This window comes from Cryobacterium lactosi (assembly GCF_004403945.1).
Classification (GTDB): domain Bacteria; phylum Actinomycetota; class Actinomycetes; order Actinomycetales; family Microbacteriaceae; genus Cryobacterium; species Cryobacterium lactosi.
In genome coordinates this window covers 171,450-228,177 of record NZ_SOHM01000030.1, presented here as the reverse complement: position 1 = coordinate 228,177, position 56,728 = coordinate 171,450, and the positions used below count along the sequence as shown (strand labels likewise).

Sequence of the window (56,728 nt, the reverse complement as noted above, 5' to 3'; positions counted from 1 at the left end):
CGGCGTCTTTGTCGTAGAAGATTTCAGACAATGTGGGGTTCTCCTTGGTTGTTGGACTGTACTAGTTAGTTCTTGAAAACGCGTTCGGTGATCGACTTGGATCCCCGACCGATGGCGAGCAGGCCCGATTGGGCGATTTCCTTGATTCCGTACGGTTCGAGCACCCGGAGGAAGGCCGCGACCTTGCCGGAGTCTCCGGTGACCTCGATGACGACGGCATCCGTTGCGACATCGACGACCCGGGCACGGAACAGGGTGACGGCCTCGAGCACCTGGGAGCGGGTGGTGTTGTCCGCCCGCACCTTGACGAGCAGGTGTTCGCGCTGGACCGACTGGCTCGGGTCGAGCTCGACGATCTTGATGACGTTGATCAGCTTGTTGAGCTGCTTGGTCACCTGCTCGAGGGGGGCGTCTTCGACGTCGACGAGGATCGTGATCCTGGACAGGCCAGGGATCTCGCTGTGGCCGACGGCGAGGCTCTCGATGTTGAAGCCACGTCGGGCGAACAGGCCGGCGACGCGGGTCAACAGGCCGGGCTTGTCCTCGACGAGGAGGCTGAGAACGTGGGTGCTCATGGTTACTCCTCTTCCCAGGTGGGGGCGTGGTCCTTGGCGTACTGCACAAAACTGTTGCTGACGCCCTGCGGCACCATCGGCCACACCATGGCGTCACGGCTGACGATGAAGTCGATCACCACGGGTCGGTCGTTGGTGGCCAGGGCGAGCTTGATGGCGTCGTCGACCTGGTCGGCGCTGGTGACCCGGATGCCCAGGGCACCGTAGGCGTCGGCCATCTTCACGAAGTCCGGCACCATCGCGGTGCCGTGCCCGGTGTTGAGGTCGGTGAACGAGTGCCGGCCGTCGTAGAACAGCGACTGCCACTGGCGCACCATGCCGAGGGACGAGTTGTTGATGATCGCCACCTTGATCGGGATGTTGTTGATCGTGCAGGTGGCCAGCTCCTGGTTGGTCATCTGGAAGCAGCCGTCACCGTCGATGGACCAGACCACACGGTCGGGTTCGGCGACCTTCGCGCCCATGGCCGCGGGAACCGAGTAGCCCATGGTTCCGGCGCCACCGGAGTTGAGCCAGGAGTTGGGCCGTTCGTACTTGATGAACTGCGCGGCCCACATCTGGTGCTGGCCGACGCCGGCGGCGTAGACGCCCTCCGGTCCGGTGAGCTCACCGATGCGCTTGATCACGTACTGCGGGGCGAGCAGGCCGTCGGCCGGCTCGGAGTAGCCCAACGGGAACTTCTCGCGCAGGCCCCTGAGGTACGTCCACCATTCGGAGATATCGGGGGTGGTGGTGGTGATCGCCTCGCGGTACGCGACCGTGAGGTCGGCGATGACGTCCTTCGCATCGCCCACGATCGGCACGTCGGCGGCGCGGATCTTGCCGATCTCGGCGGGATCCACGTCCACGTGCACGATGGTGGCGTTCGGCGCGAATTCGCTCGCCTTGCCGGTGACCCGGTCGTCGAAGCGGGCGCCGAGGGCGATGATCAGGTCGGCCTCCTGCAGGGCGAGCACGGCCGCGACGGTGCCGTGCATACCGGGCATGCCCAGGTGCTGCTCGTGCGAGTCGGGGAACGCGCCGCGCGCCATCAGCGTGGTGACGATGGGGGTGCCGGTCAGTTCGGCCAGCTCCAGCAGTTCCGGTGAGGCCTGAGCGCGGATGACACCGCCGCCGACGTAGAAGACGGGCTTCGAGGCTTCGGCCAGCAGGGCTGCCGCGGCTTGCACCTGCTTGCCGTGCGCCTTGGTGATCGGCCGGTAGCCGGGCAGGTCGAGCTTGGGCGGCCAGATGAACGGCGCGCTCATCTGCTGCGCGTCCTTGGTGATGTCCACCAGCACCGGGCCGGGCCGGCCGGTGTTGCAGATCAGGAACGCCGAGGCGAGGGCCGCGGGGATGTCTTCAGGCCGCTTCACCAGGAAGGAGTGCTTGGTGATCGGCATGGTGATGCCGACGATGTCGGCCTCCTGGAAGGCATCCGTGCCCATCAGCGTGGAGAAAACCTGACCGGTGATCGCGAGGAGCGGCACCGAGTCCATGTAGGCGTCGGCGATGGCGGTGACCAGGTTGGTCGCGCCGGGACCGGAGGTGGCGATGGCCACCCCGACCCGGTTGCTGGAGGACGCGTAGCCCTCCGCGGCGTGGCCGGCACCCTGTTCGTGGCGTACCAGGATGTGGCGGATGTCGTCCTGGTTCATCAGCTCGTCGTAGAGCGGGATGACGGCGCCGCCGGGCAGCCCGAAGACGTCGGTGACACCGAGCATCTTGAGGGTACGCAGAATCGCCCCGGAGCCTGTGAGGATCTCGGGAGCAGCGTCGGCCGGAGCGGTCGGCGCACCAGGGGTCGGAGCGGATGGCACGGGCAAAGGTTCCGTGGTCATGAGAGGCAAATCCCTAAGTCGGTGACGGATGGTGTCGATTAGCCCGTGGTAGCACCAAGGGCTGCGGACTGCACGAGCTTGGAGTACTTGGCGAGAACGCCGCGGGTGTAACGGGGAGGAAGCGGAGCCCAGCCTTCTCGGCGGGCGGCCAGCTCATCAGGGTCGACCAGTAGGTCAAGCGAGCGAGCTGCGATATCGACCCGTATCAGATCACCATCGCGCACGAAGGCGATGGGACCTGCGTCCACCGCTTCGGGTGCTATATGGCCGATACACAGTCCGGTTGTGCCGCCTGAGAATCGACCATCAGTCAATAGTAGTACATCGGCTCCGAGCCCGGCGCCCTTGATGGCCGCGGTGATCGAGAGCATCTCGCGCATGCCGGGGCCGCCCTTGGGGCCCTCGTAGCGGATGACGACGACGTCGCCCTTGAGGATCTCCCCGTTGGTGAGGGCGTCCATGGCGGCGCGCTCACGTTCGAAGACCCGGGCGGGGCCCTCGAAGATATCGCTGTCGAAGCCGGCGGTCTTGACGACGGCGCCCTCCGGGGCGATGGAGCCCTTGAGGATGGCGATGCCGCCGGAGGCGTGGATCGGGTTGTCCAGGGTGCGCAGCACCGTGCCGTCCAGCTCGGGCGGGTCGATCTCGGCGAGGTTCTCCGCCACGGTCTTGCCGGTCACGGTGAGCGCGTCACCGTGGATCAGGCCGGCTTCGAGCAGGGCGCGCATCACGGCGGGCACGCCGCCGTGACGGTCCACGTCGTTCATGACGTATTTGCCGAACGGCTTGAGGTCGCCGATGTGCGGAACCTTGTCGCCGATGCGGTTGAAGTCGTCGAGGGTCAGTTCGACCTCGGCCTCCTGGGCGATGGCGAGCAGGTGCAGCACCACGTTGGTGGAGCCGCCGAAGGCCATGGCGACGGCGATGGCGTTCTCGAACGCCTTCTTGGTGAGGATGTCGCGGGCGGTGATGCCGAGGCGCAGCAGGTTGACCACGGCCTCGCCGGAGCGGTGCGCGTAGTAGTCGCGGCGGCGGTCGGCGGAGGCGGGTGATGCGGAGCCGGGCAGGCTCATGCCCAGGGCTTCGGCGACGCTGGCCATGGTGTTGGCGGTGTACATGCCGCCGCAGGCTCCCTCGCCGGGGGCGAAGGCACACTCGATGCGCTTGGCGTCGGCCTCGCTCATGCGGCCGGCCTTGACGGCGCCGACGGCTTCGAACGAATCGATGATGGTGATGTCTTTCTCGGTGCCGTCGGAGAGCTTCACCCAACCGGGGGCGATGGACCCGGCGTAGAGGAAGACGCTGGCGAGGTCCAGGCGGGCCGCGGCCATGAGCATCCCGGGCAGCGACTTGTCGCAGCCGGCCAGCAGCACCGAACCGTCGAGGCGCTCGGCCTGCATGACGACCTCGACGGAGTCGGCGATGACCTCACGGGAGACCAGGGAGAAGTGCATGCCCTCGTGGCCCATCGAGATGCCGTCGGAGACCGAGATGGTGCCGAACTGCAGCGGGTACCCGCCGCCGGAGTGCACACCCTCCTTGGACGCCTGGGCGAGGCGGTCAAGCGACAGGTTGCACGGGGTGATCTCGTTCCAGGAGCTGGCGATGCCGATCTGGGGCTTGTCCCAATCGGCGTCGCCCATCCCGACCGCGCGCAGCATGCCGCGGGAGGTGGTGGCTTCGATGCCATCCGTGACGTCGCGGCTCCGTGGCTTAATATCGATCTCAGACATGTTCCGAGTCTAGAACGTCGCGGGCGGCATGCAGGTCATGGACCTGTTGGCACACCCGCGACGGCGCGGTCACTCCTGCTGAGCTGCCGCCCGGAAGTCGGCCAGGAGCGCCAGCACCTGGGTGACTTCCTTCGGGCCGCGCACCCGGTAGCCCGCCTGGGTGGCGCCCGGGCCGATCTTGAGGCCGAGGTCGCCGTCGCCCAGAACGGTGAAGGCGTCTTCGTCGGTGACGTCGTCGCCGGCGTAGAGCACCCTGTCGGCGCCGGTGTGCACGCGTAGGCGTTCGAGGGCGTCACCCTTGGTGCTGGAGCGCACCGAGAATTCGAGCACGTTCTTGCCCTCGCGCACGGTGAGTGCCGGCAGCAGCTCGGCCAGCTGGTCGCGGGCCTCACGCTGCACGGCCAGGCCGTCCTGGGCGGTGGCCAGGCGGGTGTGCAGGGCCAGGCCGGCCGGCTTCTGCTCGATCCAGGTGCCGAACACCGGCCCGGAAATGCGCTCGAGCACCCGGGTGAGGGTGTCCAGCTTCTCGACTTCCTCGGGCACCAGGCCCAGCTCGATGCCGTTGGCGTCCAACTGCACCTCGATGCCGTGCGACCCGGTGAGTAGCACTTCGCTCTGGGGTTCGGCCACGTGCTTGAGGCTCACCAGGGCGCGGCCGGAGACGAACGCGACACGTACACCGCGCTGGTCGAGCAGCCGCTGCACCACATCGTGGGTGCCGTCCACGGCACGGGCGTCCTCAGGCTCGTCGACGTGCGGCGCGAGGGTGCCGTCGAAGTCCAGCGCCACCAGGATGGTCTCGGCCTGGGCCAGGTCGCGGAGGGCGCTGACCAGGTTCTCCGGCACCCCGCTGGGCACGGCGGCCCCGCCGGTGAGGGTCTGCAGGAACGAGGCGGACCAGGTGGCCACGTCGTTGTCGAAGACCTTGCGTCGCAGCGCCCGCATCCGCCGGGTGCGTTCGCGCTTGGGCATGGTGATGGCCTTCATGATCGACGCCTTCATGCCGTCGATGTCGTGCGGGTTGATCAGCACGGCCTGCTTGAGTTCGTCGGCGGCGCCGGCGAATTCGCTGAGCACCAGAACACCGTCGCCGTCGTAGCGCACGGCCACGTACTCCTTGGCGACGAGGTTCATGCCGTCGCGGAGCGCCGTGACGAGCATCACGTCGGCGGCGAGGTACAGCGCCACCATCTCCTCGCGCGGGTACCCGTGGTGGTGGTAGCTGATGGCCGTGTGGCTGATGGTGGAGTAGTCGCCGTTGACCCGGCCGACGGCGAGTTCGATCTCGTCGCGCAGCTGCATGTAGGTGGCGACGCGTTCCCGGGACGGGCTGGCGACCTGCACCAGGGTGACGTCCTCGACGCTGAGCGCGCCGTCTTCGAGGAGCTCGCCGAAGGCCTTGATGCGGTGACCGATGCCCTTGGTGTAGTCCAACCGGTCCACACCGAGCATGATCGTCTTGGGGTTGCCGAGGTCCTCGCGGATCTGCCGGGCACGTTCCTGGATCTCCGGCCGCCTGGCCATTTCCTCGTAGGCTTCGGCGTCGATCGAGATCGGGAAGTGCTTGGCGATGACGCGGCGGTGCTGGCCGTTCTGGCTGGGCACATCCACGGCGACGCCGCGAGTGGCGTAGCCGAACAGGCGACGCACGGCGCGGGAGAAGTTACCGGCGTCGGCGAGCCGCTGGAACCCGATCAGGTCGGCGCCGAGCAGACCGTCGAGGATCTGCTTGCGCCAGGGCAGCTGCGCGAAGATGCCGTACGGCGGGAACGGGATGTGGTTGAAGAAGCCGATCACCAGGTCGGGCCGGGCGTCGCGGAGCATCCGGGGCACCAGTTGCAGCTGGTAGTCGTGCACCCAGACCGTGGCGCCCGGTGCCGCGGATGCCGCTGCCGCCTTGGCGAAGCGGCGGTTGACCTGCACGTACGCCTCCCACCATTCGCGGTGGTAGCTCGGCGAGGCGATCACATCGTGGTAGAGCGGCCAGAGGGTGTCGTTGGAGAAGCCCTCGTAGTAGAGCTCGAGGTCTTCGGTGCTCAGGCGCACGGGAACGATGGAGATGCCGTCGTTTTCGAACGGGTCGAAATCGCGGTCGGCCACGCCGGGCCAGCCCACCCAGGCGCCGTCGGAGGCGCGCATCATCGGTTCGAGCGCGGTGACCAGGCCACCGGGCGAGGTGCGCCAGCTTTCGGTGCCGTCCTCGGCGAGCTCGTAGTCGACGGGAAGCCGGTTGGAGACCACGACAAGGTCGAAATGACCGGGCGCGACGGAATCGGGACCGGGCTCGGGAGCGGTGCTGTCGCTCGCGTCGGTGCGTGCTGCGCTGGTTTCGATCTGAGTGGTGTCGGCGGCGGTAGTGTCGGCTGCGGTTTCGATGATTCGTCCATTCCGGTACCCGTATCCGCGGGCACCTGGCTGTACCTCGAGGTTACCAGCGAAGACTATGCTGACGCCGTGATTCGCATCGGCATGAGCTCCACCTGCGCCTACCCGCTGCCGCTGGAGGACTCCTTCAGATTGGCAGGGCAGGCCGGGTACGACGGCGTCGAGATCATGGTCACCCGCGACGAGGCGACCCAGGATGCGGCGGCGCTGGTGGCCCTGTCCGAGCGGTACGACCTGCCCATCCTGTCCATCCACGCCCCGGTGCTGCTGCTCACCCACTTCGTCTGGGGCCGGGACCCCCGGGTGAAGCTGGAGAAGTCCGCCGAGCTGGCCGCTCGGGTCGGCGCGGGGACCGTCGTGGTGCATCCGCCGTTTCGCTGGCAGGCCGGCTATGCGGAGGATTTCCTCGACATCGTGCGGGAGCTGGCCGCGAGCACCGGGCTCCAGATCGCCGTGGAGAACATGTTCCCGTGGAAGATCGGCGGCCGCGGGGTGAAGGCGTACTCCCCCGGCTGGGACACCACCCTGATGGATTGCAGCTCGGTGACCCTCGATTTCTCGCACTGCGCCCTGAGCGGCCATGACAGCCTGGCCATGGCGACGGCCCTGGGCGAGAGGCTGCGGCACGTGCATCTCTGCGACGGGTCGGGCTCGCTCGACGAGGGCCGGGTCTTCGACGAGCACCTGCTGCCCGGGCAGGGCTCCGAACCTGTGGCGGAGGTGCTGGCGCTCCTGGCCGCGGCGCGCTGGGACGGCGCCGTCGTGGCCGAGGTCAACACCCGCGCCGCCAAGACCGAGCCCGAGCGCCTGGCCATGCTCGCCGACACCCTCGCCTTCGCCCGCATCCACACCCGCGAACTGTGAGCTAAGCCCCGAAAACTCCAGGTTTTCGGTGCTTAACTCACAGTTCGCGAGGGGGCGTGGCTAGGTGGTGAGGGCGAGGGTGAGGGTGGCTGCGAGCACCGTGAGGGGCGCCACCAGCAGGCCAAGCAGCAGGTAGCGGCGCCAGGAGATGTCCACGCCCAGGCTGCTCAGCCGCTCGTGCCAGAGCAGCGTCGCCAGTGACGCCCACGGGGTGATCAGCGGACCGGCGTTCACGCCGATCAGCAGCGCCACCATCCGCACCGGGGTGGTGGCCACCGGCTCCAACGCGAGATAGGCGGGCAGGTTGTCGATCGCGTTGGCGCCGGTCATCCCCGCCCCGGCCAGGCGCAGCAGGCTCAGCAGATCCTCACCCGAGCCGGCGGCGGCGTCGAGAAGATCGCCCAGACCCAGCTCGTGCAGCGCCGCCATCACCAGGAACAACCCGGACGCCAGCAGCAGCAGGGGCCACGGCACCAGAGAGAACGAGAGCGCCGTGCGGTCGAGCACGAAGAAAATCACCGTCAGGATCAGGGCCGCCTGCACCGCCGGAATCCAGACCGGGATGCCCGACACCAGCGCCGGGATGAGCGCCAGCACCGTCACCGCGCTGGTGCCGAACAGAACCGGGTTGGCCACCCGGGTCGGCGGCGCCCTCCGATAACGCTGCCGCAGCGACCGCCGGCTGATCAGGGCGATCGCCGCGACCGGAACCAGAATCGCCGCGAGCGCCGGCGCCGCGGTGAGCGCGGCGAACTGGAGGGGACTCACCGGGTGCCCGAGCATCGCGCTCAGCCGGCTCTGCGCGAGCAGATTCGTGAGGTTGGACACCGGCAACATGAGTGACGCGGTGTTGGCCAGCCACACCGTGGTCAGCGCGAACGGCAGCGGGCCGAGGCCCACGTGCCTGGCCATCACGACGACGACGGGGGTCAGCAGCACCGCCGTGGTGTCCAGCGACAGGAAGATCGTGCTCAGGACGGCCAGGAGCACGACCAGCAGCCACAGCAGCCAGGTACGGCCGCGGGCCCACAGCGTCAGCCGTTCCGCCACGAAGGTGAAGAGGCCGGCGGCGGCGGCCAGTTCGGCCACCACGGTGATCGCGGCGACGAACACCAGGATCGGCAGCACCCGGTCGACCAGCTCCAGCGTGGCCGGCCAGGGCAGCACCCCGGAAATCGAGGCTATGATCCCCACACCGAGCAACACTGCGCCGATGATCGCCGTTCGCATTCTGCTCCTTCGCCCAGCGGCACAACCGGTTCGATGCGGTGGGCGTTCGGCCACCGGTTCGCGTGATCGACGACCACCCCGGTAGCGTAGAACCAGGAGGAACATATGCGAAAGTTCTTGTTCAACAGCGCCATGATCGGCGTCGTGGCCGGCGGGTGGAACATCGTGCAGGCGACCAGGCACGGACCGCGCGACTGGCGGCTCCTGCTCACCTGGATCGGGTGGGGTCTGAGCGTTGCCGTCGCCGTCGGCAACGTGGTGAAGGACGCCGACGAGAAGGCGCTGACGACCGGCACGAAGAAGAAATAGCGCGCCCGCTCCCGCCAGTACTCGTTATGCGGCGTGTCCCCCGTGTTTTAGGGGCACAGACGAGGAAACTGGACTTCTCGCGTTGTTAGAAGGAAGGGGCTCACGATGTTCGGTCGTCGACGTCGCACCGCACCCGTCGTTCAGGTTCCGGTTGCTCCGGCCCCGGCAGAACTCAGTCGCGCTCAGGTCTACGACCATCTGCACGCAGCGCTGGCCGACCTCGTCGGCGCTGACGGCGCCTGGACCCTGGTCCCCCGCCAGGCCGGCGACACGGATGTGATCTTCCACGGGCTCAAGGCCCACCAGATCGCCGAGACGCTGACCGAGATCCTCGCCACCGAAACCATCCGTTTGCGCACGGACGCCCCGGCCGCACCCGCGAATGTCGCCGAGCCGCGCACCGACACCCCCGTTGACGGCATCACGGCCATCGACCCTCGCCTGACCACCGGCGCGATCCTCGTGTCCTCCGGCGCCGAGCCGACCGCGTTGCCCTGGAACCCCGCTCCGATCTCGGTCTGGGCCGAACCCCACAGCACCGTGCAGAGCAGCGCCGACCAGCGCGGTTCCGAAGCGAAGAACGGCGCCCGCGCCGGAGCCGCAACTGTGAGTCGTCTCGTCGCTTAGCCCACTCGGCGGGTCACCGTGTGAAGATGTCTGAATGGCTCTGCACATCGAGGATTATGCGCTGATCAGCGACTGCCATTCTGCTGCCCTGGTGGGCCGCGACGGCAGCATCGACTGGCTGTGCCTGCCCCGCTACGACTCAGCATCGATGTTCGGCGCTCTGCTGGGCACCGAGGACCACGGCCGTTGGCTGCTCGCTCCCGCCGACCCGTCGGCCACCTGCACCCGGTCCTACGTGGGCGACAGTTTTGTCCTCTCCACGATCTGGACCACCGGGACCGGCTCGGTGGAGGTGCTCGACTTCATGCCGCACGGCGATGACCGCGCCGACGTCGTGCGCACCGTGCGCGGGCTCAGTGGAAGCGTGGAAATGCTGCAGGATCTGCGCCTGCGGTTCGGTTACGCCACCACGGTGCCGTGGGTGCGACAGCTGCGCCACGAGCACACGCCCGGGCTGATCGCCGTGGCCGGCCCTGACGCCGTGGTCGTGCGCGGCCCTGCCCTGCATGCCGCCGACCACCGCCACGAGGCCCGGTTCACCGTCACGGCCACCGAGAGCCTCACCGTGCAGCTCACCTGGTACCCCTCGCACCTGGTGATGCCGCCGACCCTGGACGTTCCGCAGGTGTACGGCGACACCCTGGCCTGGTGGGCCGCCTGGGCGGACAGCTGCATCCACGAGGGCCCGTTCAGGACCGCCGTCGTGCGGTCGCTGCTGGTACTCCGCGCGCTCACCCACGAGGCGACCGGCGGCATCGTCGCGGCCGCGACGACCTCACTCCCCGAGCTCTCCGGCGGCAGCCGCAACTGGGACTACAGGTACGTGTGGCTGCGTGATGCCTCACTCACCCTCGAGGTGCTGCTCTCCCACGGCTACGAGGCCGAGGCCCAAGCCTGGCGGGGCTGGCTGCTGCGGGCGATTGCCGGCGACCCGAACGACCTCCAGATCATGTACGGCCTGGCCGGTGAACGCGACCTGCCCGAGCGTGAGCTGACCAGCCTGCCCGGCCATCAAGCGTCTGCGCCGGTGCGGGTGGGCAACGGAGCCGTCGGCCAGTTCCAGTCCGACGCCGTCGGTGAGGTGATGATGGCCCTGCACGCGGCCCGCGGCGCCGGGGTCGAGGAGACCGAATTCTCCTGGCCGCTGCAGCTCTCCCTGATGAGATACCTGGAAGCGAACTGGCGGCGGCCCGATCAGGGCATCTGGGAGGTGCGCGGTCCGGCGCGGGAGTTCACCCATTCCCGGGTGATGGTCTGGGCCGCGTTCGACAGGGCGGTGCGGGGCGTGACGGAGTACGGCCTGCCCGGACCGGTGGACCGGTGGCGGAGCATCCGCGACGAGGTGCGCCGCGACATCGAAGAACGCGGATTCAACACCGCCCGCGGCTGCTACACGCAGCACTTCGGCAGCGAGGAGGTCGATGCGTCGCTGCTTCTCCTCCCCCAGGTGGGCTTCTGCGAGGCGACGGATGCGCGCATGCTCGGCACGGTGCGCGCCATAGAGGACGATCTCATGCGGGGCGGTCTTGTGCTGCGCTACTCCACCCACCGGGCGTTGGACGGACTCGACGGCGGCGAGCACCCTTTTCTGGCGTGTTCGTTCTGGCTGGCCGAGCAGTACGCGGCGTCGGACCGCGTCGACGACGCCCAGACCCTGATGACCAGGCTGGTCGGCCTGGCCAACGACGTCGGGCTGCTCTCCGAGGAGTACGACGTGACGACAGGGCATCACGCCGGGAACACGCCCCAGGCCCTCACTCACCTGGCTCTGGTGCGCACCGCCGACGCCATCGTTGCGGCCGTGGATCGACAGAGCCGCTCAGGTGGAACTGCCGCGATTGCGGGTGGCCGCGCCGTAGGTGAGCAGCACGATGATCGAGCCGAGGATCGCGATCACCCAGGTGCGCAGGTCGAAGAACGACCCCATGTTGACCCCGAAGATCAGCCCGGCCAGCCAGCCGCCGAGCAGGGCGCCGACCACACCGAGCAGCAGGGTCACGAACCAGCCGCCGCCCTGCGTGCCGGGCAGGATCAGCTTGGCCAAGGCGCCGGCCAGCAGGCCGAGTAGGAGAAAACCGAAGAAACCCATGATGACTGCCCTTCTGTTGGCACTGCCTCGCCGGTGGCCGGCTGCGACGATCATAAAACCGCCCTCCTGCGACCGATAGGCGTCGCGGGCGCATTCGCCGGGCCATCCACCAGGGTTCGACGGGATTCTTTGTAGGTATTCCACTGCGGCGGCCCGGTGCGGGATCCTAGATTGAAAACCATGACAGCCCGTTCAGCATTTGCCCGCCTCAGCGTGCGCGACCTCGCGCAGATCGCCATTTTCGCCGCCCTCATCGCCGCGCTCGGTTTTCCCGGCGCGCTCTCGCTGGGCGCCAGCACCGTCCCGATCACCTTCCAGACCCTCGGGGTGATGCTGGCCGGGGCGATCCTCGGTGCGCGAAAGGGCTTCCTGGCCGTGTTGCTGTTGCTGGTGCTGGCGGCCGCCGGCCTGCCGCTGCTCTCCGGCGGACGCGGGGGCCTGGTCTGGTTCACCACCTCCCCCTCAGCCGGATACCCGTACGGTTGGCTGCTCGGCGTCGTCGTGATCGGCGCGCTCACAGCCTGGCTGCTGCCGCGGTACCCGTTCTGGCCGGCCCTTGGCGCCACCGTGCTCGGCGGGATCGTGGCGGTCTACCTGATCGGCGTGCCCGTCACCGCCATCAACCTCGGCCTGCCGCTCTGGGCCGCCGCCGTCGACAGTGCCAAGTTCCTGCCGGGCGACCTGGTCAAGGTGGTCGTGACGGTGCTTGTCGCCAAGCAGGTGCACCGCGCCTACCCCGGCCTGATCACCCCGCGCCGTACCGCACCGGTCTCCCTGCCCGCCGTCGACGCCCGGGCGTGAGCGTGAGCGCCGCCGGCATCCGTTTCGAGGGCGTCACGCACGACTTCGACGGCCAGCCGGTGCTCCGGGGCATCGACCTGCACCTCACCGAACGACGCATCGGCATCGTCGGCGCCAACGGCAGCGGCAAGTCGACGCTGGCGCGGATGATCAACGGCCTGGTCACCCCGACCGGCGGCACCGTCACGGTGAACGGCCTGGACGTGCGCCGCCAGGCCAAGCTGGTGCGGCGCGAGGTGGGCTTCATCTTCACCAATCCCGACAACCAGATCGTGATGCCCACCGTGCAGGAAGACGTGGCGTTCACCCTGCGGCGGCGCGGCCTGGACGCGACCGAGATCGCCGCGCGCACCTCGGAGGCGCTGGACCGGTTCGGTCTGACCGACCTGGCCGAACGCCCGGCCCACCGGCTCTCCGGCGGCCAGAAGCAGCTCCTGGCCCTGGCCGCGGTCCTGGTGGCCGGGCCCAGCATCGTCGTGGCCGACGAACCGACCACGCTGCTGGATGCCCGTAACACCCGCCTGATCACCGGCCTGCTGGTGTCACTGACCCAGCAGGTGATCGTGGTGACCCACGACCTGGAGGTACTGGACGGCTTCGACAGGGTGATCGTGGTCGACGAGGGCCGGGTAGTCGCCGACGACGTGCCCACCACCGCCCTCGCGGCGTATCTGAGCCTGCTGTCATGATCGGGCTGTACCGGCCGGGGACATCGCTGCTGCACCGCGCGCCAGCGCTGCTCAAGCTGGGACTGCTTGCCGTTGCCATGGTGCTGGTCGGCCTGGTGGCCGATCCGCTGGTGCTCGCGGGCGAACTCGCGGCCGTGGTGCTTCTCTACGCACTGGCCGGTATTCCGCCCACGGCGGCGTGGCCGCAGATCGGTCCGATCCTCTGGATCCTCCTCTTCGCCGTGCCCGTGCAGGTGCTGGTCGCCGGCGGCTCGGTGGAGGGCTGGACCACGGCCGGGCTGATGGCCGGCCGGCTGCTGGTGGCGGTGGCCCTCGCCGCCCTCTTCACCCTCACCACGACGGTCACCGCCGTGCTCGAGGCGTTCCAGATCCTGTTGCGGCCGTTCCACCGCTGGGTGGACGCCGACCGGGTGGGACTGCTCGTGGCCCTCACCATCCGGTGCATCCCGCTGGTGGCGGAGATCGTGCGGGAGGTACTCGACGCCCGGCGGGCCCGCGGCGCGCAGGGATCCGTCGTCGCCCTGGCCGTTCCGGTCGTCGTACGCTCGTTGTACGCTGCCGATGCAATCGGAGAGGCCCTCGCCGCACGCGGATTGGACGACTGAGAATAGTGACGACCGGACACACTGCACGATCCCGCACCCGCGCCCGCATTCAATTCGCCGGCTGGACCGCGCTCACGGCCCTGGCGCTCGGCGTCGTCGCCTTCCTCATCTGGACCCAGCTGGTCATGCCGGCCGACCGCGCCGCGGCCCAGGCCGTGTTCGACAATCCCGCCGTCACCGTGACCGACACGGCTGCCTCCGTGGTGATCGCCCCGGCGGAGAACCCCTCCGACGCCGGTCTGGTCTTCATCCCCGGCGCCAAAGTGGACCCGTACGCCTACCTCGCCACCCTGTCGGGCACCGTGGAGGAAACCGGGATGACCGTAGTCATCACCAAGCCGGTGCTGAACCTGGCCTTCTTCGACCAGCGCCCCCTGGATGCCTTCACCGCTGCCGCCCCCGACGTGAGCACCTGGTTCGTGGGAGGGCACTCGCTCGGCGGGGTGCGCGCCTGCATGTACACGCAGGACACCGAGGTGGCCGGCCTGGTGGTGTTCGGCAGCTACTGCGCCGCAGCGGTCGACGACGATCTGCCGGTGCTGAGCATCAGCGGCAGCGAGGACGGCCTGAGCACCCCGGCGAAGATCGAGGACACCGCCGACCTGCTGCCCGCCGGTACCACCTTCGTGCAGATCGACGGGGCCAACCATGCCTCCTTCGGCGCCTACGGCGACCAGCCCGGGGATGGAGTGGCAACAATCACCCCCGCCGAATCGCAACAGGCCATCACGGACGCGCTCTCGACCTTCATCGCGCCGCTCGCCGTGCAGTCTGAGTGACCGGCAGGTCGTCAGGGGCGGGGCCTGAACCGGCGGTGCCCGCGCGGTTGCCCAGCCGGAGGACCGGGTCCACTATGGCTCGTGTCGGCCAACGTCGCCCCGACCCTGGAGGACCCATGCACGCGCTCGTCGTCTATGACACGACCTACGGCAACACCCGTACCATCGCTGAGGTGATCGCCACGGAGCTCGGTCGAGGAACCCGCACCCTCAACGTGGCCGACCTCACCGAGACCAGCCTCGACGGTATCGATGTGCTTGTGGCGGGCTGTCCGATCAACGGCTGGAAGCCGACCGAACGGATGCGCGCCTTCCTGCAAACGCTCACGCCGGGCTCCCTGGCCGGTGTGCGCGCCGCCGCGTTCGACACCCGCATCAAGCTGTTTCTGCACGGGGATGCCGCGGGCAAGATCTCCCACGCCCTGCAGACCGCCGGCGCCAGCATCGTGGCCAAACCGCACGGTTTTGTCGTCGAGGGCACCGAGGGTCCGCTGGCTCCGGGCGAGACAGGCAAAGCCGGTGCCTGGGCAGCCTTCATCGGCGCCGAGCTGCGAGCAAGCACCTGACGAGGCGCCAGAGAAATCAAAAAAACGGCCCGTGCCACAGCACGGGCCGTTCTCTGATGGGGCAGTCGACTACGCGGTGAGCGAGTCCACGTACTCCTGGTTCTCTTCGATCCACTTCGCGACGATGGGGCCGTAGTCCGTGCCCTCGTAGTCGACGAGCATGGCGGTCTCCAGCGAGTACAGGTGATCGAGGTCCATGGTGAACCCGGACATCCACTCGGTGACCTGCGGGAAGTCGGTGGCGAAGTCCTTCTTGCCGTAGGCGTGCAGGGACTCGGCGTCGCCGAGGGTGCCCTCGGGGTCTTCGAGGTTCTTCAGGTCGAACGAGCCGTAGGCCCAGTGCGGTTCCCAGAGCGTGACGGCGATGTTCTCGCCGGCCTTGGTGGCCGCGGTGAGCTCGGCGAGCATGGCTGCCGTCGACGAGGTCTTGAAGTCCATGCCGTCCAGACCGTAGGCCGGGATGGAGTTGTCCTCGACAGCGGCGGTCAGTCCGGCGCCGGGCTCGATGCCCACGATGGTGTTGTTGAACAGGTCGGCGTTGTCGGCCAGTTCGGTGAGGCTGTCGATCGGCGCGTCTGCGTTCACGGCAACCGTGAGCTTCGCTTCGTCGTTCCACGCTCCGAGGTCGGTGATGTCCTCACCGTATTCCTTGACGTATTCGGCGTGCGTGTTCGGCAGCCAGACATCCAGGTTCAGGTCGTAGTCGCCCTCGGCGAGTCCGACGTACACCGGTGCGACATCCGCGTATTCGAGGGTGACGTTATAGCCCTTCTCATCGAGAATGGCCTTCCACAGCTCGGAGGCGGCGATGCCTTCGTCCCAGCCGTTGAAAACGGCGATGGTGAGGTCTTTGTTGTCGGAGTTGCCGCCGCCGACGGTTTCGGCTTCGGCTGCTGCGCAACCGCTGAAGGCGAGGAGCCCGACGGCTCCGAGGGCGATGACGCTGAGTGAACGGTTCTTCATGTGTTCCTTTCGTGCCACCAATGTGGGGCGGCAGGGTGGTGCAGGGACGTACAGGTTGGTGGGGCAGAGGGCGCTCGGGCTAGGAGGGCGTGAGCACGCCGGGCCGCTTGGCGGACTCGATCGCAGTCGTCATGTCCACGTCCGGTGTGGGCGCCGCGGGGGTGCCGCCGTGCTTGCGCGCGGCCAGCAGCCGGCCGAGCGGGGTTTTGCCGGATCCGAGCGCCGCCGTGAAGCGGTCCAGGAACATGGCCAGGATCACGACGGCCACACCGGCTTCGAAGCCGAGCGCCACATCGATGCGGTTCAGGCTGGCGACGACATCGCCACCGAGGCCACCGGCGCCGACCATGCCCGCGATGACGACCATCGAGAGGGAGAGCATGATGACCTGGTTGATTCCGGCCATGATGGTGGGCATCGCCAGCGGCAGCTGGATCTGGCGCAGGATGCGACCCGGCGACGCACCGAAGGCCTGACCGGCCTCAACCACTTCCTTGTCGACACTGCGGATACCGAGGTCGGTGAGCCGCACGCCGGGAGCCATCGCGAAGATGATCGTGGCCACGATTCCGGGCACGACGCCGATGCGGAACAGGAGCAGGGCCGGAATCAGGTAGACGAAGGCCGGCATGGTCTGCATGAAGTCGAGGATCGGCTTGATGATGGTGCTGGCCAGCTGGGATCGTGCCGAGAGGATGCCCAGCGGGACGCTGAACAGGATCGCCAGGATGCTGGCGACAAGCACCAGTGCCAGCGAGTCCATCGCGTTCTCCCACTGGTTGACGCCCACGATGATGCCGAGGCCGATGATGGTGCCCACAGCGAATTTCCAGCCGCGAACCATGAGGGCCAGCACGCCGAAGACGATGATGATGACCCAGAACGGCGGGGTACTCAGGATCAGATCGACGACGTCGTAGGCGCCGCCGAAGATGGCGCGGATGAAGTCGAAGACGAACCCGAACCACTCGGTGACGAAGTCGACGAAGCCCTCGGCCCAGTCTCCGAGCGGGAGACGGAATTCGCTGACGTCGGTCCCGATCAGGGCTGTGCGGATCACGGCTGTACTCCTTCCGACGCGGTTTCGCGCAGGGTCTCGGTGATGATGCTCATCGAGATCGTCGACGGCGGTTCCATCACCGGCAACTCCCCCGTCGTGGTGCTGACGTTGCCGAGCGCGGCAAGCAACGTCACCCGGGGGATGACACCGAGCAGACGATTGCGCTCGTCGACGACGGCGATGGGCAGGTCGCTTTCCACCGCCAGCTCCACCAGGTCGACCAGCGCGGTGTCGGCGGACACGGCCGTGGCCTTCTGGATGATCGCACGGAGGTCGGTGTGACCCGATTTCACCTGCTTGAGCACATCGCGGTCGCGGACGACCCCGACGAAGCTGCGGCCGCGCTCCAGAACGAAGGTGGCCGAGGTCTGCAGGTCGCGCATGGTGCGGAGGGCCGCACGCGGGCCTGCGGACGCGGCGACGACGGAGCGAGCCGGCTCCATGACGCTGCCGGCGGTGAGCACCCGGGCCCGGTCGACATCCTGAACGAACTGGGCGACGTAGTCGTTGGCCGGGTCGGTGAGGATCTCCTCCGGCGTGCCGATCTGCACGATGCGGCCGTCGCGCATGACCGCGATGCGGTCGCCGAGGAACATGGCCTCGTTGAGGTCGTGCGTGATGAAGATGATGGTCTTGCCGAGTTCGGCCTGCAGCTCGATGAGCTGTTCCTGCATCTCGCGGCGGATCAGCGGGTCGAGGGCGCTGAACGCCTCGTCCATCAGGAGCACGTCGGTGTCTGCGGCCAGCGCCCGGCCGAGGCCGACGCGCTGCTGCATACCACCGGAGAGCTCGGAAGGCAGGTTGTCTGCCCAGCCGTCCAGACCGACCAGGCCGATGATGGTGCGCGCCTTGGCGAGTCGTTCCTCGCGGGGCATGCCCTGCACTTCGAGGCCGTAGGCGACGTTGTCGATCACAGTGCGGTGCGGCAGCAGGGCGAAGTGCTGGAAGACCATGGAGACGCTCTGGCGACGTACCTCACGAAGCTTCTTCGCGGGAACGCCGGTGATGGTGGTTCCCCCGACGGTGACGGTTCCCGACGTGGCTTCGAGCAGTCCGTTGAGCATGCGGATGAGAGTGGACTTCCCCGAGCCGGACAGGCCCATGACCACGAAGATCTCACCGCGCTTCACCTCAAAGGAGGCGTCGATGACCGCGGCGGTACCGAGGTGCGCGAGGTCGTCGCGGCTCGCGCCGCCCTGGAGCTTCTTGACGATGTCGTGGGGTTTGCGGCCGAAGGCCTTATAGAGTTTGTCGGCCTTGACGGCGATTGCCGGGGCCGGGGATTCTGCTGTTGTTGTCTGCTCCGCCTCACTGGCGGTTTCTTCTGCCTTAACGGCGGTGATTTCGGTCACGGATTCTCCGGAGCACGCCGATTGGACCGCCTGAGCGGTCGACTACACGGGGCTCGCTGTGTCGGACGGGTAGGCCGAGACCGGCCTCGGTACCGAGCTGCGGCGTGGGCTGGAGCGACCATGGGATCGCGTCCGTCTGAGCCTCACCGTACGCACGCGGCCGTCCCAGTCAAGCTGGGGGCTACGCGTTCGCGTCCTGGTGAAGGGTCGTAAGACCGTTAACGAGCCTAGCACGCGGGCGCACGCGGGCCCCCGGGACGGTCATGCAGCACCGTCGTCCGGGGACCTTAATCGCTGGTCAAGAGCGATAAACCGCCGCCAGCACTACCGAAGGGCAGGCTCCGGCTGCGGCGCGGCGACGGCATCCGTGTGCTCGGCGGGCAGGTGCGTCGACATCATCGTGGCCTCGTCGAAGGGCGCGTGCCGGTCGAGGACCAGGTCCACCTGGGCCCGGTCGATCTCCTTGGTCCAGGTGCCGATCAGCACGGTGGCGACGGCGTTGCCGGTGAAGTTCGTCAGTGCACGGGCCTCGGACATGAAGCGGTCGATGCCCACGATGAAGGCGACTCCGCCCACGAGCTGCGGCGCGTGCGCCTGCAGTCCGCCGGCGAGGGTCGCGAGCCCCGCGCCGGTGACCCCGGCCGCCCCCTTGGAAGCGATGATCATGAAGACCAGCAGGCCGATCTGCTCCCCCAGCATCAGCGGCTGGCCGAGCGCCGTGGCGATGAACAGCGATGCCATGGTGAGGTAGATGGCGGTGCCGTCGAGGTTGAACGAGTAGCCGGTGGGCACCGTGACGCCCACCACGGGCTTGGACACCCCGAGGTGCTCCATTTTGGCGATGAGGCGGGGCAGCGCGGCCTCCGATGACGAGGTCGAGAAGATCAGCAGGTATTCCCGCCCGAGGTAGCGCATCAGCTTGAAGATATTGATGCCGGTGACCAGTTTGAGCAGGCCTCCGAGGATCACGACGATGAAGATGATGCAGGTGAGGTAGAACGCGGCCATCAGGGTGAACAAGCTGATCACGGCCTGGATGCCGGTGGCTCCGACGACCGCGGCGATGGCACCGAACGCGCCGATCGGGGCGAGCCACATCACCATGACCAGGATGCGGAAGATCAGCGCCTGCAGGTGGGCGATGCCCGTGAGGATCGGCTTGCCGGCGGCGCCCATCTTCTGCAGCGCGAAGCCCACGACCAGGGCCACCATCAGGGTCTGCAGGATGTTACCGGAGGTGAGCGAGGAGATCAGCGTGGTGGGCACGATGCCGAGCAGGAAGTCATGTGTGTCGGCGGCTTCGGGTGCCGCGTACGTCGCGTCCTGCAGGTTGAGGCCTTCACCGGGGTGGATCAGGTTGCCGACCAGCAGGCCGATGCCCAGGGCGAAGGTGGACATGATCAGGAAGTACCCCAGAGCCAGCCCGCCGATCTTGCCCACGGTGGCGGCCTTGGCGATGGAGCCGATGCCCAGCACGATGGTGCAGAAGATGATCGGGGCGATCATCATCTTGATCAGCAGCACAAAGACGTCACCGAGCGGTTTGAGCGCGACCGCGAAGCCGCCTTCACCGCCGAACATGAGACCGACCAGGATGCCCAGCCCGACCGCGATGATGACAGCGATGTAGAGGTAGTGGGACTTGTCGAGCCGTTTGCGCGGTGTACCGGCCGGGCGCCGGGCGGCAGCGCCGCGGGGAAAAGAAAGTGCCATGTCAGACTCCTTTGTCTAGGCTGGTCGCACCGGTGAACGGCCCGATCAGCTGTGGTGAATACACACTGCGGGACGAGGGGCGTACGGTCACTCTTGCGGTCATATTGGTCACGACGACGTGAATCTCGAATTCGTAAAGCAGTGAAAGGCGAGTGCCGGATGCAGGGCTGGAGCATTGCACGCCGGCTTTTCCTTGCCCATTTCGTCTTCATCGTGTCGCTGGCGGTTTTCGTGGGCACGGCCTCGTTCGTCGACGCCCGCGACCGGGGCTACACCGAAACGGCCGACCGGATGCTCTCGGTCGCCATCTCGATAGCCGACAGCCCGCTGGTGGTCACGGCCGCCGAATCGGCGGATCCGACCGCGGCGCTGCAGGCGTACACGCTGGAGGTGAGCCAGGACGCATCGCTGGACTTCATCACGATCATGAGCCCCGCCGGCATCAGGTGGACCCACCCGGATCCCGCCGAGATCGGCCGGGAGTACATCGGTGAAACCGGTCCAGCCGCGGCCGGAAGCCCGCTGACGGAGGTGACGGCCGGGACCCTCGGCCCATCGGTGCGCGCTGTCGTGCCGATCCTCGACCCGGACGGCCAGGTGGTGGGCATGGTGGCCGCCGGGGTGAAGACAAGCAACCTGCAGATCGCCCTCAACGCCAGGCTGCCGGCCATCCTGGCGCTCTCGCTGGCCCTACTGCTGGCGGGTTCGGTGGCCACCTGGCTGCTGGGTCGCTACCTGCGCCGGGTGACCCTGGGCTGGGGCCCCGAGGAGCTCGCCCAGCTGTTCGTCTACAACGACTCGGTGTTGCACTCGGTGCGGGAGGGCCTGGTGCTCGTCGACCGCAAGGGCAACCTCGTGCTCTACAACGACCAGGCCGCCGACCTGCTCGGCATCCCGGCCCGGCCGCCCTCGCGCTCCGCCGGCGCCTCCGCTCCCGCCATCGACGACCTCGACCTGCCGGCCAGCCTGGCCGACCTGCTGCGGAGCGGGCGCACCGCGCACGACGAGATCCATCTGACCGAGACCCGCGTCCTGGTGGTCAGCCAGGAGCCCGCGGTGCCCACCCCGAGCCGGGTGCGCCCCCGGGCGGCGCCAATGGGAACCGTGGCGACCATCCGCGACCACACCGACCTGCAATCGCTCGGCACCGAACTGGCGTCGATGCGCACCCTGTCGGATGCCCTGCGCGCACAGACCCACGAACACGCCAACCGGCTGCACACCATCGTGTCGCTCATGGAGCTGGGCCGGGCGGACGAGGCGCTCGAGTTCGCCACCAGGGACATGGCGGTGAGCCAGCAACTCACCGACGAGATGATCAGCTCGGTCGACGAACCGGTGATCGGCGCACTGCTGGTGGGCAAATTCGCCCAGGCCGGTGAGCTCGGGGTGCAGCTGAACGTGGATGCGGCGGGCACGCCGGTGGATTCCGGCCTGTCGGTGCAGGACCTCGTGACGGTGCTGGGCAACCTGGTCGACAACGCCCTCGAGGCCGCGGTCGGCGGCGAGGCTCCGCGCCGGGTGGACGTCGCCATCCGCACAACTATGGACACCGTGCCGCCGACCGTGGTGATCGAGGTCGCTGACAGCGGACGGGGCGTGGACCCCGATGAGCTCGACGAGGTGTTCAGGCTCGGCTACAGCACCAAGGAACCCGGTCGTTACGGCCGCGGGCTGGGCCTGGCTCTGGTGCGCCAGGCGGTGACCAGACTCGGCGGCACCCTCACCGTCACCCGTCGGAGAGGCGCCGTGTTCACCGTGACGATTCCGCTGCGGGAGCCCGTCGCCGAGCCGGAGTGGACGGCGGAGGGCGGTCCGGATGCCTGAGCAGGACGAGATCCGGGTGCTCATCGTCGAGGACGAGCCGCTCACCGCAGAGGCCCACGCCGCTTATCTGCAGCGGATGCCCGGCTTCACCCACGCCGGCACGGCGGGGACCGGTCAGGCGGCGCTCCGCCAGCTCACCGACGCCGCGGCATCCGGTGCGCCGATCGACCTGGTGCTGATGGACATGAACCTGCCCGACCTGCACGGGCTGGACGTCTCCCGGCGGGTGCGGACGGCGAATCTGGACTGTGACATCATCGCGATCACCGCCATGCGTGACCTGCAGGTGGTGCGCGGCGCCGTGGCCGCCGGGGTGGTGCAGTACCTGATCAAACCATTCACCTACGCCACCTTCGCGCAGAAGCTCACCACCTATCGGGAGTTCCATCGTCAACTCGGCGAGCGCTCGCGGGTGACCAGCCAGGCGGACGTGGACCAGGCCTTCAACAGCTTGCGCACGCCCTCCCCGGTGACGCTGCCCAAGGGGCTGGCCGAGGGAACCCTGGCCGCGGTGACCGAGCTCCTCAAGGCGAACAGCGAACCGGTGTCGGCGACCGAGGTCACCGAGGCGCTCGGGATCTCCCGGGTGACCGCCCGGCGGTACCTCGAGCACCTGGCCGACGACGGGGCCGTGCTCCGCACCCCGCGTTACGGCACTCCGGGGCGGCCGGAGAACGAGTACACCTGGCGGCGGGACTGACCCGCAGCAGCCCGGCGGGGTCAGCCCAGCCGCCGCGCCCGCAGCACGACGTCCTCGGTGTGGTGGGCGCCGGCGCCGGTCGCCACGTGGCGTGGCCGGGTCTCGTCGACCTCGATCAGCCAGTTCTCGTCCAGCAGGGCCGCGACCTGGGTCGGGCTCACATAGAGGGCGGCGTCGAAGCCGTGCGCGGACGCCTCCTCACCGGTGGGCGCGGGGTGGTGCACGACGAGCAGCACCCCGCCAGGGGCGACGGCGTCGAGCAGGGCCCGTTCCGCGTCGTTGCCAGGGGTGCGCAGCAGGGCCGGGTACTGGGCGGAGACCAGGTCGAAGGTTCCGTGCGGCAGGGCGGCTTCGACGAGCCCGGTCTGCAGCCAGTGCACCGACGTGATCCCGGCCAGTTCGGCCTGCCGGGCGGCACGCTCCAGGGCCACCCGCGACACGTCCAGGGCCGTGACGGTCCAGCCCGCGGCGGCCAGCCACAGCGCGTCGGCGCCCTCGCCGCAGCCGACGTCGAGGGCACGACCGGGCCGCAGCGGGTGCGTCTCGGCCACCAGGGCGGCGTTGGGCTCTCCGCTCCACAGCGTCTCGCGGTCGGAGTAGCGCTGATCCCAGAACTCCCCCACAGCGTGGGGATCCTGGGGCGCGTGGGCGTGGGCGTCGGTGTGCGGCATGAGTGCATCATCCCGCGCCGGTGTGACGGCGACAAACCCGCTTGCCAAACTGGCAAACGGGGCCGGGCTGGGTCGGAGAGCCCGGACCCGATAGCCTCTTCGCATGAGCGCTGAGGCACCGGGCAAGGCCGATGTGCCGGCCGCCCGGCATACCCTGCAGATCCTCAGCTACCTGGCGGGCCAGCGCGGCCCGGTTCCGGCGTCCACTCTCGCCCAGGCGCTTGGCCTGCCCCGGTCCACCGTCTACCGGCTGCTCGGGGTGCTGCAGGAGCTCGGCTTCGTGCTGCACTTCCCCGAGGCCCGCCGGTACGGCATCGGCCTGGCCGCCTTCGAACTGAGCAGCGGCTTCGCCCGGCAGGAGCCCCTGGCCCGGCTGGGCCGGCCGATCCTGGCCTCCCTCGTCGACAAGATCGGCGAGAGCGCACACCTGGCGGTGCTGCACGGCCGTGACGTGATCTACCTGGTGGAGGAGCGGGCGCCCCGCCGCCCCGCCCTGGTGACGGATGTCGGAGTGCGGCTACCCAGCCACCTCACCGCGAGCGGTCGCGCGCTGCTCGCGACGTTGCCGCTCTCCCAGCTCCGGGCGTTGTTCCCCGACCGGTCTGCGTTCGTGCAGCGCGGCGACGACGGCAATGCGCCGCTACCGGGCAGTGTGACCAGCTACCGCGAGCTCAGCCGGCTCCTGGCCGAGGTGCGCGCCCAGGGCTACGCGGCGGAAGACGGCGATGTCACAGCGGGGATGGCATCCGTGGCCGTGGCCGTGCGTGACCACAGCGGGTGGCCGGCCGCCGGCATCGCCGTGACCTTCGCCAGGTCGAGCGTGCCGCCGGAACGTTGGCCGGAGATCGCCGCCGCCGTGGAGCACGCTGCAGCCGAGCTGGGCCGCCGCATCAGCGGACGTACGGGCTAGGCGAGGCGCGGGGTGCGATGGAACGCTCAGCTCGTGGCTTCGGACAGGCTGCGACCGAGCCCGTAGAGCCCCCGAGTCAAGCAGGCCTTTGCCGCACCCGGGGGAATCCGCAAGATCTGACTCACCTCGTCGTGGCTGTGAGCGTTGAAGTACGCGAGCTTGAGCGCGTGACGCTGCGTCGGTTCGAGATCGGCAAGTGCTCCACCGAGCGCAGTCCCGTACGGCACCGGATCGGGAACGGAGCCTGGCGACACCGGAACGACGTCGGGCCCACCCTGGGCGATGGCGTGCCTGCCCGGCGCGGACCGTGCCGCAGTCCCACGGTCCGGGTTACCCCTGACATGCTCCACACACATCCGGTGGGCCAGCGTGATCATCCAGGACAGCGCCGCGCCTTGACCGGAGTCGAAACGGGCGGAGGAACGCCAGATCTCTGCGAAGACCCGCTGGGTGAGCGCCTCTGCCTCACGAACGTCACGCAGGATGCGCAGCACGAGGCCATGGACTTGCGGTGCAACGTCGTCATACAACTCGGCGAATGCCCCCGTGTCGCCCTGACTCGCCGAGGCCAACCATCGCTCTCGCTGCCGCAGGTCGCTTCCCGGAGCGGGAGCAGCGGCTTCTTGCTCCGAACTCGCGTCCTGCTGGCGTTCGTCAGGGAAAAGGACCTCGTTCGCGGGCAAATCGGGGGCGGGAGTGGCCATGGTCCTCTTTCAGTCAACACACCGTCGATACCAACACCCTACACATCTTGTGCACAAGCTACTAGCGCGCAAGGCAATGGGAAAGGTGACAGTATGTGAGCCATGGCCGCCCCCCGGACCCCACCGCTTTCTGACCAGCTCTGTTTTGATCTGTACGCGGCTTCGCGCGCCGTCACCAACGCCTACCGACCGGTGCTCGCCGACCTGGGACTCACGTATCCGCAGTACCTCGTGCTGGTGGTGCTCTGGGACGAAGGAACCCGTACCGTACGCGAGCTCGCCGACACTCTCCGGTTGGACCATGGGACGCTCACCCCACTGCTTCGCCGGATGGAAAGCAACGGGCTGCTCACTCGGCGCCGCAACCGCGCCGATGAGCGCTTTGTCGAGATCGCGTTGACGCCGACCGGGGACGAACTGCGCAGTCATGCCACCAAGATCCATTGCGATATGACCGCGGCACTGGGGCTGAACCCCGAGGAGTTCAGCGCCCTTCAGGCCACACTGCGCATCCTCACCGAGAGAGTAAGCCCGTAGTTCGCACAGTGCGCCCAGTGGCCATCGACACGTTGACGAGGCGCCAGAGGGGCGATTTCGACGAACGGTGAACCTTTTGGGCCGTCACCTCGTTGTTCAGAGTGGATGACCGTCATCCACTACGCGAATGAACGAGGGTGACATGCAGAAGAAGACGAAAATCGGCCTGTGGATAACGGGCGGAGTTGTCGTCCTCGGCGGCGCCGCCCTGGCCTTCGGCCCGGCCGTGTATGCCGACTACGCCAACAGCAACGCGGAAGCGGCCCCGACCATCGCCCCCGCTACAACGAGCCCCACCGGCTCGGCGACCTCCGCCGCGGTGAACCCGGATGACCTCTCCGGAACCTGGAGCATCGGCGCCGACTCGTACGCCGGCTACCGTGTCGACGAAGTACTGCAGGGCAACGATGTCACCGTGACCGGCCGCACGGCCGACGTCACCGGTGACCTCACCGTGGACTCCCTGTCCCTCACCGCAGCCACGATCACGGTGGACGTGGCGAGCATCGCCACCGACGAGGGCGCCAGGGACGCTTACTTCCGCGACACCGCCATGGAGGTCGGCGACTTCCCGACCGCCACGTTCACCCTCACCGAACCGGTCACCCTCGAGGCTCCGGTGGCCGGCGTGGCCCAGACCCTGACCGCCACCGGCGAACTCACGATGCACGGCGTCACCCAGCCGGTCACCGCCGCGCTGCAGGCCGCGCTCACCGACACCGGCGGCCAGGTTGTCGGCAGCATCCCGATCACCTTCAGCGACTACGGCGTCGACGCCCCGAACCTCGGCTTCGTGTCGGTCGAGGATGCCGGCTCCGTCGAGTTCTCGCTCAACGTCGCGCAGAATTAGTCCGGCGGCATAGGCATGTTCATCGTGGGCATCGAGCGGACCGGGAGGTGACCGTGGCAGAACCACACGCGGAACTCCTGCGGGCGCTGCACGATGCCCACGGGCCCTCCCTGTTCAGGTACGTGGTGCGCCTGACCGGGGATTACGGGTTCGCGCAGGACGTGGTGCAGGAGACCCTGCTCCGCGCCTGGAAGCGTCCGGCACTGCTGGACCGAGACGAAGACGCCGCCCGCGCCTGGCTGTTCACCGTGGCCCGCAACCTCGTGATCGATGACCGGCGGAGCGCGAGGTACGCCCGGGAGATCTCGACCGACGCCCTGCCGGAAACGGTCTCTGCCGACGCCACCGAGGCCATCCTGGATCGCTGGCTGGTGACGGATGCCCTCACCGCGCTCTCCCCCGAGCACCGCACCGTGCTGGTGAGCGCCTACTACCTCGGCCGGCCCATCGCGGAGATCGCCCGCCGGGAACAGATACCGGAGGGCACCGTGAAGTCCCGCCTGCACTACGCCCTGCGAGCAATGCGGCTCGCCCTACAGGAAAGAGGGGTCACCGAATGACCTCCACCCCCGACAGTTTTCGCGATTGGGACGCCGCCTATGTGCTCGGCGCGCTCAGCGCGGAGGACCGGCGCGACTTCGAACGCCACCTGCCGACCTGCCCGGCCTGCGCGGCCGCCGTCGCGGAACTCGCGGGGCTGCCCGGCATCCTGGCCGTGCTCCCCGCCGCGGACGCCGCGGCGCTGACCGAAGCTCCGGCAGACCCGTCCGGCAGCGCTCTGCCAGACGGCAGTGTGCCCGGCAACACCGCCGACGAGCACCTGCGCGCCGCGATGCACCAGCCTCAGCTGCTGCGGCGGCTGGCCGGAGCCGCCGCCCGGCGCACCCGGCGCACCCGGATCCACCTGGCCCTGGCCGGCACCGCCGCCGCCGCCGTTCTCCTGCTGGGCGGCGGGCTGCTCGGCGCCGCGCTGACCGCGCCCTCGACGCTTCAGGCCGGGCCGGCCGCATCCGCGCCGCCTGCATCGACACCGACGGATTCAGCACCGACGGATTCAACGCCGACGGATTCAACGCCGACGGCGACCAGGGTCGTGGCCATGGAGCCCGTGCAGGCCGGTGCGCTCACCGCCGACCTCTCCATCACCGACACCGACTGGGGCACCCGGTTCGACTGGTCGTGTGTGTACCTGAACGAGCTGTGGAAGGACAACGGGCCCCAGGACTACGACATGGTGATGACCGATCTGGCCGGCACCGCCACCGTGCTCGCGACCTGGACGGCGACCAGCCCGAGCACCGAGAACCTCGCCGCATCCACCGAGCTGCCCCTGGATCAGATCCGGAGCGTGGAGATCCGGGCGAGCTCGAGCGGAACACCGCTGGCTCACAGCGACCTCTAGCAGAGCCGCCCTCAGCCAGGCAGCGGCCGCAGTTCCCGGCTCGCCTCGGCGCGCACCGCGGCCGACACGGCATCCAGCAGCGGCGACGAGAGGTTCCAGCGCTGCCAGTAGAGCGGCACGTCCACCGGATGCGCCGCGGCCAGCTCCACCAGGGAGCCGTCGGCGATCTCGGCCAGGCACTGCTGTTCGGGCAACACGCCCCAGCCCAGACCCAGCAGCACGGCGCGGGCGAAGTCGTGCGAGGTGGGAATGAAGTGGCGGGGCGCGTCGCCGGGCCGGCCGGCGTGGGAGCGCAGGAAGGCATCCTGCAGGTCGTCGTTACGGTCGAAGGTCACCACGGGCGCCGCCGACAGCGCGTCGAGCCCGGTCGGGAGCCAGCGCCGCACGAACGCCGGCGTTGCCACGGCGCGGTAACGCATCCGGCCCAGCGGCTCGGTCACGCAGCCCTGGATGGAGTCGCGGTTGGAGGTCACCGCGGCCATGACGGCGCCGGAGCGCAGCAGCGAGATGGTGTGCTCCTGGTCTTCGCGGTGCAGATCGAACGTGAGATCGAGGTCGGCGGCCACCCCGGCGAGGCTGCCAAGAAACCAGGTGGCCAGGCTGTCCGCGTTCACGGCGAGGGAGATCAGCACCGGCCGGTCGGCGGGGCCGTCCTCCTGCAGCGCTCGCTCGGTATCGGCAGCGAGAAGCTCGACCTGGCGCGCGTAACGCAGCACCACGGCACCGGCGGGCGTGAGCAGCACCGGGCTGGTGCGCTGCACGAGCACCCGGCCGGAGGACTGCTCCATGGCCTTGACCCGCTGGGACACGGCCGACGCCGTCACATGCAGGCGACGGGCGGCCTTCTCGAAGGTGCCGTCCTCGATCAGGGCACGCAAGGTCTCCAATTGGTCCAGGGTGAAGCGCTGCATTAGATCAGCTTACGCATGATGAGAAAGCGTAGCTAGACTGCATGACCTCGGGTCTCTACCGTTGACTCATGACCCCCGCGACAACACTCCTGCCCGCCCTGCTGGGCCTGGCAACGGGGCTCTCCCTGATCATCGCGATCGGCGCCCAGAACGCTTTCGTGCTGCGTCTGGGCATCGAGGGACGCACCCGGGTGATCCTGCCGGTGGTGCTGATCTGCGCGCTGTCCGACGCAGCGCTGATTCTGGCCGGGGTGCTGGGCATGGGTGCCCTCGTCGCGGCGGCGCCGGTGGCCATGGTCGTGGTGCGCATAGTCGGGGCGGCGTTCCTGGTGGGTTACGGGCTCTGGGCGGCCCGCCGCGCCATCCGGCCGGGCGCCCTCCTGGTGACCGGCTCCCCCGGCGGCACCGGGCTGGGGGTCGCCGTGGGCACGGTTCTCGCGCTCACCTGGCTCAACCCGCACGTGTACCTGGACACCGTGGTGCTGTTGGGGTCGGTGGCCTCCCAGCAGGACGCCGCCGAGCGCTGGTGGTGGGCCGGCGGCGCCATGACCGCGAGCCTGGTGTGGTTCGCCGGCCTGGGCTTCGGCGCGCGCCTGTTGCGCCCTGTGTTCGCACGCCCCGGGGCCTGGCGCATCCTGGACGGCATCATCACCGTGGTCATGATCGCCCTCGGCGCGCGGCTGGCCTTCGACCTCTAGCCCTGGAGCCGTTCCGCCGTGTGTGCGCCGGGAGAGCGGCTGATGGGGACGGGCGTGGCCGCGGTACGATTTCCCCGTGCTCACCAAGGACCTGATCCGCCTCTACCCCGAGCTGTACCACGTGGCAGCGGATGGCGCGTGGCCGTCGATCGAGCGGCACGGGCTGCTCTCCACGGCCGCGCTTGTCACCCGCTGGGGTGTGCGGCAGGGGGCGCCGCAGGCCGCGATCCTCACCAAGCGGCGTGGCGAGTCGATCGAGCTGGAGCATCCGGACTACGGCACCGCCGTCATCCGGCACCAGAAGGCCATTCACGAGGCGTCGCTGGCCGCAGCTTTGGAGGACCTGTCCCCCGGCGAGTGGTACACGATGCTGAACGAGCGGGTGTTCTTCTTCCTGCAGAAGAGCCGGCTGAACGAGCTGTTGGCCGCCCGGTCGTACCGGGACGACGCCCACACCGTGATCACGGTGGACACTCGGAGCCTCGTCACCGCGCACGAGGACGATATCGAGCTCACCAGGGTGAACACGGGCTTCGCGCAGCGGTTCAGCGCCGAGCCGCGCGGCCGGGACAGCTTCCAATCCATCGAGGAGTTCGCGCATCCCACCCGGGCGCACGCCTCGACCAAGGTGGTTGATGTGGCCGAGCTCGCGGTGTATCGCGGGGTGCGCGACATCCGTGAGCACGTCAAACGCGTCGAGCGGGTGCGCGACGGCACCGTGCTGGAGCGCTTCGTCTAGCGCAGCCACGCTGGTCGAGCCTGTCGAGACCCCGCACCCGGTCTCGACAAGCTCGACCAACGAGTGGCCGGCTGTCGAGACCATCGCGCCAGGTCTCGACGAGCTCGACCAACGGGTGGACGGGTCAGGCGGCGGGGGCGACCGACGGCTCGAGGCCGTTGCGGCGGGCGACCTCGCCGAGCCAGCTGGCGCTGGGCTTGGGGGTGCGGGCGAACGTCTGCTTGTCCCAGGCGATCAGGCCGAAGGTGGGCCTGAAGCCCGAGGCCCACTCGTAGTTGTCCAGCGCCGACCAGTGCAGGTAGCCGAGCAGGTCGATGCCGTCCTCGATGCAGGCGTGCAGGCCCTCGAGGGCACCCTGGGTGTAGGCGATGCGGCGGCTGTCATCCGCGGTGGCGATGCCGTTCTCGGTGACCATCACGGGCACGTGGTCGGTGAGCTCCCACGCTGCACGCACGCCGATGCCGGCGGCCGGCGGGAAGAATTCCCAGCCGGTGAGGGTGGTCTCCACGTTCTCGGCGACCGGGCGGGGGCCCTCCGGACCGATGAAGGTGCGGGTGTAGGCCTGCACGCCCACGAAGTCGTCACCCTTCACGTTCTCCAGGTACCAGTCCTCACGCGGGTGGCCATACTCCACGAGCTTCTCCGCGGCGCCCTCCTCGTCCACGGCCACGAAGGCCTGGGTGGCGATGGTCCAGCCGGTCTTGAGCCCGCTCACCTGGGAGAGCACCTCGCGGGAGCGCTGGTGCGAGAGAAGCAGCGCATCCGCCACCTGCAGGTCGGGATCGGGCAGGCCGTGCGCCACGAGATTGGCGGCGTCTTCTCCGCCGGCCAGCATGGCGGCGATGTTGGGCTCGTTGATGGTGCAGACATAGTTGACGCCCTCGGCCACGACGGGCAGGGCGAGCTCGGTGTAGCGGGCGAACAGGTCGGCGGCGTCCTTCGCGCGCCAGAAACCGTCGTTCTCGAACCAGCGCGGCACCGTGAAGTGCATCAGGGTCACGATCGGCTGGATGCCGAACTCGTGGCAGGTGTCCACCATGCGGCGGTAATGGTCCACGGCCGAACGGGAGGTGAAGCCGCGCTCGGGTTCGATGCGGGCCCACTCGATGCTGAACCTGTAGGAGTCAAGGCCCAGGTCGGCGAGCAGCTTGATGTCTTCGCGGTAGCGGTGGAAGCTGTCGGCGGCGTCCCCGGAGGGTTCGACCATGGTCGAGCCCTGGGCGTGCTCCTTGGGCCACCAGTTGCTATTGACGTTGTTGCCCTCGATCTGGTGGGCGGCCGTGGCGGCGCCCCACAGGAAGCCTTGGGGGAAAGTGAGCATGGAAGGATCTCCTTGGGGTAGCGATGGTGCGGTGGTGAAGAGAGAAAAATCAGCGGGTGGATGCCCAGAACTCGTCGAGCATCGCGGCCGTGAAGCCGGGGTTGTCGAGGTTGGGCAGGTGCCCGGCCTGCGGGATCACCCGGTACTCGGCACCGAGCTGCTCGGCCATGAGCTTCTGCGCGGGGATGGGCCAGGCGTCGTCGGTGTCGCCGTGGGCGACGAGGGTGGGCACCCGGGTGGCCCGCACGGCGGCGGTGGAGTCCGGGGTGGACTGCAGGATGCGGATTCCGCCGAGGATGTTGTCGACCGAGGAGGCGATCAGGCGGTCGCGCACGAACTCGTCGTCGGCGGTGAGCGGGCTGCCCGCTGGGTGGTCGAGTGCCCAGATGGCCAGGGTGCCGTGTTCGGCCACCAACTCGGCATCGCCCTCGTGCGCACCCGCCCGGCCGCCGGGGCCGGAGCAGAGCATGGTCAGGTCGGTGAACAGCGCCGGCGCATCCTGCTGGGAAACACTGCGCAGCAGCGCCGCCCGGGCGACGAGGCCGCCCAGGCTGTGGCCGACCAGGTGCACCGGGTCGCCCTCGCCGATGGCGTGGGCGACCGTGACGGCATCCGCGGCGAAGTCGTCGAGCCGGTAGCTCCCGATGCCCGCGGGCGCGGCAGAGTCGGCCTGGCCGCGCTGGCTGTAGCTCACGACCTCCCAGCCGTGCGCCGCGATCAGCGGCAGCAGCAGCCGGAAGTCCTCCTTTGACCCGGTGAAGCCGGGCACCAGCAGGGCCACGCCACGGCGGGGGCCCTGCGGCCGCACCCGGAACGCCGTGAGCGGGCCGACCGCGGTGTCGATGCTGAAATGCTCGAGCTCCGGGGCCAGGGCCAGGGCGCCGAACGCGGCCGTCACGCGACGACCTTGCGGGGGTTCGGGATCGCGTCCAGGAGCCGGATCGTGTAGTCGTCCTGCGGGTTCTGCAGCACGTCGGCGGTGACGCCGCGCTCCACCACCGCTCCCCCGTTGAGCACCATGATGTTGTCGGTGACCACCCGGGCCGAGAGCAGGTCGTGGGTGATGTAGAGCAGGCTCACCCCCCACTGTTCGCGCAGGTCTTCGAGCAGGGCCAGCACACCGGCGCGCAGCGACACGTCGAGCATCGACACCGGTTCGTCGGCGATGATGACCTGCGGGTCGCTGGCCAGCGCGCGGGCGATCACGACCCGCTGGCGCTGCCCGCCGGAGAGCTGGTGCGGCAGCTTGGCCGCGAACTCCTCCACGGGGCTGAGGCCCACGATGTCGAGCAGTTCGAGCACCCGGCGGCGCGCGTCGGTGCCGGTCAGTCCCGTGAAGTTGATCACCGGGCGGGTGAGCGCGTATTCCACGGTGTGCAGCGGGTTGAGCGCAGAGTACGGGTCCTGGAAGACCATCTGCACGTCGCGGTGCAGTCGGCGGAAGTGCCGCCGGTTCAGCTTTCCGACGTCGAGGTCGCCGAAGCGGATGCTGCCGCTGGTGGGCTTCTCGACCGCCGTGATGAGCTTCGCGATGGTGGACTTGCCCGAGCCGGAGGCGCCGACCAGGGCCAGTGCGGCGCCGGGTTCGAGGGTGAACGAGACGTTGTCCACGGCGCGCACCGGAGCTTCGCCTCGGCGCGGGGCCGGGTAGATCTTCGAGACGTTCTCGACGACCATGGCGTGCTGGTCGGTACGCCGGGTGCGCGGCGAGACCGTGGGTGTGTGGGTGGCCGCCTCGGTCCGCGAAGCCCCCTCCGCCTTCCGCTGCTGCCGGTCGGCGAAACCGGGCAGCTCCACGACCTCGGCGCGCGGGTCGGCGTAGTGCGAGAGCAGCATCCGGGTGTACGGGGCCTGCGGGTTCTGAAGGATCTGCCGGGCCGGCGCATCCTCGACGATGCGGCCCTCGTGCATGACCATCACCCGCTGGGCGGATTCGAGCACGATGCCGAGGTCGTGGCTGATCAGGATGGCGGTGAAGTTCTCGCTCTTCTGCAGTTCGATGATGGTGTTCATCACGGCGTGCTGCACGAGTACGTCGAGCGCCGTGGTGGGCTCGTCGAAGACCATCAGCTCGGGTTCGAGCGAGAGCGCCAGGGCGATGGAGACCCGCTGCCGCATGCCGCCGGAGAGCTCGCCGGGGAACCTGTCGAGTACCTGCGGGGTCAGTTCGACCTTGCCGATCAGCTCGGTGGCCCGAGCCGTCCAGCGGCTTCTCTCGACGTGTCCGTGGGCGCGGAAGATGTCGACGAAGTGGTTGCGGATGCTGCGCACCGGGTTGAGCGCGTTCATGCCGGACTGCAGCACCATGGCGATGCCGCCGTGGCGCTGCTCGCGCAGCTGCTCGGCGTCGAGGCTGGCGATGTCCTTGCCGCCGAAGAGGATGCGGCCCTTCTCGATGTGTGCCGGCGGCTTGGACAGGCCCGTGAGTGCGAAGCCGAGGGTGGACTTACCCGAACCCGACTCCCCCACCAGGCCGACGAACTCGCCGTGGGCCAGCCGGAAGGAGACGTTCTGCACGGCCTTGGTGGCCCCGGCGCCGTAGCCGTAGTGCACCGAGAGGTCATGCACCTCGAGCAGGGTGGTGTTGGCGGCGGGCGGGGTCTGGCTGAACGGTGTCGGGGTCATTTCTTGGTTCCTTCCCGGAGGCGGGGATTGCTGATGCCGTCGACGCCGAAGTTGATCAGGGTGAGGGAGGTGGCCAGCAGCGCGATGCAGAGGCCGGGGGCGAACAGGAGCGCCCACTGCCCGGTGAGCAGGGCGTTGGAGTTCTGCGCCCAGAAGAGCATCGTTCCCCAGCTCACCACTGTGGAGTCGCCGAGGCCGAGGAACTCCAGGCCGGCTTCGGCGAGGATCGCCGCGGTGGCGGCGCCGAAGAAGTTGCCCACGATGAGCGAGGTCATGTTGGGCAGGATCTCGCGGAACACGATGCGGAAGGGCCGTTCACCGCTGAATACGGCGGCCGTGACGAAGTCGCGGGAGCGCAGCGACTGGGTCTGGCTGCGCAGCACCCGGGCACCCCAGGCCCAGCCGGTGATCACGACGACCACGATGATCATGCCGATGCCGCCGCCGGAGAGGTACGCGGCGATCACGATCATGAGCGGCAGGCCGGGGATGACGAGGAACAGGTTGACGACGAAGTTGATCACGTCGGCGCCGAACCCGCGCACGTAACCCCAGCTGAGCCCGATCAGCACGGCGATGATCGTGGAGAGCAGGCCCGCCACGAGTCCGACGAAGATGCTGATCTGTGCGCCGTAGAGCAGTTGGCTGAGCACGTCTTCACCGGCGGCGGTGGTGCCCAGCCAGTGGGCAGCGCTACCGTCTGCGCTCCGTTCGAAGCCGGTCTCCCTGGCTCCGTACGGGGCGATCAGCGGAGCGAAGATCGCCAGCAGGATGAACACGGCGAGCATGACCAGGCCGATACGGGCCTTGCCGTTGCTCCAGACCGTCGAGGCGACGCGGACGACGACCTTCCAGGGCGAGGGGGCCGCGTCGATCGTGGAGAGGGGCGCGCGGATGGCGGCGGTGGTGGGAGGCAGTGAGGTGGTCATCGTCGGGTCCTCGGGTCCAGCACGCCGTACAAAATGTCGACGAGGAAGTTGGCGATGAGCACGCTCACGGTGATCATCAGGAAGAGTGCCTGCATCAACGGGTAGTCCTGGTTGGTGACGGCGTTGAAGAGCAGGTAGCCGATGCCCGGGTAGCCGAAGACCTGCTCCACCAGGATCGAGCCGCCCACCACGCCGCCCAGCGCCAGGCCGAACGAGGTGAGGTTGGGCAGGATGGCGTTGCGGGCGGCGTAGCGCAGGGCGATGGTGCGGGGCTTGAGCCCGTTCGCCTCCGCGAACGTCACGTAGTCGTCGCCGAGGGTGGAGATCATGGTGTTGCGCATGCCCAGGATCCAGCCGCCGAGCGAGGTGATCAGGATCGTCAACGCCGGCAGCACACCGTGGTAGAGCGCGTCGCCGAAGAACTCGAACGACAGGTTCGGCTGCGCCGTCGGCCCGTAGGCACCGGAGGTGGGGAAGAGTCGCAGCACGTAACCGGCGAAGAAGAGCAGCAGCAGCGCGGTCCAGAAGTACGGGAAGGCGCTCATGAATGAGCCCACCAGGGTGGGCACGCTGTCGAGCCAGGTGCCGCGCTTCCAGGCCGCGAGCACGCCGAGCAGGGTGCCTAGGATGAAGGCGACCACGGTGACCAGGCCCACCAGCACGAGCGTGTACGGCAGCGCGGCCGAGACCAGCTCGCCCACGCTCTGCGGGTAGAAGGTGTACGAGATGCCGAAGTCCAGCGTGACCACCTGGTGCAGGTAGGCGAAATACTGCTCCACGATGTTGCCGGTGGGCACACCGAGCTGGGCCTCGATGGCGGCCTTGGTGGCCTCGGTGACGGGGCCGTTCTGCGCGAGCTTGGCCAGCGCGGCGTCCGCCGGGGTGCCGGGCATCAGCCGCGGCAGCAGGAAGTTGACCGTGACGGCCGCCCACAGGGTGAGGGCGAACAGGCCGAGCTTGCGGGCGACGAAGCCCAGGGACGTGACGATCGGGCTCGGCGCGTGCGCCGCATCCGTGGGGCCCGGCCTCGTGGGAGCGAGACCGTCGACGCCGCGGGGCGCCGCCGTGGTGCTAGTCATCATTGACCTTCTTCAGATTGGTGAGCACGAGAAGCGGGGTGGACTCGTAGGTCTTGGGTGAGGCATACGGGTCGTCGGCGCTCGGCCAGCCCGTGAACTTCGCGTTGCTGAACAGTCCCCAGGAGCCGCCGTAGTACAGGCTGATGGACGGGATCTGGTCGTACACGACCTGCTGCAGCTGGTTGGCCAGGTCGGCCTGTTCCTCGGGGTCGAGGGCGACCTTGTAGTCGGCGAGGATCTCGTCGACGGCCGGGTCACTGAACCGTTCGAAGTTGTTGCTGGCCTCCTCGCCCACAGGCTTGACCCACTCGCTGGAGAGCAGATTGTTGAAGTCGCGGAAGGTGTTGCCGGTGCCGCCGGTGGCGCCCATGGCGAAGTCATACTCCCCGTTGCGGAGCGCCAGGGTGTACGCGGCCGGCTGCGGGGACTCGACCTTGACGTCGACGCCGATCGCGCCCCACTGCTTCTGCACCTCCTGCACACCCTTGAGCCAGTCGTTGTAGCCGGCAGCAGTGGTGATGGTGAGGCTGAGCTGGGTGCCGGAGGCGTCCACCAGCTTGCCGCCCTGCTGCGTGTAGCCCGCCGCGGCGAAGTACTCCAGCGCCTTCGCGGTGTCCTGCGTGATCAGGCCGGAATCCGGGATCTCGGGGTTGAGCACATCCGCCTGGTTGGGCAGCAGGATGTTGGTCTGGCCGGCCGGGTCCATGTAGCCCTCGGCGGCGGCGTCGCCGACCATGCCGCGGTCCAGCGCCGTGGAGAGCCCCTGGCGCACGTTGACGTCGTTGAACGGTGCCTTGGTGAGGTTGGGGAACAGGGCGATGGTGCCGCCCGGCGGGAACCAGTAGGTGTTCTGGTTGCCGGCATCCACCCAGGCGCCGTCGACGTCGCTGATGAACGAGTAGGCCCAGTCGTAGCCCTTGGTGGCCACGTCGAGCTGGGTGTTGGTGGCCGGCAGGATCAGGTGCTCGGCGGCGACGGTGTCGGCCTGCCAGTAGTCCTGGTTCTTGTCGACGGTGTACTGCTGCGGGGCGAAGTTGCCCAGCGTGTACGGGCCGGTGCCGACGGGCTCGGGGTTCCGCCAGGTGGTGGGATCCTCGACGTCGGCCCAGATGTGCTCAGGCACGATCAGGGTGGTGGAGGCGATCAGCTGAGCGGCGGGCACGTCCGGCGCGGTGAGGTGCACGGTGACGGTGTCGGTGCCGACCTCGAAGGTGTCGATGTAGCTCCAGATGCCCTGCAGGTCCAGCGACGGGTTGTCCTTGAGCAGCTGGAAGGTGAAGCCGACGTCTGCCGCGGTGAAGTCCTCGCCGTCGGACCAGGTGACGCCGTCGCGGATTGCGAAGACGATGGTGGAGGGGTCCGGCTGGGTGTACCCGGTGGAGAGCCACGGGTGTTCTTCGGCGTTGAGGTTGTCGAGCACGATCAGCGGCTCGTACATGTAGAACGCCGCGACCCGCTTGTTGATCATGAACGGGTTGAAGTTCTTCTCGAACAGCGGAGAACCGTTGTCGGCAGCGACGAGCATGGTGTCGTCGGGGATGGACGGGTCCGGCGCGCTCTGAATCTGGATGCTGCAGGCAGCGAGAGTGGAGGCGGCGACGGCCAGGGCCACACCGGCGAGCGTGCGGCGGGCGAGCGAGCGTCGCGCCTGTGGACGGAGAGGCCCTGATCGGGGCCGAGATCGAGTGGGTTGCATCATTACTACCGGGTTTCCTCAGTCATCGTTGAGCTGATCGCGCCGGGGACGGGCTGGGGTGGCGCGTGATCTGACTTCGAGTGTATGCGCATACATTGGCGGAATGCAAGCACAGGTTTCCCCGCGGAGTCGCCGGTACCCGGTCAGACGCGGGGGCAGCTCTCTCGCAGCACAACCTCCACAGGCAGGGTGAACGCCTGCGGGTCGAGCGTTGGATCGTCCAGGCGCGCGGTGATGGCGTGCACGGCGGCGCGGCCCAACTCCACCATCGGCTGGTGCACCGTGGTGAGCCGCGGTCGGGAGTGCCGGCCGGCCGTGATGCCGTCGAAGCCGGTGACCAGGACATCCTCCGGCACCCGGATGCCGCGCTGCTCGAGCACGTCGAGAACGCCCAGGGCGGTTTCGTCGTTGGAGCAGAGGATGGCACGTGGCCGGTCCGCGGCCAGGATGCGCGCGGCCGTGGCCCTGCCACCATCGCGGGTGAAGTCGCTGCGCAGGATCCGCACACTGTGTTCGGCCAGACCGGAGTCGGCGAGCGCGTCACGGAACCCGGCGAGCCGCTCGGCGTCGTCGGGGGAATCGGTCGGTCCGGCGATGTAGACGACGTCGCGCACACCGTGGCCCTGCAGCACGTAGTTGGCCAGTGTGCGCATGCCCGGTCCGTTGCTCGCGCTGACATGGTCGAAAGCGTCCTCGCGCTGGGCGCCGGCCAGGATGACCACGGGGATCCGTCGGGCTACATAGGCCAGCAGCTCGTCGGGTACGGTGCGGGCCAGAACGGCGAGGCCGTCCACCCGGCCGGCGATGTCGGTGACCAGAGCTTCCCGGCTCGAGCCGCGTCCGGCGGCCACCATCAGGGCGAAGCCGCGGCGCCAGGCTTCGATCTCGGCCCCGCGGAGCACCTCGTCGAAGTACAGGTTCTCGGTGTCGGAGGAGGTGTCGGAGTCGTCGTCGACGATGGGCACGGTGTCGCCGCGCGCCGAGTCGACGGGCTGGTCCGGCACTGTTTCGTCGTGGCCGGGGAAGAACAGGCCGATCACATTGGTGCGCCGGGCGGCGAGCCCCCTGGCCGCGGCGCTGGGCACGTAGCCGAGCTCGGTGACGGCGGCGAGCACGCGTTCCCTGGTGTGCTCGCGCACCGCAGCCGGCGAGCGCAGCACCCTGGAGACCGTGGCGATCGAGACGCCGGAGCGCTCGGCGACGTCGTAGACCGTGGGTGCTTTCGCCACGTCGCCTCCTCGCCCTCGGTGCTGCCGCCGGTCGCCGCCGCTGGTGCGGGGTGTCCTGCCATCGTACGGCCGCTACGGTTCCCGTCCCGGACACTTGCGCCCAGCGCACCGAGATCATGTGTCCGAACGGGCAACAGTTGTGGCCCGGGAGCAGGTCAGACGCCGCCGCGGGCGACCAGACGGCCGGTGCGCACGGCGTCGAGGAAGGCCTGGTAGTCCGCGTCGTTCTGATCGGCATACCGGTGTGCGAAGTCGGTGACGGCGCGGTCGAATTTGTCGCTGCCGCCGAGGTAGGCCGCGATCGCGATCGGGTCGCCGGAGCGCGCGTGCGCCCTGGCCAGGGTCCAGCCGCAGGCGTGCGCGTAGAAGGTCATCCCCATCGGCACCATCGCCTCCACGACCACTGACCCCTTCATGTCGCGCAGCTGCCGCCAATACAGGTACCGGTCGGCCTGCATCCCCCTGGTCCAGCCCAGGAAGATGTCGCTGGCGGCCTGCATCATCCGTTGCCCCTGCACGACCCGTTCACCGGGCTGCTCGAAGATGCTCTTCGGCAGGTGGTCTTCGAGAACGGATGCTGTCGCCTCCTTCACCTGCAGGAACAACGGGTCCTGCTCGTCCCGCCCCTGCAGCAGGACGATGAACGCTCGGTTGCCGACGCTGCCAACGCCCACCACCTTGTGGGCCACGTCGACGACGTCGAAGCGCTCAAGCAGCCGCCGCCGGTCGTCCTGCAGGGTCTGGCGATAGGCCTTCAGCTGGTCCCTGACGGCGGCCTCGGTCTCCTCCGCGGTCAGCCCGAAGGTCTCGGCGAGCTCACGGACCGGAATCACGATCGGCGGTTGACTGATGATCCGGTAGTGTCCATCGACGAATTCGGCCAGCTTGGCAAGCGCCTGCATGCTGTCCCGCGAGCGCGCTTTCGCGGCGTTCTTCAGGGCGTTCTTCTCGAGAGCCTTCGAGGCCTTCCTGGCCGCCTTGCCCTTCTGGTTGGCCCTGGCCATGTCCATCGCGGCCAACAGCTCCTGCTCGGACATCCGGGCATACCAGATGTCCAGGGTGCGCATGCCGGAGAACTGGATCATCGCTTCCCGGTAGGAGCGCACCGCCTCCAGGGTCACCTCCCGGATGTCCGACGAGGAGAAGCCGTTGTTGCGGGCGGCGATCGTGAAGCTCGCCGTCATCCGCAGCACGTCGTACTCGAACGGGCCGGGCAGGGTCTCGTCGAAGTCATTGAGGTCGAAGAGCAGGTTGCGTTCGGGAGACGCGAAGACGCCGAAGTTGGACAGGTGGGCGTCGCCGCAGAGCTGCACGATGAGGCCGGCCCGTGGGGTGTCCTTCAGGTCGGTCGCCATGATCTTCGCCCCGCCCCGGTAGAAGGTGAACGGCGAGGCCATCATGCGCCCGTGCCGCACCGGCACCAGGTCGGGCACGCGGGTGAGGTTCTGCTCCTCAAGCAGGGCAACGGGGTCCGGCCGGTCCTCGGCCGGCGACCAGCCGCGATGACTGTTCAGCGGGGTCTGGGCCCTGGCGGCCTTGCCGCCCGCGGCACGGTCGGCCACGCTTGCGTGCTCGGTGCCGGCGACATGCTCGGCCTGGCTCGAATCCTCGGTCATGACAGTCAGCCCTTCGCTGGACGACGCTGAATGTACCCACGATTGCCCCAGCCGGCGGGGCTGTCAATGGCCCGGGCGGTCGGCAGCCGAATCGCCGCCGCCGCTTCAGTGCCTGAAGAAGGCGTTCGCCCGGCCCGAGTAGAGGATGCCTATGACGATGACGGCGACCAGCATGTTCACCACCCCGACCGCGACCTGCCCGTGCACGATGCTGAGTACCCCGTTGATCGCGGCGAAGAGCTGGATGCCGGCGATGATGCCCCTGGACAGATTCGAGCCGCTGAACAGGCCGCGGGCCACGAGCAGTGTGAGCAGTCCGAGCAGCATGGCGATCACGCCGGTTCCGACCGCCAGCTCGGCCCCGCCCACGGCGCTGTCCACCTCGGTCGAGTTGGCGCCGATGAGCAGGATGACGCCGCCGAGGATGGTGAAGAGTGCGTTGAGGTAGACGATCACCGCGACAACCGTGACCAAGCCGGGTCTCAATGACATGGCAGTTCCCCTTCCTCGTGACTTGGGCTACACCATAGGGCGAAACGGCTCGACGACGGCGCCCTCGCCGGGAATTCCGCTCTCGTGCAGCTCGGCACCGCGCCCGCCGGGCGGCCACACCCGGTAGCTCCGGAATCGCACCGGCAGGCCGGCTGCCCTGGAGAGGTCCAGGTTGTCCATCACCTGCAGGTGCACATGCGGTTGGGTAGAGTTCCCGGAGTTGCCGCACTGTGCCAGCAGATCACCCGTGTGTACGACCTCGCCCACACGAACCCGCACGGACCCGTTCCGCAGGTGCACGAGGGCGGCAAAGCCGGCACCGTCGGCCAACTGGATGACGACGTGATTGCCCGCAATCGCGCCCACTCCCTGCCGCAGTCGCGCCGCCTGGCCCAAAGCGTAGGGAACCAGGCTCAGCTGGGAGCGCCGGGCCACATGGTCGGGCTCACCGTCGTGTGCGTGGACCACGGTGCCGCCCGACGGCGCCAGGATCGGCCGGCCGAAGCCGACGAACCGCTCCGGCGGTTCGGTGCCGAAAAACGTGCCCCAGCTGCGGGTGGCGGCGGTGCGGCCTCGTTCGTCGACGCCGATGAAGTCGATGGCGTAGCGCTCGCCCAGCAGGTCGGTCCCGTGACTCGGGATTCGTCGTGCCGGGCTGTTCCTGGCGATCCACCGGCCCGTGAAGGGCAGGGTGAGTAGGGCCGGGACCGGTGGCGAATCCCGCTTCGGTTGCGCTTGGCTCATCGGCCCACACTAAACCGGCCCGGTCGTTTCGAAAGCGACCGGGCCGGGATGTGCATTACCGTGTGGCTAGTTGGCGACCTGTTCGCGCCGCGGCAGCACCCAGCCCGGCCGCACGAAGTGGCAGGTGTAGCCGTTCGGGTAGTTCTGCAGGTAGTCCTGGTGCTCGGGCTCGGCCAGCCAGAAATCACCGAGGGGCTCGACCTCGGTCACCACCGGGCCGGGCCAGATGCCGGATGCGTCGACATCCGCGATGGTGTCGCGCGCGACGCGCTCCTGCTCGGCATCCGCGTAGAAGATCGCCGAACGGTAGCTGCGACCGCGGTCGTTGCCCTGGCGGTCCACGGTGGACGGGTCGTGGATCTGGAAGAAGAACTCCAGCAGCTCCCGAAAGTTCGTGCGCTCGGGGTCGAAGGTGATCTCGATGGCCTCGGCGTGGTCGCCGTGGTTGCGGTAGGTCGCGTTCGGGGTGTCGCCGCCGGTATAGCCCACCCGGGTCGAGATAACGCCCTCGCGCTTGCGCACGAGTTCCTCGACGCCCCAGAAGCAGCCGCCTGCCAGTGTCGCCGTCTCAGTGGTTCCGCTCATAGTGTCTCTCCTTGATCGTGGACGCCGTGATCGTGGACGTTCCCTCGACACAACGTGTCGGTGAGCCGCCCTGTTCCTCGCTCGCGTCACACACAGCGTGCTCCCAGTTTATTGGCACGCGCGCGGCTCACACACGTCGATCATCTGAGCTCAGCGCTGACGATCGGGCAGCAGTTTTGCGCTTCTGGGAGAAGCTCCTCCCGCCTTGGCTTGAGTCTGTCCATACAACACAGCGTGGACTGTTATCTACAGCGGCCAGACGGCCGCCATCGTGCAACAGAAACGGAAGCCAAACCTGTGCGAATCATCACCCGTCCACTCCACATCATCCGCGCCAATCTCCGGGCCTATCTCGCGGTCAACGCCTTCGTCTACGGGCTGATACTGATCGGCATGGCCGTGGCCACGATCTTTCCAGAGATAAATGCGTCTCGAACGAAAGCAGTCGCCGAGGCAGGATCACTCGCCGATATCGCACCACTACTCGACAGCGTCTGGCTCCTGGCAGGAAGGATATTCCTGAACAACGTCGTGGTCGCGTCCCTTCTCGTGATCCTGTTGCCATCTCTGATCATCCCGTTCGCGGGCCTGATTCTCTTCGCAATGAGCCTCGTCGATACGGGCTTCCTGCTGGCGCCCGTGAACGACGCAGCGGCACTGATACTTCTGCCGCACAGCATTACGCTCCTGATCGAGATGCAGGCCTATGTCGTGCTCCTCTTCGGAGTCTTCCTCCTCGGACGCGCGTGGCTTCGGCCCGCAGCCGTGGGAAAACTGAACCGCCGCAGTGGATACCTCCACGGCCTTCAGCAGCTCGGATGGCTGGCACTTCCCGTGCTGGCGCTCCACGCGGTCGGTTCGATCTACGAGGCGTACGAGGTCATCCATCTCATTCCCGTCGTGCTCGGGAACTAAGACGCGGGTCGTGATCGCCTCGACGGAATCGTGGAGGAGATCAGATCTCGACAGAGATGATGTTATGGTGCACCCCCCCGGACTTGAACCGGGAACCCGCTGATTAAGAGTCAGCTGCTCTGCCAATTGAGCTAGAGGTGCGTATTTTGTGCATATTTTTCGCGGCGGGGGCTTCCCCGCCGACATGAGACATTACCACCAGATTCGCGCTCGGCGCCAATCGAGGGTCGCGTCCCGGCGTGTCGCGCGCCGGTCACTATTCTGGACAGCGTGACCGAGACCCCGCTGCCCACCCTCGCCGATGACCTTTCGCTCGCCCTCGAGCTGGCTGACGCCGCCGACGCGATCTCAATGGCCCGGTTCGAGGCCCTCGACCTGGTCGTCACCACCAAACCCGACCGCACCCCGGTGACGGATGCCGACCAGGCCGTCGAACGCGCCATCCGCACGCTCCTGGCCCAGCGACGCCCCACCGACGGCATTCTCGGCGAGGAATTCGGCACGGCGGGGTCCACGGCCCGGCAGTGGATCATCGACCCCATCGACGGTACCGCCGGGTTCCTGCGCGGCATCAGCATCTGGGGCACTCTGATCTCCCTCGCCATCGACGGCGTGCCCGTTCTCGGCGTGGTCAGCTCCCCCGCCCTGGGCAAACGCTGGTGGGCCGCGACCGGCGGCGGCGCCTGGTCGGCCGACTCGCGCTTTCCCGATGCCGCGCCCACGCGCCTGCGGGTTTCCGGCGTCGAAACCCTCGCCGACGCGTCGCTCAGCTACGGCAGCATCCAGCAGTGGGATGCCGCCGGCCGGCTCGACGAGCTCGTTTCGCTCACCCGCCAGGTCTGGCGCACCCGGGCCTACGGCGATATGTGGTCCTACATGCTGCTCGCCGAGGGACACCTCGACATCGCCGGTGAATTCGACCTGCAGCCCTACGACATGGCCGCACTGGTGCCCATCGTGCAGGAGGCCGGCGGCCGGTTCAGCTCCGCCGACGGCGAGAACGGCCCCTGGCACGGCAGCGCCCTGGCCACCAACGGCCGGCTGCACCAGCTCGCGCTCGACGCGATCGCCCGGCCGGTTCGCTGAACCGGCCCGCAGCCAGAGCCAGATCCGGCACCCGGATGCGTCTGAAGACCAGCGTGCGTCGCCGCCGGGGCGTGCCCACCGGCATCCTGGTCGCGCTGATCGCGCTCACCGGGTGCGGAGCCGTCGACGCTGGGATCCCCGCCACATCCGCCGGCATCAGCCTGGCCCCTGGTACGGATGTGTTCACCCTTTCGGTCGGCGACTGTGTCAATACGGCCACTGGGGATCTCCGCTCCGGGGTCAGCCTGGTGCCCTGCGCCGACGACCACGACTGGGAGATCTACTTCGAAGCCGGTGTGCCGGGGACCGGTCCCTCCGGCGAGGACTATCCGGGCGACGAGGTGCTCATGGCCGCCGCCGAGGCGGACTGCGGAGCACAGTTCGGCTCCTTCCTCGGCCTCGACCCGGCCGCCGCAGCCGATACCGGCTCGGGGACCGATGCCCTATCGGAGCTCGGCTACACCTACCTGATCCCGTCGGAGACCGACTGGAGAGCCCAGGCCGAACACGAGGTCACCTGCCTCATCGGCGACATGGGCGGACCTGTCACCGGGTCACTGGCCGGCGCGGCCGGCTGAACTCACAACGGACGGGAGTCGGCCGGATAGTCGGCACGGTCGCCGCCGTCGACGGCGCGCCAGAGTTCGTTCTGCAGCAGCAGCGCCAGCTCGCGCAGCAACACGACGTCGACGCCCTCCTCCGTGCGCGGTCTCTGGTCGTACACGCACAGGGCGCCGATCCGTTCGCCCGAGGGCGACTCGATCGGAAACCCCGCATAAAAGCGCAGCTTCGGATCGGCCACGACCAGGGGGTTGTCGCGGAAGCGTTCATCCAGCAGCGCGTCGGGAACGACCAGGGCGGCGGGTTCGAGCACCGTGACCGTGCAGAACGAGCTGCTGCGGGGGATCTCGGCGACGTCCAGCCCCACCGTGGACTTGTGCCACTGCCGGTCGCCGTCGAGCACCGTGAACGCAGCCGCGCTGGTACCGAGCGATGAGCTGGCCAGGGCGACGATCCGGTCGAATCGCTCCTCCGGCTCGGTGTCGAGCAGGTTCAGCGCCATGAGAGCCCGGTGCCGCGCGTCCTCGATCTCCTCGGGCGTGCGGCTCTGCACCTCGGGCTCCGGCACCCTGTCGGAGCCCGGTACGGGCTCCAGGGAGCCCACCATCCGCTCGGCCAGGGCATCCGCCCAGACTTCGTAGTCACTGGCAGCGAGGAACCGGCCGAGGGCGGAAACCGGCGGGCTCGGCAGCGGGACGAAACTGAACCGGTCCACACCGGCGCACACCTCACGACTGACCCTGTTGAGCTCGAGCGCCTGTGCACCGGCCAGCGCCCCGCACGGGCCGCGGAAAACGGGAAGATCCGCCAACGGCACGATCCCGGCCAGGAAGACCTCGGTGCCGAGGGAACTCGAGCGCTGGATTTGCTCGACCAACCGGCCCAGGTCCCGCCGCCAGGCCCGCTCGGAGGTCAGCCGGCCGGCGTCGCCGATGCCGAGGGTGAGCACCACGGCGTCGTAACGCCACAGGTTGGCGAAGTCGATGTAGTCCGGCGCCGCACGCGCGGTCATCTTCGACCGAGAGATCACATCGACGTCGGCACCGCGGCCGGTGCGGGCAGTGAGCGCCCTGGCCAACGCGCCGGGCAGGGCGAGGGTATGGCTGAGCACCCCCCAGCCGACGGCGGGACCGCCGCCGACGATGAGAATACGGTCGCTGTCGATGCCCGGAGAATGAGCCTGTGGCGCATCGGTCGGAAAGGGGATTCCGCGGAACTTGCGCTCGAGGGCGGTCGTCCAGGCTCGCATCACGGGGACCAGCGTCCAGCGCAGGACTTCGCGCACGTGACCCTCCAACGTGGTGCTGTGGGAACCGAGGTCCCATGCGAACATTGCATACAACTGGCTCTCATCTTACGCATCCGCCCGTGTCATAAGATTCTGTAGTGTCCCCTGCTACTGATCCCCTGCGTATCGCCCTGGTTTCCCTGCACACCTCCCCCGGTGCCGAGCCCGGTTCGGGGGACGCCGGCGGCATGAATGTCGTGGTGCGGCACCAGGCCGAGGCGCTGGCGGCCCTGGGTCACCAGGTGGAGATCCTCACCCGGCGCTCCTCCCCCGAGATGCCCGCCGCCCGGCGCCTCGCCGCGGGCGTCACCCTGCGTTACCTCGACGCCGGACCGCTCCGGTCGGTGCCCAAGGGCGACCACGAGGGGTTCATCGACGACTTCCGCGCCCAGGCGGCCCGGCTCGGACCATGGGACATCATCCACTCCCACCACTGGTTCTCCGGCATGGCCATGCTGCCGCTGGCGCGCGAGTTGGGCGTGCCGCACGTGCAGAGTTTCCACTCCATCGCCGCCAACGAGGCCACCCCGCTGTCGGCGGGCGAGCGCCCGGAGTCCGACGGACGGATGGCCGGCGAGGCCTGGCTGGCCCGGGAGTCCGACCTGATCGTGGCCGTGAGCGCCGCCGAGGCCGACACCGTGGTGCTGCGGCTGGGCGGATCGATGGAGCGCGTTGCGATCGTGCCGCCCGGCGTGGACGGGTCGCTCTTCCACCCTCTCCCCGCCGGCACGGCCGGTGTGGGCCGGGCCGCCGCCGACCGCGGCTATGCCGTCGTCGCCGGTCGGCTGCAGCCGTTGAAGGGCCTGGATCTCGCCATCCAGGCGATCGCCGCCGTGCCGGCAGAGCTGCGGCCCGAGCTCGTGATCGCGGGTGACGCCTCGGCCGACTACGACGGCTACATCGACGAACTGAGCCGGCTGGCCGCGACGCACGGCATCAAGGACGGGGTGCGCTTCGTCGGGCCGCGTTCCCGCGTCGACTTGGCCAAGCTGCTCCGCGGCGCCCGGGTGGTACTGGTTCCCTCACACTCCGAGACCTTCGGCCTGGTGGCACTTGAGGCCGCCGCCAGCGGTGTGCCTGTCGTCGCCCAGGGCACCGGTGGCCTTCGCGAGGCGGTGCTCGACGGTGACACGGGCCTCCTGATCGAGTCGCGCGAACCGCGGGTCTGGGCTGCGGCTCTCACCGAGGTGCTGTCAGACCCCGTACTGGCCGAGCGCCTGTCGTTGGCGGCCCGCGCCCGTGCCGAGAGCTTCGATTGGCCCCGCTCCGCCGCCTCGCTGCTGAGCGCCTACTGCACTCTGCTGCCGATTGCGATTTGCGCGTGACCCTGCTCGACGGGCAACGGTCGGTATTGTTCGTGCACGCCCATCCCGACGACGAGACCATCTCCACCGGCGCGCTCATCGCCGAGTACGTCGCCAGGGGCAGCCGGGTCTTCCTGCTCACCTGCTCCCGCGGTGAACGCGGCGAGGTCGTCGACGGCCCGCTCACCGCCCTGGCCGGCACCGGCGAGCTGGCCGAAGAACGGGACCGGGAGCTGGAACGAGCCACCGGCATCCTGGGCATCACCGAACGTTTCTGGCTGGGCGAACCGCCGGCCAGGGTCGACGGGCTCCAGGCCCGTCGCTATCGCGACTCCGGCATGGTCTGGCTCAGCCCCGGCCTGGCCGGACCGGCGGACGATGCCGCAGAGGACGCCCTGTCGGTAGCCCCGCTGACGGAGGTCAGCGCCGACATCGCGGCCCTCGTCGAGCGGCTGCGGCCGTCCCTGGTGATCAGCTACGACGACGGAGGCGGCTACGGCCATCCCGATCACGTGCGCGCCCACGACGCGGCGCGCGCAGCATGCCTGGCCACCGGCACCGACTTCGCGGAGGTGCTCGAGGCACCCGCGGCCGGCAGCGACTGGTTCGACCTGCCCCAGCATCTCACCGTGGTGACGGATGCGTTGCGCGCGCACGCCAGCCAGCTCACCGTGCACGGCACCGAGATCGTTCACTCCGGCGGTCAGCGGGAGGCCATCGGCACCTCGGCCGGCCTGCGGCTGCATCCCCGCGGCGCCGGTCCCGAGTAATACCGGCTGTCCGAGCGGCCGGCGCTCCGCAGCTGCGCGAGCAGCAGCAGCTTGGTGCGCCCGGACTCGAGCAAGGTTAGGACAGGCTAAGCTAACTGTCGCGATCCTCGTCGCCCTCTCCCCCGTCGAAAGGACTTCCTCGTGCGCCTGCATTCCTCCTCCCCCCGGTCACGAGGCCTCCTCGCCGGGCTCGCGCTGCCCGTCGTCGTGGCGTTCGCCCTGACCGGCTGCACCGCGACGCCGGCGTCCTCCTCCGGCGCATCAGCAGACCCGTCGACAGCGGATGCCGGCACCCACCTCGTCGAGCACGCTCGCGGTGAGACCGCCGTGCCGAACAACGTGCGGCGCGTGGTCGTGCTGGAGCCGGTGCAGCTGGACACCACCGTGGCCCTCGGTGTGATCCCGGTGGGCGCGGCCGTGCTGAACGAGGCGGCGGGGGTGCCGGACTACCTGGGCGATGCCGCGGCGGACATCGCCACAGTCGGCACCGTGCCCGAACCGTCGATCGAGAAAATCGCGGCACTGGAGCCCGACCTCATCCTGGGCACGGAGTCGCGCCACTCCGCGCTCTACGACCAGCTCTCGTCCATCGCACCGACGGTGTTCATGGCCACTCAGACTGACCCCTGGACCGACAATGTGGCCCTGGTGGCGCGCGCTCTCGGCGACGAGGCCGGTGCGGACCAGCTGCTCACCGACTACGACGACCGCTGCGCCCAGATCGCCGAGACCTACGACACGGCCGGCATGACGGCCCAGTTCGTGCGCCCGCGTGACGGCATCCTCACCCTGTACGGACCCACCTCATTCGCCGGCAGCACGCTCGAGTGCACCGGGCTGACCATCCCCGACCGCGACTGGGAGGAGTCCATCTCGGTGGACATCTCCCCCGAGCGGGTGCTCGAGGCCCAGGCCGACCTGGTACTCGTCTCGGCCACCGACGTGACCGATGAGACTCTGGTGCCCGAGTCGATCCGCACCAATGCGGCATCCTTCCCGGGGCTCTCCGTGGTGGACCAGTCCTTCTGGATCACCGGGGTCGGGCCGCTCGGCGGCATGACCGTGCTCGACGACCTCGACCGGATCCTGGCCGGTTCGAAGTAATCGTGGCGGCCTTCCCGGTGCCGGCGGCACGAACCGGCCGGCGCGCCGCCCGAGGGGCCTGGTTCGGCGCCGCGCTGGCCGCTCTGATCACGGCCGTCGCCCTCTCGGTGATCGTCGGCGCCAACCCACTGCACCCGGGCGCGGTGCTGGACACCGTGTTCGGGGGCGGCAGCGCCGAGTCCCGCTTCGTGGTCTGGGAGCAGCGGATCCCGCGCACGGCGGCCGGACTGGCGGTGGGCGCCGCGCTCGGCGTGGCCGGTGCGCTCATGCAGGCCTTCACCCGCAACCCGCTCGCCGACCCCGGCCTCCTGGGCGTCAACGCGGGTGCCGCGTTCGTCGTGGCCGTCGGCATCACCTTCTTCGGAGTGACCAGTCCGCTCGGCTACGTCTGGCTCGCCTGCGCCGGGGCGCTCCTTCTCACCGTCGCGGTCTACGCCATCGGTTCGGCCGGCGGCCGGGCGGCCGGTCCGGTGCGGCTGACCGTCACCGGGGTGGCGATCGGCGCCGTCTTCGCCGGACTCACCACCGGGCTCACCCTCACCCACCCCGACGCCTTCGACAGGATGCGCGGCTGGAGCGCCGGCAGCCTGCTCGAACGCGGCGTCGACGTGGTGCTGCCGGTGCTGCCGCTGGTGCTGGTGGGCCTGGCTCTGGCACTGTGGGCGGCGCCCGGCCTCAATTCGATAGCCCTCGGCGCGGACGTGGCCCGCTCGCAGGGGGTCAGTGTGCGGCGCATCCAGCTGGTGACCCTCGCGGCCGTGACGCTCCTGGCGGGCAGCGCCACAGCGGTGGCCGGGCCTCTCGTGTTCGTCGGCCTGGTCGTTCCCCACGTGGTGCGGTGGACGCTCGGCACCGACCAGCGGCGAATCGTGCTCGGCTCGATGGTACTGGGGGCGGTACTGGTGCTCGCCGCCGACGTGCTGGGCCGGATCGCCGTGCTGCCGAGCGAGATGCCTGTCGGTGTCGTGACGGCCTTCGTGGGCGCCCCGGTGCTGATCATCCTGGTGCGCCGCCGATCGGCGACGGCGCTGTGAGTACCGCCGCCCTCGATGTCGGACGACGGCGGATCGTGGTGGGCATCCGCGGCCTCACCGTGGTCGTCGGGCTCCGCAGCGCCCTTGTCGGGTCGGTGATGCTCCTGGTCACGGTGCTCCTGGCTCTTCTCGCCCTTGCCCTCGGCGACTTCCCGCTGACGCCGGCCGAGGTCGTCGGCGTCGTCACCGGCCGGGTCGACGGGTTGCCGCGCATCGTGGTGCTGGAGTGGCGGCTGCCGCGCGCAGTGGCGGCCGTGCTCTTCGGCGCTGCCCTGGCCGTGGCCGGCGCCATCTTCCAGACGATCACCCGCAACCCGCTGGCCAGTCCGGACATCATCGGCCTGGCGAACGGCTCCTTCACCGGCATGCTCATCGCCCTCCTGGTCCTCGGTGGCAGCTGGCCGCTCCTGACCGCCGGGTCCCTGATCGGCGGCCTCGCGGCGGCGGTCCTGATCTACCTGCTCGCCTACCGGGGCGGTCTGCACGGGTTCCGCTTCATCGTGGTGGGCATCGCCATCTCGGCCATGCTGGCCTCGGTCAACACCTGGATGCTGCTGCGAGCGGAACTGGAAACCGCCCTCTTCGCCTCGGCCTGGGGCGCCGGCACCCTGAACAGCGTCACCGCCGCAACGGCGGTTCCCGCGGGACTCTGCATTCTGCTGCTGCTGGCCCTGGTGCCCCTGGTCACCCCCGCCGTGCGGCAGCTCGACCTGGGCGACGACGCCGCATCCGCCACCGGGGTGGCCGTCGGGCGGACCAGGCTCGCCGCGGTCGCCCTCGCCGTGTGCCTGGTGAGCGTGGTGACCGCCGTGGCCGGCCCGATCGCGTTCGTGGCGCTGGCGGCACCCCAGATCACCCGCCGTCTCACCGGAACGCCGGGCATCCCCTTCGTCACCACCGGGATCGTCGGCGGAGCGCTGCTTCTGGGCTCGGACCTGATCGCCCAGCATGTCATTCCCCTGACCGTGCCCGTCGGGGTGGTGACCGTGGTCCTCGGCGGCAGCTACCTGGTCTGGCTGCTCATCCACGAATCCAGGAGGAGAGCATGAGCTCACCGACACGCCCACCCAATTCGCCCCTGCAGGCAGCCGGCCTCGGCGTGCGGTACGACCGCCGCAGCGTCATCGACGATCTCGACCTCGCCGTGCCGCCCGGGTCGTTCACCGTGATCATCGGACCGAACGCCTGCGGCAAGTCCACCCTGCTGCGTGCCCTGGCCGGGCTGCTGCCTGCAGCGTCGGGCACCGTGCTGCTCGACGGCCGGGACATCGCCTCGTACCCGGCCAAGGACACCGCCCGCCGTCTCGGACTGCTGCCGCAGAGCGCGGTCTCACCGGAGGGCATCACCGTGGCCGAGCTGGTCGCTCGCGGCCGGTACGCCCACCAGCGGCTGCTGCGCCAGTGGTCCGTCGCCGATGAGGCGGCCGTGACGGATGCGCTTCGCCTCACCGACGTCGCCGACCTGGCGACCCGGCGGGTGGACGAGCTCTCCGGCGGGCAGCGGCAGCGCGTGTGGATCGCCATGGTGCTGGCCCAGCAGACGCCGCTGATCCTGCTGGACGAGCCCACCACCTACCTCGACATCGCCCACCAGATCGAGGTGCTCAACCTGCTGCACGACCTCAACGGCCAGGGGCGCACCGTTGTGGCCGTGCTGCACGACCTCAACCATGCCGCGCGGTACGCATCCAACATCATCGCGATGCAGGACGGCCGGATCGTGGCCGAGGGGCCGCCCGCCACGACGATCACTGCCGAGCTGGTCGCGGAGGTGTTCGGCTTGGCCAACGTTGTCATCAGCGACCCGCTCACCGGCACCCCGCTCGTGGTTCCCGCCGACACCCGGCGGCCGCATCCGGTCGCCGCCGGGAACTGACGTCAGCCCAGGATCGCTTCCGCTGCCGCCGTCACCCGCTCGCTGGTCTGGCGCGGGCTCATCGACGCCGTCAGCACCCGGCCCAGCTCGGGCGGCCCGCCGCGTTGGAATGCGGCGCGCTGCCGCGCGGCGCCGGTGCCGTCGACCCGCAACCGCGCCACCGCCTCCCTCGCCAACGCCGCGTCGCCCAGTTCTTCGAGCGCGGGCTCGAGCATCCGCACGAATCGATCGAGGCACTCAGCCGCCGGGGCCAGTCCGCCGACCAACGGGTCGAAGACCTGCTGTCGCATTCCGTGATGGGCCGAATGCAGCAGAGCGGCGGAGAGGAGTTCGGACGGCATCTGCGCGGACGCTCGTGCTGCGGCGTACCGCGCGGACGGCACGGCCAGGGAGTGCGCCACGAAGGCACGGCACAAGGCGGCGATGAACAGCGTGGTCTCGGCGTCCAGCTGTGCGTCGGCCACCCGGAACTCGATGGTGGGCAGGTGCTCCGAGAGGCGCACGTCCCACATGATCACGCCGAGGTCGACAGTGCCGCCGATGCCCAGCAGCCTCACGATCCGCCGGTCGTAGTCCGCGGCGTCGATGAAGGAGGGCGGGCAGCCCGAGGTCGTCCACCGGCGCAGCAACACCGTGCGCCAGCTGTCGTGCCCGGTGTCCTGCCCGCGCCACATCGGCGAGTTCGACGAGATGGCCGTGAAGAGCGGCAGCCAGGGCCGCACCGCGTTCAAGACGATCACGCCGGCCTCCCGGCTCGGGATACCCACGTGCACGTGCAGGCCGCTCACCTGGTGGTCGGCGATGACGGCGTCCATACTGCGCACGATGCGTTGGTAGCGCTCCGTGTCGGTGATCGACGGGAAGGGCGTCGTGTCGGGCGGAGTGCCGACGCTCGCCACGATGACACCGAGGTCGGCCGCCTGATCGGTGACCACACGGCGAAAGCCGGTCACGGCCGTGCGTGCCACGTCCATCCTGTCGAAAACCGCCGAGGCATGTTCGATCTGCGAGGCCAGGAACTCCCTGTGTGTGACCTCGCGCCAGGCGGGCAGCACCGAGAGACGTGCGAAGACCTCATCGCCCACATCCACGGGGAACAGGGTGTCAGGAGTGAGGAATTGGAACTCCTCTTCGATGCCGAACGTCGCCACGTTGACCTCTTCCGTTCACGTCGGAACACGACAGTGTGAACCGCCTGCGACGAGTGTGGCCTCACCCCGGATGGTGGTCAAGGGTCCGTCCCGAGGGAGCACCGGGTTGGACCGGGGCATCCGTGCCCACCCGTCGCGGACGGGTGCACAATGGTCGCGTGCGCGCCGCCGCGGTCGTGCCGGATGGGAGATGGACGGATGTGTAGATGGCTGGCGTATATCGGGGAACCGCTTCGTCCCGCCACGATCGTGCTCGACGCGAAGCACTCGATCGTCGCGCAATCGCTGAACTCCCCGCTCGGGGCCGAAACCGTGAACGGCGATGGCTTCGGGTTCGGCTGGTATCCCACCCACGCACCGCAGGGCACCGAGCCGGCGCTCTTCCACAGCATCGAACCGGCCTGGAACGACGCGAATCTGAGCGAACTCACCCGGGCCATCACCAGCCCGCTCTTCTTCACCCACGTTCGCGCGGCAACCGCACCGCCGATCCAGCAGACGAACTGCCATCCGTTCCGCTACAAGAACTGGATGTTCATGCACAACGGCGCCATCGCGGGGTGGCGGGAGCTCAGGCGCGACCTGACGTTGGCCATCGACCCGTCGCTGTACCCGAACGTGCTCGGCACAACGGACTCCGAGGTGCTCTTTCATCTTGCGTTGACCTACGGTCTCCGCGACGACCCGATCGACGCCATCGGGCGCGCCATCCGCACCGTCGAGTCTGTCGGCCACGACCATGGCGTGCAATTCCCCTGGCAGGGAACCGTTGCCGTTTCCGATGGCGCCACCTTGTGGGCCTTCCGCTATTCGACCCAGGGACGCACACGGTCGCTGTTCCATTCGGCGGACATCCGCACGCTACGCCAGATGTACCCGGACCAGGAGCGTCTCGCGGCGTTCGGCGATCATGCGAAGGTCGTCGTCTCGGAACCGCTCAACGATCTACCGGGAGCCTTCGTGGAGGTGCCGGAATCATCCGCACTCATCCTCGATATGGAGGGATACCGTCATCAGGCCTTTCTGGCCGACTGACGGTTTCTCAACAGCGTGTGGCAACAACCCAATGGTGGAGATGCGGGGAATTGAACCCCGGTCCATTGCTGTGGTCATGTTTCTTCTACGGGTGTATCCAGTGAAGACGTTCTACTCGGCTCCGGAACTTGCCACTGTCAGCTGATCCGACGAGCCCAGCCCTCGTTTAAGTCCCCCTATACCCCGAGGCTCAGGATAGGAGCAATCTCTCTAAATGACGTCAGGGTCCGGGTAGAGAGCATTCCCGGTCTGACGGTCTCAATGTGGTTCTACTTAGGCCGCGAGGGCGAAAGCGGAACGCGAGACAGTGCGGTTTGAATTGGCACTTATTGTTTTGCAGAGATCGTTAACGAGTTAACCCTGCATCCTCGACCCGCTTCTCACAGTTACGCAGGCAATGTCGAAACCGATCATCCCCATGTTCGTGCCGCCGACTCGAATGAGCGAAGCGGTACGCGGTTGTTGTCACACGCTGTTGAGTTACCAATCTTGTTTCCAAGACCGCAGTGGCGAACATTGCAGCTCACCACTACGGCCTTTCAGGATACAACACTTTCGCCCCGCCAAGGTAGCGCCCCCTAATCCGACCCCGGCAACTCCCCACCCCGCTGGTCGAGCCTGTCGAGACCCCGCACCTGATCCCGACAACGCCCCCATCCCGCTGGTCGAGCCTGTCGAGACCCCGCAAGCCGCTCTTCCTGCGTAGAAGAAACTTGTGAATCTCATTAGATTGAAACATGAGCAATGCTCGCATTTAAGTACGATTCGTGGGATAATGGCGGTATGGATGACGAGCTGGTCAGCCCCACCGCACCGACGGGAACTCCTCCCGCCAGCGCGAATCCCTGTGACTGGAACACTGCGTTGGCGTCTCCGGTGCCGGAGCCGTCCGGCCCGGACGCTGGCAGCCTAGGCGGGCCCACCGACACGACGGCCCCCGGCGAGTCCTTCCCCGGTCGGCCGGGTCGGGCTTCGACTGACGGGCGGCCGGCGTGGCGGGATCCGGCCCATCTGCCCGGGGTGCAGCGTGCGCGCACCGGGGTGTTCGGTGAGAAGTTGCAGGCCCTGGAGGATGCGGCTCGCACGGTGCGGGCGGTGATGGACTCGCTGGACGTGAATGCTCTGAGTGACGCCGAGGTGGTGGCGTTGACGCAGATGGTGGAGCGCACTGGCCGGCCGGTGGATGCAGCCCGGGTCAGCACCGCGACGGTGGTGGGCTACCGGTCCCGGTCCGGGTTGGGCCGGGACTCGATGGCCTGGCGGTTGGGCGCGACGCACTCGAATGATTTGTTGATCCGGTTGACGGGCGCATCGGTGCCGGAGATGAAACGCCGGGTGCTCTTGGGTGAGAAGGTGGCTCCGCGGGTGTTGGGCGGGGCGGTGTTGGAGCCGGTGTTCCCGTTCGTGGCCGCGGCACTGGCCGCGGGCGAGTTGGGCATCGACGCGGCCGAGAATATCGTCACGGGCCTGTCCGACTACAAGGTGCACGGCCGCTTCGACGCGGACCAGGCCGACGTGGATGCCGGGGAAGCCGGTTTGGTCGAAAGCGCGACCGGGTCGGTCTTCGGCCGCACCGCCGGCCCCGCGGACACCACTACCGACACCGGCACCGACCGCGACACCAACACCGACGCCGACACTGGCACGGACCGCGGCTCGAACGCCGGCGGAGTTTGTTCAGGTCCGGTCGCCCGTCTGGGTGACTCGGCCGGGTTCACCTTCCCCGCCGACCGGATCCGGGACATGACCCTGACCTGGCAGGCCGCGCTGAACCCCGACGGCGCCGCACCCACCGAAGCTGTCCTCGAGGCCAAATCCACCCTCTCTTTCGGCAGGCTGACCCGAGGGTTGCACCCGCTGCGCGGCGGCGTCACCCCGGAGCTCAAAGGCATCATCCACACCCTCTTCGACAGTTTCCAATCCGCCCGCACCGCACCCGCGTTCCCCTCCGCCGAAGAGCAGCAGCGCATCGAGGCCGGCGAACTCGTGCCCGGCGAGATCCTGGACGAACGCACCGGCGGCGAAAAACGCGCCGACATCCTCCGCGGCATCCTCGTCCAAGTCGCCCAAGACCCCCGCACCCCCACCATGGGCGGCATGCCACCGACCGTGATGGTGCACGTGAGCGCGACAGACCTCCTCGCCGGCATCGGCGTGGGCTGGATCGACGGCATCGACG

The 56,728-nt window shown here is 68.7% G+C and carries 55 protein-coding genes, 1 tRNA gene, 1 other RNA gene and 1 pseudogene (2 of these 58 only partly in view); 29 read left to right on the top strand and 29 right to left on the bottom strand.

From position 1 onward, the window contains the following. The 5 genes from ilvC to E3T61_RS13550 all read right to left on the bottom strand — a co-directional run. On the bottom strand, nt 1-31 hold the 5' portion of the coding sequence (gene ilvC / locus E3T61_RS13570; RefSeq protein ID WP_134454082.1) for a ketol-acid reductoisomerase. Its footprint begins 998 nt before the window's first position; only the first 31 of its 1,029 coding nucleotides appear in the window; it begins with the start codon at nt 29-31; its stop codon lies off the left edge, out of view. 34 nt (nt 32-65) lie between these two features. Further along, complete coding sequence (gene ilvN, locus E3T61_RS13565; RefSeq protein WP_130178983.1) at nt 66-575, bottom strand: acetolactate synthase small subunit; 510 nt, start codon at nt 573-575, stop codon at nt 66-68. A 2-nt stretch (nt 576-577) separates the two neighbouring features. After that, entirely contained in the window at nt 578-2,395 is a 1,818-nt protein-coding gene (locus tag E3T61_RS13560) for an acetolactate synthase large subunit (RefSeq protein WP_134641362.1), read from the bottom strand. A gap of 38 nt (nt 2,396-2,433) precedes the next feature. After that, complete coding sequence (gene ilvD / locus E3T61_RS13555) at nt 2,434-4,128, bottom strand: dihydroxy-acid dehydratase (protein ID WP_134641361.1); 1,695 nt, start codon at nt 4,126-4,128, stop codon at nt 2,434-2,436. Between the two features lie 69 nt (nt 4,129-4,197). Further along, nucleotides 4,198-6,369 carry a bifunctional alpha,alpha-trehalose-phosphate synthase (UDP-forming)/trehalose-phosphatase gene (locus tag E3T61_RS13550; RefSeq protein WP_241992566.1) on the bottom strand — a complete coding sequence of 724 codons (2,172 nt, stop codon included), beginning with the start codon at nt 6,367-6,369 and terminating at the stop codon, nt 4,198-4,200. A gap of 213 nt (nt 6,370-6,582) precedes the next feature. Here E3T61_RS13550 and E3T61_RS13545 point away from each other — a divergent pair, with 213 nt between their 5' ends. After that, nucleotides 6,583-7,377 carry a sugar phosphate isomerase/epimerase family protein gene (locus E3T61_RS13545; protein ID WP_134641360.1) on the top strand — a complete coding sequence of 265 codons (795 nt, stop codon included), beginning with the start codon at nt 6,583-6,585 and terminating at the stop codon, nt 7,375-7,377. A 60-nt stretch (nt 7,378-7,437) separates the two neighbouring features. Here E3T61_RS13545 and E3T61_RS13540 read toward each other — a convergent pair whose 3' ends face one another. Beyond that, entirely contained in the window at nt 7,438-8,607 is a 1,170-nt protein-coding gene (locus E3T61_RS13540; protein ID WP_134641359.1) for an SLC13 family permease, read from the bottom strand. Nucleotides 8,608-8,712: 105 nt separating this feature from the next. Between E3T61_RS13540 and E3T61_RS13535 the strand changes: the two genes are divergently transcribed. The 3 genes and pseudogenes from E3T61_RS13535 to E3T61_RS13525 all read left to right on the top strand — a co-directional run. Next, nucleotides 8,713-8,916, top strand: coding sequence for a hypothetical protein (locus E3T61_RS13535; RefSeq protein ID WP_130178978.1), 204 nt, complete (start codon nt 8,713-8,715; stop codon nt 8,914-8,916). Nucleotides 8,917-9,021: 105 nt separating this feature from the next. Further along, entirely contained in the window at nt 9,022-9,543 is a 522-nt protein-coding gene (locus E3T61_RS13530; RefSeq protein WP_134641358.1) for a hypothetical protein, read from the top strand. A 34-nt stretch (nt 9,544-9,577) separates the two neighbouring features. Beyond that, nucleotides 9,578-11,344: pseudogene (locus E3T61_RS13525) on the top strand (glycoside hydrolase family 15 protein); the annotation flags it as partial. Between the two features lie 18 nt (nt 11,345-11,362). On the opposite strand, the gene E3T61_RS13520 reads toward E3T61_RS13525, so the two are convergent. Beyond that, nucleotides 11,363-11,632: a GlsB/YeaQ/YmgE family stress response membrane protein gene (locus tag E3T61_RS13520; RefSeq protein ID WP_134641357.1), complete on the bottom strand. Its 270-nt coding sequence runs from the start codon at nt 11,630-11,632 to the stop codon at nt 11,363-11,365. Between the two features lie 180 nt (nt 11,633-11,812). Here E3T61_RS13520 and E3T61_RS13515 point away from each other — a divergent pair, with 180 nt between their 5' ends. The 5 genes from E3T61_RS13515 (at nt 11,813) to E3T61_RS13495 (ending at nt 15,072) form a co-directional block, all read left to right on the top strand. Then, a complete protein-coding gene (locus E3T61_RS13515) occupies nt 11,813-12,433 on the top strand; it encodes a biotin transporter BioY (protein WP_134641356.1) in 621 nt (206 codons plus the stop codon). Then, entirely contained in the window at nt 12,430-13,122 is a 693-nt protein-coding gene (locus E3T61_RS13510) for an energy-coupling factor ABC transporter ATP-binding protein (RefSeq protein WP_241992565.1), read from the top strand. The genes E3T61_RS13515 and E3T61_RS13510 overlap by 4 nt, the downstream gene beginning before the upstream one ends. Then, complete coding sequence (locus tag E3T61_RS13505) at nt 13,119-13,727, top strand: energy-coupling factor transporter transmembrane component T family protein (RefSeq protein ID WP_134641355.1); 609 nt, start codon at nt 13,119-13,121, stop codon at nt 13,725-13,727. Before E3T61_RS13510 ends, E3T61_RS13505 begins: the two co-directional genes overlap by 4 nt. Before the next feature lie 5 nt (nt 13,728-13,732). Then, nucleotides 13,733-14,506 (top strand): alpha/beta hydrolase, encoded by a 774-nt coding sequence (locus tag E3T61_RS13500; protein ID WP_241992564.1) that lies wholly within the window; start codon nt 13,733-13,735, stop codon nt 14,504-14,506. Between the two features lie 116 nt (nt 14,507-14,622). After that, nucleotides 14,623-15,072 (top strand): flavodoxin family protein, encoded by a 450-nt coding sequence (locus tag E3T61_RS13495; RefSeq protein WP_134641354.1) that lies wholly within the window; start codon nt 14,623-14,625, stop codon nt 15,070-15,072. A 69-nt stretch (nt 15,073-15,141) separates the two neighbouring features. On the opposite strand, the gene E3T61_RS13490 is transcribed toward E3T61_RS13495, so the two are convergent. The 4 genes from E3T61_RS13490 to E3T61_RS13475 all read right to left on the bottom strand — a co-directional run bounded on the left by E3T61_RS13490 (nt 15,142) and on the right by E3T61_RS13475 (nt 20,160). Continuing rightward, on the bottom strand, nt 15,142-16,035 hold the full coding sequence (locus E3T61_RS13490; RefSeq protein ID WP_134641353.1) for a glycine betaine ABC transporter substrate-binding protein: 894 nt from the start codon (nt 16,033-16,035) through the stop codon (nt 15,142-15,144). Nucleotides 16,036-16,114: 79 nt separating this feature from the next. After that, a complete protein-coding gene (locus E3T61_RS13485; RefSeq protein ID WP_241992563.1) occupies nt 16,115-17,095 on the bottom strand; it encodes an ABC transporter permease in 981 nt (326 codons plus the stop codon). Then, the gene (locus E3T61_RS13480; protein WP_134641410.1) at nt 17,092-18,363 is read right to left on the bottom strand and encodes a quaternary amine ABC transporter ATP-binding protein; all 1,272 of its coding nucleotides are present in this window, start codon (nt 18,361-18,363) and stop codon (nt 17,092-17,094) included. Before E3T61_RS13480 ends, E3T61_RS13485 begins: the two co-directional genes overlap by 4 nt. 408 nt (nt 18,364-18,771) lie before the next feature. Further along, on the bottom strand, nt 18,772-20,160 hold the full coding sequence (locus tag E3T61_RS13475) for a cation:dicarboxylate symporter family transporter (protein WP_134641352.1): 1,389 nt from the start codon (nt 20,158-20,160) through the stop codon (nt 18,772-18,774). 159 nt (nt 20,161-20,319) lie between these two features. On the opposite strand from E3T61_RS13475, the gene E3T61_RS13470 reads away from it, so the two are divergent. Continuing rightward, nucleotides 20,320-21,987 (top strand): sensor histidine kinase, encoded by a 1,668-nt coding sequence (locus E3T61_RS13470; protein WP_134641351.1) that lies wholly within the window; start codon nt 20,320-20,322, stop codon nt 21,985-21,987. Next, nucleotides 21,980-22,687, top strand: a complete 708-nt coding sequence (locus E3T61_RS13465) for a response regulator (protein WP_134641350.1) — start codon at nt 21,980-21,982, stop codon at nt 22,685-22,687. Before E3T61_RS13470 ends, E3T61_RS13465 begins: the two co-directional genes overlap by 8 nt. Nucleotides 22,688-22,707: 20 nt before the next feature. Here E3T61_RS13465 and E3T61_RS13460 read toward each other — a convergent pair whose 3' ends face one another. Continuing rightward, nucleotides 22,708-23,358, bottom strand: coding sequence for a class I SAM-dependent methyltransferase (locus tag E3T61_RS13460; protein WP_134641349.1), 651 nt, complete (start codon nt 23,356-23,358; stop codon nt 22,708-22,710). Nucleotides 23,359-23,461: 103 nt separating this feature from the next. Between E3T61_RS13460 and E3T61_RS13455 the strand changes: the two genes are divergently transcribed. Next, a complete protein-coding gene (locus E3T61_RS13455) occupies nt 23,462-24,268 on the top strand; it encodes an IclR family transcriptional regulator (protein WP_134641348.1) in 807 nt (268 codons plus the stop codon). A gap of 26 nt (nt 24,269-24,294) precedes the next feature. Here E3T61_RS13455 and E3T61_RS13450 read toward each other — a convergent pair whose 3' ends face one another. Further along, a complete protein-coding gene (locus E3T61_RS13450) occupies nt 24,295-24,972 on the bottom strand; it encodes a sigma factor (RefSeq protein ID WP_134641347.1) in 678 nt (225 codons plus the stop codon). A gap of 102 nt (nt 24,973-25,074) precedes the next feature. On the opposite strand from E3T61_RS13450, the gene E3T61_RS13445 reads away from it, so the two are divergent. From E3T61_RS13445 to E3T61_RS13430, 4 genes are all read left to right on the top strand, one after another. After that, nucleotides 25,075-25,509 (top strand): MarR family winged helix-turn-helix transcriptional regulator, encoded by a 435-nt coding sequence (locus E3T61_RS13445; protein ID WP_134641346.1) that lies wholly within the window; start codon nt 25,075-25,077, stop codon nt 25,507-25,509. Nucleotides 25,510-25,651: 142 nt separating this feature from the next. Further along, a complete protein-coding gene (locus E3T61_RS13440) occupies nt 25,652-26,359 on the top strand; it encodes a YceI family protein (RefSeq protein WP_134641345.1) in 708 nt (235 codons plus the stop codon). 53 nt (nt 26,360-26,412) lie between these two features. Then, nucleotides 26,413-26,919, top strand: coding sequence for a sigma-70 family RNA polymerase sigma factor (locus tag E3T61_RS13435; RefSeq protein ID WP_134641344.1), 507 nt, complete (start codon nt 26,413-26,415; stop codon nt 26,917-26,919). After that, the gene (locus tag E3T61_RS13430) at nt 26,916-27,761 is read left to right on the top strand and encodes an anti-sigma factor family protein (RefSeq protein ID WP_134641343.1); all 846 of its coding nucleotides are present in this window, start codon (nt 26,916-26,918) and stop codon (nt 27,759-27,761) included. The genes E3T61_RS13435 and E3T61_RS13430 overlap by 4 nt, the downstream gene beginning before the upstream one ends. An 11-nt stretch (nt 27,762-27,772) precedes the next feature. Here the strand turns inward: E3T61_RS13430 and E3T61_RS13425 are convergent, their stop codons facing one another. Beyond that, nucleotides 27,773-28,672, bottom strand: a complete 900-nt coding sequence (locus E3T61_RS13425; protein WP_134641342.1) for a LysR family transcriptional regulator ArgP — start codon at nt 28,670-28,672, stop codon at nt 27,773-27,775. 68 nt (nt 28,673-28,740) lie between these two features. Between E3T61_RS13425 and E3T61_RS13420 the strand changes: the two genes are divergently transcribed. After that, nucleotides 28,741-29,370: a LysE/ArgO family amino acid transporter gene (locus E3T61_RS13420; protein WP_134641341.1), complete on the top strand. Its 630-nt coding sequence runs from the start codon at nt 28,741-28,743 to the stop codon at nt 29,368-29,370. Between the two features lie 76 nt (nt 29,371-29,446). Continuing rightward, nucleotides 29,447-30,109 (top strand): DUF7002 family protein, encoded by a 663-nt coding sequence (locus E3T61_RS13415; protein WP_134641340.1) that lies wholly within the window; start codon nt 29,447-29,449, stop codon nt 30,107-30,109. Nucleotides 30,110-30,233: 124 nt separating this feature from the next. On the opposite strand, the gene E3T61_RS13410 is transcribed toward E3T61_RS13415, so the two are convergent. The 11 genes from E3T61_RS13410 to msrA all read right to left on the bottom strand — a co-directional run bounded on the left by E3T61_RS13410 (nt 30,234) and on the right by msrA (nt 42,425). Beyond that, nucleotides 30,234-31,430 carry a glycoside hydrolase family 1 protein gene (locus E3T61_RS13410; protein WP_134641339.1) on the bottom strand — a complete coding sequence of 399 codons (1,197 nt, stop codon included), beginning with the start codon at nt 31,428-31,430 and terminating at the stop codon, nt 30,234-30,236. 49 nt (nt 31,431-31,479) lie between these two features. Beyond that, complete coding sequence (locus tag E3T61_RS13405) at nt 31,480-32,328, bottom strand: alpha/beta fold hydrolase (RefSeq protein WP_134641338.1); 849 nt, start codon at nt 32,326-32,328, stop codon at nt 31,480-31,482. Further along, on the bottom strand, nt 32,325-34,055 hold the full coding sequence (locus E3T61_RS13400; protein WP_134641337.1) for an ABC transporter ATP-binding protein: 1,731 nt from the start codon (nt 34,053-34,055) through the stop codon (nt 32,325-32,327). The genes E3T61_RS13405 and E3T61_RS13400 overlap by 4 nt, the downstream gene beginning before the upstream one ends. Beyond that, entirely contained in the window at nt 34,052-34,984 is a 933-nt protein-coding gene (locus E3T61_RS13395) for an ABC transporter permease (RefSeq protein ID WP_134641336.1), read from the bottom strand. The genes E3T61_RS13400 and E3T61_RS13395 overlap by 4 nt, the downstream gene beginning before the upstream one ends. Continuing rightward, nucleotides 34,981-36,063, bottom strand: a complete 1,083-nt coding sequence (locus E3T61_RS13390; protein WP_420898487.1) for an ABC transporter permease — start codon at nt 36,061-36,063, stop codon at nt 34,981-34,983. The genes E3T61_RS13395 and E3T61_RS13390 overlap by 4 nt, the downstream gene beginning before the upstream one ends. After that, nucleotides 36,056-37,675: an ABC transporter substrate-binding protein gene (locus tag E3T61_RS13385; protein ID WP_241992562.1), complete on the bottom strand. Its 1,620-nt coding sequence runs from the start codon at nt 37,673-37,675 to the stop codon at nt 36,056-36,058. The genes E3T61_RS13390 and E3T61_RS13385 overlap by 8 nt, the downstream gene beginning before the upstream one ends. Nucleotides 37,676-37,902: 227 nt before the next feature. Continuing rightward, a complete protein-coding gene (locus E3T61_RS13380; protein WP_134641335.1) occupies nt 37,903-38,988 on the bottom strand; it encodes a LacI family DNA-binding transcriptional regulator in 1,086 nt (361 codons plus the stop codon). 155 nt (nt 38,989-39,143) lie between these two features. After that, a complete protein-coding gene (locus tag E3T61_RS13375; RefSeq protein WP_134641334.1) occupies nt 39,144-40,604 on the bottom strand; it encodes a DUF2252 domain-containing protein in 1,461 nt (486 codons plus the stop codon). 105 nt (nt 40,605-40,709) lie between these two features. After that, nucleotides 40,710-41,096, bottom strand: coding sequence for a hypothetical protein (locus tag E3T61_RS13370; protein WP_134641333.1), 387 nt, complete (start codon nt 41,094-41,096; stop codon nt 40,710-40,712). Nucleotides 41,097-41,123: 27 nt separating this feature from the next. Further along, nucleotides 41,124-41,840, bottom strand: a complete 717-nt coding sequence (locus tag E3T61_RS13365; RefSeq protein ID WP_134641332.1) for a M23 family metallopeptidase — start codon at nt 41,838-41,840, stop codon at nt 41,124-41,126. A gap of 66 nt (nt 41,841-41,906) precedes the next feature. Further along, nucleotides 41,907-42,425 (bottom strand): peptide-methionine (S)-S-oxide reductase MsrA, encoded by a 519-nt coding sequence (gene msrA, locus E3T61_RS13360; protein WP_134641331.1) that lies wholly within the window; start codon nt 42,423-42,425, stop codon nt 41,907-41,909. Between the two features lie 297 nt (nt 42,426-42,722). On the opposite strand from msrA, the gene E3T61_RS13355 reads away from it, so the two are divergent. After that, nucleotides 42,723-43,340 (top strand): stage II sporulation protein M, encoded by a 618-nt coding sequence (locus tag E3T61_RS13355; protein ID WP_134641330.1) that lies wholly within the window; start codon nt 42,723-42,725, stop codon nt 43,338-43,340. A 65-nt stretch (nt 43,341-43,405) separates the two neighbouring features. Here E3T61_RS13355 and E3T61_RS13350 read toward each other — a convergent pair. After that, nucleotides 43,406-43,481, bottom strand: a tRNA-Lys gene (locus tag E3T61_RS13350). A gap of 129 nt (nt 43,482-43,610) precedes the next feature. Between E3T61_RS13350 and E3T61_RS13345 the strand changes: the two genes are divergently transcribed. Beyond that, nucleotides 43,611-44,426 (top strand): inositol monophosphatase family protein, encoded by an 816-nt coding sequence (locus tag E3T61_RS13345; protein ID WP_134641329.1) that lies wholly within the window; start codon nt 43,611-43,613, stop codon nt 44,424-44,426. 35 nt (nt 44,427-44,461) lie between these two features. Beyond that, nucleotides 44,462-45,004, top strand: coding sequence for a hypothetical protein (locus E3T61_RS13340; protein WP_134641328.1), 543 nt, complete (start codon nt 44,462-44,464; stop codon nt 45,002-45,004). Nucleotides 45,005-45,006: 2 nt separating this feature from the next. Here E3T61_RS13340 and E3T61_RS13335 read toward each other — a convergent pair whose 3' ends face one another. Next, nucleotides 45,007-46,272, bottom strand: a complete 1,266-nt coding sequence (locus tag E3T61_RS13335) for a GAF domain-containing protein (protein WP_166793232.1) — start codon at nt 46,270-46,272, stop codon at nt 45,007-45,009. A gap of 101 nt (nt 46,273-46,373) precedes the next feature. On the opposite strand from E3T61_RS13335, the gene E3T61_RS13330 reads away from it, so the two are divergent. The 6 genes from E3T61_RS13330 to E3T61_RS13305 all read left to right on the top strand — a co-directional run bounded on the left by E3T61_RS13330 (nt 46,374) and on the right by E3T61_RS13305 (nt 52,363). Then, nucleotides 46,374-47,600 (top strand): glycosyltransferase, encoded by a 1,227-nt coding sequence (locus tag E3T61_RS13330; protein WP_134641326.1) that lies wholly within the window; start codon nt 46,374-46,376, stop codon nt 47,598-47,600. Continuing rightward, nucleotides 47,597-48,349, top strand: coding sequence for a PIG-L deacetylase family protein (locus E3T61_RS13325; protein WP_166793231.1), 753 nt, complete (start codon nt 47,597-47,599; stop codon nt 48,347-48,349). Before E3T61_RS13330 ends, E3T61_RS13325 begins: the two co-directional genes overlap by 4 nt. Before the next feature lie 141 nt (nt 48,350-48,490). Further along, a complete protein-coding gene (locus E3T61_RS13320) occupies nt 48,491-49,453 on the top strand; it encodes an ABC transporter substrate-binding protein (RefSeq protein WP_198418691.1) in 963 nt (320 codons plus the stop codon). 2 nt (nt 49,454-49,455) lie between these two features. Beyond that, nucleotides 49,456-50,487 carry an iron chelate uptake ABC transporter family permease subunit gene (locus tag E3T61_RS13315; RefSeq protein WP_241992561.1) on the top strand — a complete coding sequence of 344 codons (1,032 nt, stop codon included), beginning with the start codon at nt 49,456-49,458 and terminating at the stop codon, nt 50,485-50,487. Further along, nucleotides 50,484-51,536, top strand: a complete 1,053-nt coding sequence (locus E3T61_RS13310; protein WP_241992560.1) for a FecCD family ABC transporter permease — start codon at nt 50,484-50,486, stop codon at nt 51,534-51,536. Before E3T61_RS13315 ends, E3T61_RS13310 begins: the two co-directional genes overlap by 4 nt. Continuing rightward, complete coding sequence (locus E3T61_RS13305) at nt 51,533-52,363, top strand: ABC transporter ATP-binding protein (RefSeq protein WP_134641324.1); 831 nt, start codon at nt 51,533-51,535, stop codon at nt 52,361-52,363. Before E3T61_RS13310 ends, E3T61_RS13305 begins: the two co-directional genes overlap by 4 nt. Before the next feature lie 2 nt (nt 52,364-52,365). Here the strand turns inward: E3T61_RS13305 and E3T61_RS13300 are convergent, their stop codons facing one another. Beyond that, on the bottom strand, nt 52,366-53,514 hold the full coding sequence (locus E3T61_RS13300) for a carboxylate-amine ligase (protein ID WP_134641323.1): 1,149 nt from the start codon (nt 53,512-53,514) through the stop codon (nt 52,366-52,368). Nucleotides 53,515-53,664: 150 nt separating this feature from the next. Here E3T61_RS13300 and E3T61_RS13295 point away from each other — a divergent pair, with 150 nt between their 5' ends. Further along, nucleotides 53,665-54,549 (top strand): class II glutamine amidotransferase, encoded by an 885-nt coding sequence (locus E3T61_RS13295; protein ID WP_241992559.1) that lies wholly within the window; start codon nt 53,665-53,667, stop codon nt 54,547-54,549. Between the two features lie 32 nt (nt 54,550-54,581). On the opposite strand, the gene ssrA is transcribed toward E3T61_RS13295, so the two are convergent. Then, nucleotides 54,582-54,967, bottom strand: a transfer-messenger RNA (tmRNA) gene (gene ssrA / locus E3T61_RS13290). Between the two features lie 365 nt (nt 54,968-55,332). Between ssrA and E3T61_RS22350 the strand changes: the two genes are divergently transcribed. After that, nucleotides 55,333-56,728 carry the 5' portion of an HNH endonuclease signature motif containing protein gene (locus E3T61_RS22350; protein WP_166793230.1) on the top strand. The gene runs 434 nt beyond the window's last position, so the window shows 1,396 of its 1,830 coding nt (coding positions 1-1,396); it begins with the start codon at nt 55,333-55,335; its stop codon lies beyond the right edge, outside the window.

Coding starts and splice junctions, on each gene's coding strand:
- ilvN (WP_130178983.1), bottom strand. CDS start 575: ATGAGCACCCACGTTCTCAGCCTCCTCGTCGAGGACAAGCCCGGCCTG.
- E3T61_RS13560 (WP_134641362.1), bottom strand. CDS start 2,395: ATGACCACGGAACCTTTGCCCGTGCCATCCGCTCCGACCCCTGGTGCG.
- ilvD (WP_134641361.1), bottom strand. CDS start 4,128: ATGTCTGAGATCGATATTAAGCCACGGAGCCGCGACGTCACGGATGGC.
- E3T61_RS13540 (WP_134641359.1), bottom strand. CDS start 8,607: ATGCGAACGGCGATCATCGGCGCAGTGTTGCTCGGTGTGGGGATCATA.
- E3T61_RS13535 (WP_130178978.1), top strand. CDS start 8,713: ATGCGAAAGTTCTTGTTCAACAGCGCCATGATCGGCGTCGTGGCCGGC.
- E3T61_RS13530 (WP_134641358.1), top strand. CDS start 9,022: ATGTTCGGTCGTCGACGTCGCACCGCACCCGTCGTTCAGGTTCCGGTT.
- E3T61_RS13520 (WP_134641357.1), bottom strand. CDS start 11,632: ATGGGTTTCTTCGGTTTTCTCCTACTCGGCCTGCTGGCCGGCGCCTTG.
- E3T61_RS13515 (WP_134641356.1), top strand. CDS start 11,813: ATGACAGCCCGTTCAGCATTTGCCCGCCTCAGCGTGCGCGACCTCGCG.
- E3T61_RS13505 (WP_134641355.1), top strand. CDS start 13,119: ATGATCGGGCTGTACCGGCCGGGGACATCGCTGCTGCACCGCGCGCCA.
- E3T61_RS13495 (WP_134641354.1), top strand. CDS start 14,623: ATGCACGCGCTCGTCGTCTATGACACGACCTACGGCAACACCCGTACC.
- E3T61_RS13490 (WP_134641353.1), bottom strand. CDS start 16,035: ATGAAGAACCGTTCACTCAGCGTCATCGCCCTCGGAGCCGTCGGGCTC.
- E3T61_RS13475 (WP_134641352.1), bottom strand. CDS start 20,160: ATGGCACTTTCTTTTCCCCGCGGCGCTGCCGCCCGGCGCCCGGCCGGT.
- E3T61_RS13470 (WP_134641351.1), top strand. CDS start 20,320: ATGCAGGGCTGGAGCATTGCACGCCGGCTTTTCCTTGCCCATTTCGTC.
- E3T61_RS13465 (WP_134641350.1), top strand. CDS start 21,980: ATGCCTGAGCAGGACGAGATCCGGGTGCTCATCGTCGAGGACGAGCCG.
- E3T61_RS13460 (WP_134641349.1), bottom strand. CDS start 23,358: ATGCCGCACACCGACGCCCACGCCCACGCGCCCCAGGATCCCCACGCT.
- E3T61_RS13455 (WP_134641348.1), top strand. CDS start 23,462: ATGAGCGCTGAGGCACCGGGCAAGGCCGATGTGCCGGCCGCCCGGCAT.
- E3T61_RS13450 (WP_134641347.1), bottom strand. CDS start 24,972: ATGGCCACTCCCGCCCCCGATTTGCCCGCGAACGAGGTCCTTTTCCCT.
- E3T61_RS13445 (WP_134641346.1), top strand. CDS start 25,075: ATGGCCGCCCCCCGGACCCCACCGCTTTCTGACCAGCTCTGTTTTGAT.
- E3T61_RS13440 (WP_134641345.1), top strand. CDS start 25,652: ATGCAGAAGAAGACGAAAATCGGCCTGTGGATAACGGGCGGAGTTGTC.
- E3T61_RS13430 (WP_134641343.1), top strand. CDS start 26,916: ATGACCTCCACCCCCGACAGTTTTCGCGATTGGGACGCCGCCTATGTG.
- E3T61_RS13425 (WP_134641342.1), bottom strand. CDS start 28,672: ATGCAGCGCTTCACCCTGGACCAATTGGAGACCTTGCGTGCCCTGATC.
- E3T61_RS13420 (WP_134641341.1), top strand. CDS start 28,741: ATGACCCCCGCGACAACACTCCTGCCCGCCCTGCTGGGCCTGGCAACG.
- E3T61_RS13410 (WP_134641339.1), bottom strand. CDS start 31,430: ATGCTCACTTTCCCCCAAGGCTTCCTGTGGGGCGCCGCCACGGCCGCC.
- E3T61_RS13400 (WP_134641337.1), bottom strand. CDS start 34,055: ATGACCCCGACACCGTTCAGCCAGACCCCGCCCGCCGCCAACACCACC.
- E3T61_RS13395 (WP_134641336.1), bottom strand. CDS start 34,984: ATGACCACCTCACTGCCTCCCACCACCGCCGCCATCCGCGCGCCCCTC.
- E3T61_RS13390 (WP_420898487.1), bottom strand. CDS start 36,063: ATGACTAGCACCACGGCGGCGCCCCGCGGCGTCGACGGTCTCGCTCCC.
- E3T61_RS13375 (WP_134641334.1), bottom strand. CDS start 40,604: ATGACCGAGGATTCGAGCCAGGCCGAGCATGTCGCCGGCACCGAGCAC.
- E3T61_RS13370 (WP_134641333.1), bottom strand. CDS start 41,096: ATGTCATTGAGACCCGGCTTGGTCACGGTTGTCGCGGTGATCGTCTAC.
- E3T61_RS13365 (WP_134641332.1), bottom strand. CDS start 41,840: ATGAGCCAAGCGCAACCGAAGCGGGATTCGCCACCGGTCCCGGCCCTA.
- msrA (WP_134641331.1), bottom strand. CDS start 42,425: ATGAGCGGAACCACTGAGACGGCGACACTGGCAGGCGGCTGCTTCTGG.
- E3T61_RS13340 (WP_134641328.1), top strand. CDS start 44,462: ATGCGTCTGAAGACCAGCGTGCGTCGCCGCCGGGGCGTGCCCACCGGC.
- E3T61_RS13305 (WP_134641324.1), top strand. CDS start 51,533: ATGAGCTCACCGACACGCCCACCCAATTCGCCCCTGCAGGCAGCCGGC.
- E3T61_RS13295 (WP_241992559.1), top strand. CDS start 53,665: ATGGTCGCGTGCGCGCCGCCGCGGTCGTGCCGGATGGGAGATGGACGG.